Source organism: Nocardia sp. NPDC050406 (assembly GCF_044459025.1).
GTDB lineage: Bacteria > Actinomycetota > Actinomycetes > Mycobacteriales > Mycobacteriaceae > Nocardia.
This window is the reverse complement of record NZ_JBITIM010000004.1, coordinates 172,750-230,420: the sequence shown is the minus strand read 5'-3', so window position 1 is coordinate 230,420 and position 57,671 is coordinate 172,750. Positions and strand designations below refer to the sequence as shown.

Annotated in this window: 52 protein-coding genes and 2 tRNA genes (1 of these 54 running past the window's edge); 30 read left to right on the top strand and 24 right to left on the bottom strand. The window is 67.5% G+C overall.

What is annotated here, in order from left to right; all coding sequences use genetic code 11:
* The first annotated feature begins 57 nt into the window (after positions 1 to 57).
* Entirely contained in the window at positions 58 to 957 is a 900-nt protein-coding gene (locus ACIBH2_RS29785; RefSeq protein ID WP_397123486.1) for an Ig-like domain-containing protein, read from the top strand.
* A gap of 707 nt (positions 958 to 1,664) precedes the next feature.
* Here ACIBH2_RS29785 and ACIBH2_RS29780 read toward each other — a convergent pair.
* The 3 genes from ACIBH2_RS29780 to ACIBH2_RS29770 are packed head-to-tail and all read right to left on the bottom strand — an operon-like array spanning position 1,665 to position 4,932.
* On the bottom strand, positions 1,665 to 3,644 hold the full coding sequence (locus ACIBH2_RS29780; RefSeq protein ID WP_397123484.1) for a M13 family metallopeptidase: 1,980 nt from the start codon (positions 3,642 to 3,644) through the stop codon (positions 1,665 to 1,667).
* Between the two features lie 27 nt (positions 3,645 to 3,671).
* Entirely contained in the window at positions 3,672 to 4,049 is a 378-nt protein-coding gene (locus ACIBH2_RS29775) for a DUF397 domain-containing protein (protein WP_397123482.1), read from the bottom strand.
* A gap of 28 nt (positions 4,050 to 4,077) precedes the next feature.
* Positions 4,078 to 4,932 carry a Scr1 family TA system antitoxin-like transcriptional regulator gene (locus tag ACIBH2_RS29770; RefSeq protein ID WP_397123480.1) on the bottom strand — a complete coding sequence of 285 codons (855 nt, stop codon included), beginning with the start codon at positions 4,930 to 4,932 and terminating at the stop codon, positions 4,078 to 4,080.
* Between the two features lie 119 nt (positions 4,933 to 5,051).
* Between ACIBH2_RS29770 and ACIBH2_RS29765 the strand changes: the two genes are divergently transcribed.
* The gene (locus ACIBH2_RS29765; RefSeq protein ID WP_397123478.1) at positions 5,052 to 5,525 is read left to right on the top strand and encodes a hypothetical protein; all 474 of its coding nucleotides are present in this window, start codon (positions 5,052 to 5,054) and stop codon (positions 5,523 to 5,525) included.
* On the opposite strand, the gene ACIBH2_RS29760 is transcribed toward ACIBH2_RS29765, so the two are convergent.
* Together ACIBH2_RS29760 and ACIBH2_RS29755 are read right to left on the bottom strand one after the other, a co-directional pair.
* Positions 5,522 to 6,037 carry a DUF4190 domain-containing protein gene (locus ACIBH2_RS29760; protein ID WP_397123476.1) on the bottom strand — a complete coding sequence of 172 codons (516 nt, stop codon included), beginning with the start codon at positions 6,035 to 6,037 and terminating at the stop codon, positions 5,522 to 5,524. The genes ACIBH2_RS29765 and ACIBH2_RS29760 overlap by 4 nt on opposite strands.
* A gap of 100 nt (positions 6,038 to 6,137) precedes the next feature.
* The gene (locus ACIBH2_RS29755; protein WP_397123474.1) at positions 6,138 to 6,914 is read right to left on the bottom strand and encodes a pirin family protein; all 777 of its coding nucleotides are present in this window, start codon (positions 6,912 to 6,914) and stop codon (positions 6,138 to 6,140) included.
* Between the two features lie 256 nt (positions 6,915 to 7,170).
* Between ACIBH2_RS29755 and ACIBH2_RS29750 the strand changes: the two genes are divergently transcribed.
* The 3 genes from ACIBH2_RS29750 (at position 7,171) to ACIBH2_RS29740 (ending at position 10,747) form a co-directional block, all read left to right on the top strand.
* Positions 7,171 to 7,641 (top strand): NUDIX hydrolase, encoded by a 471-nt coding sequence (locus ACIBH2_RS29750; RefSeq protein WP_397123472.1) that lies wholly within the window; start codon positions 7,171 to 7,173, stop codon positions 7,639 to 7,641.
* A complete protein-coding gene (locus tag ACIBH2_RS29745) occupies positions 7,638 to 8,966 on the top strand; it encodes an MFS transporter (protein WP_397123470.1) in 1,329 nt (442 codons plus the stop codon). Before ACIBH2_RS29750 ends, ACIBH2_RS29745 begins: the two co-directional genes overlap by 4 nt.
* Positions 8,967 to 9,103: 137 nt before the next feature.
* On the top strand, positions 9,104 to 10,747 hold the full coding sequence (locus tag ACIBH2_RS29740; protein WP_397124251.1) for a DUF4185 domain-containing protein: 1,644 nt from the start codon (positions 9,104 to 9,106) through the stop codon (positions 10,745 to 10,747).
* Here ACIBH2_RS29740 and ACIBH2_RS29735 read toward each other — a convergent pair.
* The 3 genes from ACIBH2_RS29735 to ACIBH2_RS29725 all read right to left on the bottom strand — a co-directional run bounded on the left by ACIBH2_RS29735 (position 10,744) and on the right by ACIBH2_RS29725 (position 13,112).
* On the bottom strand, positions 10,744 to 11,598 hold the full coding sequence (locus ACIBH2_RS29735; protein ID WP_397123468.1) for a biotin-dependent carboxyltransferase family protein: 855 nt from the start codon (positions 11,596 to 11,598) through the stop codon (positions 10,744 to 10,746). The genes ACIBH2_RS29740 and ACIBH2_RS29735 overlap by 4 nt on opposite strands.
* Complete coding sequence (locus ACIBH2_RS29730; protein ID WP_397124249.1) at positions 11,595 to 12,233, bottom strand: allophanate hydrolase subunit 1; 639 nt, start codon at positions 12,231 to 12,233, stop codon at positions 11,595 to 11,597. The genes ACIBH2_RS29735 and ACIBH2_RS29730 overlap by 4 nt, the downstream gene beginning before the upstream one ends.
* Positions 12,234 to 12,332: 99 nt before the next feature.
* Positions 12,333 to 13,112, bottom strand: a complete 780-nt coding sequence (locus ACIBH2_RS29725) for a LamB/YcsF family protein (RefSeq protein ID WP_397123466.1) — start codon at positions 13,110 to 13,112, stop codon at positions 12,333 to 12,335.
* A 79-nt stretch (positions 13,113 to 13,191) separates the two neighbouring features.
* Between ACIBH2_RS29725 and ACIBH2_RS29720 the strand changes: the two genes are divergently transcribed.
* Complete coding sequence (locus ACIBH2_RS29720; RefSeq protein WP_397123464.1) at positions 13,192 to 14,109, top strand: NAD-dependent epimerase/dehydratase family protein; 918 nt, start codon at positions 13,192 to 13,194, stop codon at positions 14,107 to 14,109.
* Here ACIBH2_RS29720 and ACIBH2_RS29715 read toward each other — a convergent pair.
* Genes ACIBH2_RS29715 through ACIBH2_RS29700 form a run of 4 tightly spaced genes read right to left on the bottom strand, consistent with a single transcriptional unit; the run spans position 14,101 to position 17,187 of the window.
* Positions 14,101 to 15,204 carry a sulfate/molybdate ABC transporter ATP-binding protein gene (locus ACIBH2_RS29715; RefSeq protein WP_397123462.1) on the bottom strand — a complete coding sequence of 368 codons (1,104 nt, stop codon included), beginning with the start codon at positions 15,202 to 15,204 and terminating at the stop codon, positions 14,101 to 14,103. The genes ACIBH2_RS29720 and ACIBH2_RS29715 overlap by 9 nt on opposite strands.
* Positions 15,201 to 16,019 carry an ABC transporter permease gene (locus ACIBH2_RS29710; RefSeq protein ID WP_397123460.1) on the bottom strand — a complete coding sequence of 273 codons (819 nt, stop codon included), beginning with the start codon at positions 16,017 to 16,019 and terminating at the stop codon, positions 15,201 to 15,203. Before ACIBH2_RS29710 ends, ACIBH2_RS29715 begins: the two co-directional genes overlap by 4 nt.
* The gene (modA, locus tag ACIBH2_RS29705) at positions 16,016 to 16,726 is read right to left on the bottom strand and encodes a molybdate ABC transporter substrate-binding protein (protein WP_397123458.1); all 711 of its coding nucleotides are present in this window, start codon (positions 16,724 to 16,726) and stop codon (positions 16,016 to 16,018) included. The genes ACIBH2_RS29710 and modA overlap by 4 nt, the downstream gene beginning before the upstream one ends.
* Before the next feature lie 47 nt (positions 16,727 to 16,773).
* Entirely contained in the window at positions 16,774 to 17,187 is a 414-nt protein-coding gene (locus tag ACIBH2_RS29700; protein WP_397123456.1) for a molybdopterin-binding protein, read from the bottom strand.
* Between the two features lie 138 nt (positions 17,188 to 17,325).
* Here ACIBH2_RS29700 and ACIBH2_RS29695 point away from each other — a divergent pair, with 138 nt between their 5' ends.
* A complete protein-coding gene (locus tag ACIBH2_RS29695; RefSeq protein ID WP_397123454.1) occupies positions 17,326 to 18,153 on the top strand; it encodes a hypothetical protein in 828 nt (275 codons plus the stop codon).
* Between the two features lie 11 nt (positions 18,154 to 18,164).
* On the opposite strand, the gene ACIBH2_RS29690 is transcribed toward ACIBH2_RS29695, so the two are convergent.
* Entirely contained in the window at positions 18,165 to 19,634 is a 1,470-nt protein-coding gene (locus ACIBH2_RS29690) for a CCA tRNA nucleotidyltransferase (protein WP_397123452.1), read from the bottom strand.
* Positions 19,635 to 19,794: 160 nt separating this feature from the next.
* On the opposite strand from ACIBH2_RS29690, the gene ACIBH2_RS29685 reads away from it, so the two are divergent.
* The 8 genes from ACIBH2_RS29685 (at position 19,795) to ACIBH2_RS29650 (ending at position 32,036) form a co-directional block, all read left to right on the top strand.
* Positions 19,795 to 20,334: an NUDIX hydrolase gene (locus tag ACIBH2_RS29685; protein WP_397123449.1), complete on the top strand. Its 540-nt coding sequence runs from the start codon at positions 19,795 to 19,797 to the stop codon at positions 20,332 to 20,334.
* On the top strand, positions 20,331 to 22,877 hold the full coding sequence (locus ACIBH2_RS29680; protein ID WP_397123447.1) for a DUF6049 family protein: 2,547 nt from the start codon (positions 20,331 to 20,333) through the stop codon (positions 22,875 to 22,877). Before ACIBH2_RS29685 ends, ACIBH2_RS29680 begins: the two co-directional genes overlap by 4 nt.
* 277 nt (positions 22,878 to 23,154) lie before the next feature.
* On the top strand, positions 23,155 to 27,210 hold the full coding sequence (murJ, locus tag ACIBH2_RS29675; protein ID WP_397123445.1) for a murein biosynthesis integral membrane protein MurJ: 4,056 nt from the start codon (positions 23,155 to 23,157) through the stop codon (positions 27,208 to 27,210).
* 220 nt (positions 27,211 to 27,430) lie between these two features.
* Positions 27,431 to 28,021: an RNA polymerase sigma factor SigM gene (gene sigM, locus ACIBH2_RS29670; RefSeq protein ID WP_397123442.1), complete on the top strand. Its 591-nt coding sequence runs from the start codon at positions 27,431 to 27,433 to the stop codon at positions 28,019 to 28,021.
* A gap of 189 nt (positions 28,022 to 28,210) precedes the next feature.
* The gene (locus ACIBH2_RS29665; protein ID WP_397123439.1) at positions 28,211 to 29,152 is read left to right on the top strand and encodes a hypothetical protein; all 942 of its coding nucleotides are present in this window, start codon (positions 28,211 to 28,213) and stop codon (positions 29,150 to 29,152) included.
* 210 nt (positions 29,153 to 29,362) lie between these two features.
* Positions 29,363 to 30,346, top strand: a complete 984-nt coding sequence (trxB, locus tag ACIBH2_RS29660; protein WP_397123436.1) for a thioredoxin-disulfide reductase — start codon at positions 29,363 to 29,365, stop codon at positions 30,344 to 30,346.
* Positions 30,347 to 30,354: 8 nt separating this feature from the next.
* Positions 30,355 to 30,693, top strand: coding sequence for a thioredoxin (gene trxA, locus ACIBH2_RS29655; protein WP_397123434.1), 339 nt, complete (start codon positions 30,355 to 30,357; stop codon positions 30,691 to 30,693).
* Between the two features lie 146 nt (positions 30,694 to 30,839).
* Positions 30,840 to 32,036: an N-acetylmuramoyl-L-alanine amidase gene (locus tag ACIBH2_RS29650; protein ID WP_397123431.1), complete on the top strand. Its 1,197-nt coding sequence runs from the start codon at positions 30,840 to 30,842 to the stop codon at positions 32,034 to 32,036.
* Between the two features lie 72 nt (positions 32,037 to 32,108).
* On the opposite strand, the gene ACIBH2_RS29645 is transcribed toward ACIBH2_RS29650, so the two are convergent.
* From ACIBH2_RS29645 to rpmH, 10 genes are all read right to left on the bottom strand, one after another.
* Positions 32,109 to 32,840: a GNAT family N-acetyltransferase gene (locus ACIBH2_RS29645; protein ID WP_397123429.1), complete on the bottom strand. Its 732-nt coding sequence runs from the start codon at positions 32,838 to 32,840 to the stop codon at positions 32,109 to 32,111.
* A gap of 695 nt (positions 32,841 to 33,535) precedes the next feature.
* Complete coding sequence (locus ACIBH2_RS29640; protein WP_397123427.1) at positions 33,536 to 34,540, bottom strand: ParB/RepB/Spo0J family partition protein; 1,005 nt, start codon at positions 34,538 to 34,540, stop codon at positions 33,536 to 33,538.
* A 4-nt stretch (positions 34,541 to 34,544) separates the two neighbouring features.
* Complete coding sequence (locus tag ACIBH2_RS29635) at positions 34,545 to 35,573, bottom strand: ParA family protein (protein WP_397123424.1); 1,029 nt, start codon at positions 35,571 to 35,573, stop codon at positions 34,545 to 34,547.
* Positions 35,574 to 36,000: 427 nt separating this feature from the next.
* Positions 36,001 to 36,420, bottom strand: coding sequence for a hypothetical protein (locus ACIBH2_RS29630; protein ID WP_397123422.1), 420 nt, complete (start codon positions 36,418 to 36,420; stop codon positions 36,001 to 36,003).
* 77 nt (positions 36,421 to 36,497) lie between these two features.
* The gene (gene rsmG, locus ACIBH2_RS29625; protein WP_397123420.1) at positions 36,498 to 37,196 is read right to left on the bottom strand and encodes a 16S rRNA (guanine(527)-N(7))-methyltransferase RsmG; all 699 of its coding nucleotides are present in this window, start codon (positions 37,194 to 37,196) and stop codon (positions 36,498 to 36,500) included.
* 135 nt (positions 37,197 to 37,331) lie between these two features.
* On the bottom strand, positions 37,332 to 37,868 hold the full coding sequence (locus ACIBH2_RS29620) for a protein jag (protein WP_397123418.1): 537 nt from the start codon (positions 37,866 to 37,868) through the stop codon (positions 37,332 to 37,334).
* A 67-nt stretch (positions 37,869 to 37,935) separates the two neighbouring features.
* Entirely contained in the window at positions 37,936 to 39,015 is a 1,080-nt protein-coding gene (gene yidC, locus ACIBH2_RS29615) for a membrane protein insertase YidC (protein ID WP_397123416.1), read from the bottom strand.
* Between the two features lie 4 nt (positions 39,016 to 39,019).
* Positions 39,020 to 39,367 (bottom strand): membrane protein insertion efficiency factor YidD, encoded by a 348-nt coding sequence (gene yidD, locus ACIBH2_RS29610; RefSeq protein ID WP_397123414.1) that lies wholly within the window; start codon positions 39,365 to 39,367, stop codon positions 39,020 to 39,022.
* Entirely contained in the window at positions 39,364 to 39,753 is a 390-nt protein-coding gene (gene rnpA / locus ACIBH2_RS29605; protein ID WP_397123412.1) for a ribonuclease P protein component, read from the bottom strand. The genes yidD and rnpA overlap by 4 nt, the downstream gene beginning before the upstream one ends.
* Positions 39,754 to 39,863: 110 nt before the next feature.
* The gene (gene rpmH / locus ACIBH2_RS29600) at positions 39,864 to 40,007 is read right to left on the bottom strand and encodes a 50S ribosomal protein L34 (protein WP_306363413.1); all 144 of its coding nucleotides are present in this window, start codon (positions 40,005 to 40,007) and stop codon (positions 39,864 to 39,866) included.
* A 504-nt stretch (positions 40,008 to 40,511) separates the two neighbouring features.
* Here rpmH and dnaA point away from each other — a divergent pair.
* From dnaA to ACIBH2_RS29535, 13 genes are all read left to right on the top strand, one after another.
* Positions 40,512 to 42,383, top strand: coding sequence for a chromosomal replication initiator protein DnaA (dnaA, locus tag ACIBH2_RS29595; RefSeq protein WP_397123409.1), 1,872 nt, complete (start codon positions 40,512 to 40,514; stop codon positions 42,381 to 42,383).
* An 813-nt stretch (positions 42,384 to 43,196) separates the two neighbouring features.
* A complete protein-coding gene (gene dnaN, locus ACIBH2_RS29590) occupies positions 43,197 to 44,366 on the top strand; it encodes a DNA polymerase III subunit beta (protein WP_397123407.1) in 1,170 nt (389 codons plus the stop codon).
* A 135-nt stretch (positions 44,367 to 44,501) separates the two neighbouring features.
* Positions 44,502 to 45,707 carry a DNA replication/repair protein RecF gene (recF, locus tag ACIBH2_RS29585; protein ID WP_397123405.1) on the top strand — a complete coding sequence of 402 codons (1,206 nt, stop codon included), beginning with the start codon at positions 44,502 to 44,504 and terminating at the stop codon, positions 45,705 to 45,707.
* A gap of 192 nt (positions 45,708 to 45,899) precedes the next feature.
* On the top strand, positions 45,900 to 46,472 hold the full coding sequence (locus ACIBH2_RS29580) for a DUF721 family protein (RefSeq protein ID WP_397123403.1): 573 nt from the start codon (positions 45,900 to 45,902) through the stop codon (positions 46,470 to 46,472).
* 511 nt (positions 46,473 to 46,983) lie between these two features.
* A complete protein-coding gene (gene gyrB / locus ACIBH2_RS29575; RefSeq protein ID WP_397123401.1) occupies positions 46,984 to 49,032 on the top strand; it encodes a DNA topoisomerase (ATP-hydrolyzing) subunit B in 2,049 nt (682 codons plus the stop codon).
* A gap of 57 nt (positions 49,033 to 49,089) precedes the next feature.
* The gene (gene gyrA, locus ACIBH2_RS29570; protein WP_397123399.1) at positions 49,090 to 51,606 is read left to right on the top strand and encodes a DNA gyrase subunit A; all 2,517 of its coding nucleotides are present in this window, start codon (positions 49,090 to 49,092) and stop codon (positions 51,604 to 51,606) included.
* A 45-nt stretch (positions 51,607 to 51,651) separates the two neighbouring features.
* Positions 51,652 to 52,623 carry a DUF3566 domain-containing protein gene (locus ACIBH2_RS29565; protein WP_397123397.1) on the top strand — a complete coding sequence of 324 codons (972 nt, stop codon included), beginning with the start codon at positions 51,652 to 51,654 and terminating at the stop codon, positions 52,621 to 52,623.
* A 127-nt stretch (positions 52,624 to 52,750) separates the two neighbouring features.
* Positions 52,751 to 52,824, top strand: a tRNA-Ile gene (locus ACIBH2_RS29560).
* Positions 52,825 to 52,853: 29 nt separating this feature from the next.
* Positions 52,854 to 52,961 (top strand): DLW-39 family protein, encoded by a 108-nt coding sequence (locus ACIBH2_RS29555; RefSeq protein WP_397123395.1) that lies wholly within the window; start codon positions 52,854 to 52,856, stop codon positions 52,959 to 52,961.
* A gap of 46 nt (positions 52,962 to 53,007) precedes the next feature.
* Positions 53,008 to 53,080: transfer RNA gene (locus ACIBH2_RS29550), tRNA-Ala, on the top strand.
* A 112-nt stretch (positions 53,081 to 53,192) separates the two neighbouring features.
* Entirely contained in the window at positions 53,193 to 54,218 is a 1,026-nt protein-coding gene (locus ACIBH2_RS29545; protein WP_397123393.1) for an adenylate/guanylate cyclase domain-containing protein, read from the top strand.
* A 523-nt stretch (positions 54,219 to 54,741) separates the two neighbouring features.
* Positions 54,742 to 55,737: an ATP-binding cassette domain-containing protein gene (locus ACIBH2_RS29540; protein ID WP_397123391.1), complete on the top strand. Its 996-nt coding sequence runs from the start codon at positions 54,742 to 54,744 to the stop codon at positions 55,735 to 55,737.
* Positions 55,734 to 56,582: an ABC transporter permease gene (locus ACIBH2_RS29535; RefSeq protein WP_397123389.1), complete on the top strand. Its 849-nt coding sequence runs from the start codon at positions 55,734 to 55,736 to the stop codon at positions 56,580 to 56,582. Before ACIBH2_RS29540 ends, ACIBH2_RS29535 begins: the two co-directional genes overlap by 4 nt.
* A gap of 7 nt (positions 56,583 to 56,589) precedes the next feature.
* Here ACIBH2_RS29535 and ACIBH2_RS29530 read toward each other — a convergent pair whose 3' ends face one another.
* Positions 56,590 to 56,775 (bottom strand): hypothetical protein, encoded by a 186-nt coding sequence (locus ACIBH2_RS29530; RefSeq protein ID WP_397123387.1) that lies wholly within the window; start codon positions 56,773 to 56,775, stop codon positions 56,590 to 56,592.
* Positions 56,776 to 56,852: 77 nt separating this feature from the next.
* Between ACIBH2_RS29530 and ACIBH2_RS29525 the strand changes: the two genes are divergently transcribed.
* Both ACIBH2_RS29525 and ACIBH2_RS29520 read left to right on the top strand, forming a co-directional pair.
* A complete protein-coding gene (locus ACIBH2_RS29525) occupies positions 56,853 to 57,380 on the top strand; it encodes a peptidylprolyl isomerase (RefSeq protein WP_397123385.1) in 528 nt (175 codons plus the stop codon).
* 17 nt (positions 57,381 to 57,397) lie between these two features.
* A protein-coding gene (locus ACIBH2_RS29520) for a rhomboid family intramembrane serine protease (RefSeq protein WP_397123383.1) crosses the window boundary here: on the top strand, positions 57,398 to 57,671 show its beginning. 599 nt of this gene lie beyond the right edge of the window; 274 of the gene's 873 nt are visible here — the first part of the coding sequence; its start codon is at positions 57,398 to 57,400; its stop codon lies beyond the right edge, outside the window.

Here is a 57,671-nt window from a genome sequence, read left to right as displayed (position 1 = left end):
CTCTGCGCGCGTCGATACGCGTGCGAACCGAAGTACCGGAAGGACTGAGCCTTGCGCATGACCACGTACCGGAGAACGGGACTGCTCTCCCTCGCCGCCGCGGCGGCCGCCGGAGTGGTGCTCGCCGCCCCCGTACACGCCGCGCCGCTGTGGCCGGGCGGACCCGAGATTCCGGGTGTGCCGTCGGCAGTCATGCCGCAGCCCGCACCCGGCGACACACCGGACAATCCGAACGCGAAAGCGCCGATTCCCCCGGCCAACTTCACCGCGCCGAATATCAACCCCGGCGACGGCGAGGTCGTGGGTGTCGCGCAGCCGATCATCATCAACTTCAAGGAACCGGTCACCGATCACGAGACCGCCGAGAAGGCCATCCGCATCACCTCCACCAACAAGGTGGACGGCCATTTCTACTGGATGGGCGACAAGCAGGTGCGCTGGCGGCCGGAGGGCTTCTGGCCCGCCGGTTCCAAGGTGACCGTCGAGGCGGGCGGCACGCACACCGCCTACGAGATCGGCGACGAGTTCATCGCCACCGCCGACGACGCCACCCACGAGATCACCGTGACCCGCAATGGCGAGGTCGTACGGGTCATGCCCACCTCCATGGGCAAGCCCAAGCACGAGACCCCGAACGGGACCTACATCGTCAGCGAACGCAATCGCAAGATGATCATGGACTCCTCCACCTACGGCGTCCCCACCACCGACCCCGAGGGCTACAAGCTCGAGGTCGAATACGCCGTCCGCATGTCCAACAGCGGCATCTTCGTCCACTCGGCCCCCTGGTCGGTAGCGCAACAGGGCGTCTCGAACGCCTCCCACGGCTGCCTGAACGTCAGCCCCGAGGACGCCAAGTGGTTCTTCGAGAACGTCAAGAAGGGCGACCCGGTGGTCGTCCAGAACACCGCCGGTGGAACCCTCAGCAGCAGCGACGGCTACGGCGACTGGAACTAGAACTCGCATAGCCCTCGAATGCCCCGCCCCTCCGGGCGGGGCATTCGCCTATCCCGAGCCGACGTGCCCCGCCCTCCACAGCGGGCAACCACAACGGGTATCCCGCACCACCGGGCGGGACTAACGCCGTATCCCGCACAGCATGACCGTCCCCTTCGCGACCGCCTGCGCCTCACCCCCGAACCGGCGAGGCCTTCACTTCCACACCGAATCGAACAAAGCCTGCGCTGAACAGAAGGGGCCACACCCTAAGGAGCGACCAGCGTCGCGTCCCAGGACCGCGCACCAACGAGATATGAGCACAACTACGTCTCACGACCTCGCGCCCTTCCAAGGAGCGGGCATCGCCATGCTTCACGACTCGACTCGCCGACCCCGGGGACGCAGGTCGAGATCCGCACCTCGCCGACCGCCGCGCCGACGCTCGATCAGACCCAGCTGATCGGGCAGGTGATGCTCCGCATCGAGGTCACCGAGATTCCGATGGAGGGCGATCAGCCCTCACGCTCTAGCCGAGAAGCGGGCAGCGCTACATCTCACGTCTGACCCGCCGAGAAGCGGGCAGCACCACGTCTCACGTCTGACCCGCCGAGAAGCGGTCAGCGCCACGTCTCACGACTGACCCGCCGAGATGCGGGCACCTTCGATTCTTCCTGTTCGTGTGCCCCACCCGGAGGGTGGGGCACACGAGATCCCAGAGTGGGGAACTACCAGATCTTCACGCGCTCAGCGGGTTCCAAGTACAGGGCGTCGCCGGGTTGGACGTCGAAGGCCTGGTGGAAGGTGTCGAGGTTGCGGACTACGCCGTTGCAGCGGAATTCCGGTGGGGAGTGGGGGTCTACCGCGAGGCGGCGGATGGCCTCTTCGGTGCGGGCCTTGGTGCGCCAGACCTGGGCCCAGCCGAAGAAGACGCGCTGTAGGCCGGTGAGGTCGTCGAGGACGGGGGAGTCCTTGTCCTCCAAGGAGATCTTGTAGGCCTCCAGGGCGATGGAGAGGCCGCCGAGGTCGCCGATGTTCTCGCCGATGGTGAACTCACCGTTGACCTTGTGGTCGTCGGCGAGGTCCTTGGGGGAGAACTGGTTGTACTGGGCGATGAGCGCCTTGGTGCGCTTGGCGAATTCGGTGCGGTCGGACTCGGTCCACCAGTCGACCATATTGCCGTCGCCGTCGTACTTGGATCCCTGATCGTCGAAGCCGTGGCCGATCTCGTGGCCGATGACCGCACCGATACCACCGTAATTGGCGGCGTCGTCGGCATTCATGTCGAAGAACGGCGGCTGGAGAATCGCTGCGGGAAAGACGATCTCGTTCATGCCGGGGTTGTAGTAGGCGTTGACCGTCTGCGGGGTCATGAACCATTCGTCACGGTCGACCGGTCCGCCCAGCTTGTTCAGGTCGCGGTCGTGTTCGGCGGCGTAGCCGCGGCGGTAGTTGCCGACCAGATCGGTGGGGTCGATGGCGATCTGGGAGTAGTCGCGCCACTTGTCCGGGTAGCCGATCTTCGGGGTGAACTTCTCCAGCTTCGCCAGCGCGGCCTGCCGGGTCTCCGGGCTCATCCATTCGAGCTGGGAGATATTGCGCCGGTAGGCCTCCTGGAGATTCTCCACCAGCTCCACCATGCGGGCCTTGGCCTCCGGCGGGAAGTGCTGCGCCACATACAGTTTGCCGACCGCCTCGCCGAGCAGGTCCTGCACCAGGGAGACGCCGCGCTTCCAGCGCTCGCGGTTCTCCTGCGCGCCGGTCAGCGTGCGGCCGTAGAAGTCGAAGTTCTCCTCGACCAGATCGTCGGTGAGATAGGCGGCGCGGGAACGCAGTACGCGCCAGGTGGCCCAGGACTGCCAGTCGTCCAGCGATTCCGAGGCCCACAGCTGGGCGAAGGTGCGCACATAGTCGGGCTGGCGTACCACCAGCTCCGCGAACAGCTCCGGCCCGCTGCGGTCCAGGCCCTCCGCCAGCGCGGAAGTCCAGGCGTTCCAGTCGAATTCGGGGTTCTCGGCGACCAGGGCGTCGAAGGTCGTGAGGTTGTAGGACAGTTCGGCGTCGCGGCGGCGCACCACATCCCAGTGTCCGGCGGCGAGCTTGCGCTCCAGGTCGAACACGCGTTGGGCGTCGATGTCCAGCCCCGCCAGATCGGACATGCGGCGAATGTGGGCGATGTACTTCTCGCGGATCTCCGCGTACTCGTCCTGGCGGTAGTAGGACTCGTCGGGCAGCCCGATACCGGACTGGCTGGTGTGCACCAGATAGCGCTCGGAGTTCTTGTCGTCGGTGTCGACGTAGAAGGTGAGCGCCCCACCGACGCCGGTGCGCTGCAGGCGGCCGATCACGGCCGCGAACTCCCCACGATCGGCCACCGCGCGAATGGCGGCCAGTTCCTCGACGATCGGGGTCAGCCCGGCGGCGGCGACGGCGGTCTCGTCCATGAAGCTGGAGTACAGATCGCCGATCTTGCGCTCCTCGGTGCCCGGCTCGGCGTTCGAGGCGGCGGCATCCTGGATGATCTTCTGCACATCCAGCTCGGCCTGGTCGTAGAGCGTGCGGAAGGCACCATCCACGGCCCGGTCGGCCGGTATCTCGTAACTGTCCAGCCATTTGCCGTTGACGTGCGCGAACAGGTCGTCTTGCACCCGCACGCTCGCGTCGACATGGGAAAGATCGATACCGGAGAGAGCTTGCTGCGAAGTCACGACCCCAGTATGCCGATTTACGCGAAGTCAGGCAGGCAGGGCGATGCGGTCGAACTCGCCATCGAGTGCGCCCGCGACGAACGCCGCCCATTCGCCAGGGGTGTAGACCAAAGCGATCTCGCCGTGGCGGAGGGTGGTGCCGTGGGGTGTGGTGTGGAAGGTCAGGGCCTGGGGCATCGTTGCCCGGCCGGTCACAAACTCGATGAAGCGCATCCATTCGGTCGTGGTGACGGTGATGATGGGCTCTTCTTCAGGGCGATGCGCCGGATTGCGCCGGTACTTGCTGTCACGGATGAGCACCGCATCACCATCGAAACGGACCTCGACGCATTGATTGCCGTTGTTGGTACGAGTCGAAGTGAACCATCCGGTGGTTTCCGGATGAAGCCTCGCGGTGATAGACATGGGCTGCATTTTACGGTACGAAATGGAATCATTCCCCTTTCGCATAATTTCTGATCATGTCCAAAGAGTCTGAGCGGCCGAGGGATTGGTCGAGTGCACGCACATATGCAAAGCTCAGATCACGGACCAGATCCGAATCCTCCACCGCCCCACCGAATACCGCGCTCTCGACCCACCCGAATGTGGGCAGACCCTCCGGTGCGAAATCGAGCAGATGAAAACTCGAGCCGCCCAGAATTCCGCCCGCGGTCGCGGTGAACGGGATGATCCGCACCGAGACCGTGTCGAATTCCTCCACGAGCCGGGCCAGATGCTCGAGCTGTCCGCGCAGCACCTTCGGCCCGCCGATCTGCTGGTGCAGCGCCGCCTCGCCCATGACCACGGTCAGCTCCACGCGGTCCTCGCCGTACACCCGCTGCTGTCGGCGCAGGCGCACCCCCACCAGCTGCTCCACCTGCACCGGGCGAATCATGACATCGGCGCTGATGAGCGCGCGGGCGTACTCCTCGGTCTGCAACAGCCCCGGCACCACCAGCGAGTCGTAGCTGCGAATGGCCTCCGCGCCGTACTCCATCCCGTAGTAGCGCTGCAATTCCGCGCCGATGAGCGCGGAGGACTTCGCCCACCAGCCGCGTTCCTTACTGACGGCCAACAGGGCGAGCAGCTCCTCGCGCTCCTCGCCGTCCACCTCGAGCAGCTCCAGCACCGGGCCGATGGTGGTGGCGGTGAGGACCCGGCGCCCCTTCTCCACATGCGACCAGTTGGCCGGGGTGAACCCGACGCGTTTGGCGAAGGTGGCCGAATCGAACCCGCGCTGCTCGCGCAATTCGCGCAATCGCAGCACCAGTTCCCAGCGGGCGACAGTCGGCGAGACGGGTGCCATGACTGCTGATGCTACGCCCGGCAATTACTTGGCGTGTGACTATTGTCATTCAGATTGCGGAGAGTTACGGTCGTTGCACCAAATCCGCGGAGCTGGTTCGAACCGAGACGAGTTCGCCGATGAGCACGCTCGACCCACATGCGTTCACGACCACGCAGGAAGCCCTGGCCCGATGCCGCCGGTACCGCACCGAGCACGGACTGTACGGCGTGGTGGATCCGACCCTCGGCCGGATCAGTCTGGAAATCGGCGCGGTCGGCGCGGTCACCATGCCCGCCGATCTCGGTAAGAGGGTGCGCGATCACCTCCACGGCCGTGCCCGCTGTGGCCCGGTGATCGCGCACCCTCGATCCGGGCGGTGGACCTTCCTCACCGGCCCCAACGACGATTCGTACCTCGATATGGCGCTGTTCGCCGACCTCTTCCGCGACTGCGCGGGCGTCGCCCTGCCGGGCAGCCGCATCGTGCTGCCCTCGCCCGCCGACGAGCACACCGGCTACCGACGCTGGGTGTGCCCGCCGGACAAGGACTTTCGGCCCGAACTGTCGGAGGTCGTCACCGCGACCCGGACCTGTCGGGCGCTACCGCACTAGGGCGTCGGCGGCGGGGTGACGGTGACGCTGAACTTGTCCTCGACCCGCTGCTCGAAGTCGCGCTGGCACTGTTCGATCTTGGCCTGATCGCCATTGGCCGCGGTGACGCAGTCGAGGTAGTTGTCGAACCCGGTGTCCTTGAAGACACTCCAGGTGAACAGGCCGATCACAATGCCGATGATCAGACCGATGACGCCGAGAACGATGCCGGTGATGGCCAGCCCCGCGCCGCCCGCCTTCTTGCTCAACAGCGCGACCAGGCCGAAGATGGCCGCGAGCACGCCGAACAGCACACCGCCGATCACGGTCCAACAGCTGAGCAGGGCGATGACGCCGAGCACCAGCGCGGTGATCGCGAGCCCCTTGCCCTTCTGCGGCTCCTGCCAGTACTGCTGACCGGGCTGCTGCGGATATCCGCCCGGCTGCTGCGGGTAGGGCTGCTCGCCGTAACCACCCGGTGGCGGATAGTCGCCGGAAGGCGGGTAATTGCCGGGGGGCGGGTACTGCGACATGGTGGCGTCCTTCCGTCGGTGCTGCTCCCGGTAATCGCGTGTTCGCGGCGAGGCCGTTAACGCGCTCGGTCACGCACTGCTGTGGCCGTCATCCAGGATGCTATTGCCCACCGAGCCGCGCGTGCATTTCCCACACCAGGATCTCAGCGGGCGTGTTCGCGGTGACACGCTGGCCGCCGCTGCGCGTCAGACGGACCGCGTCGCCCTCGTACAGGGTGCCCACGCCCTCCATGTCCACCTCGCCGCGTGCCACGAAGACGTGCAGGTACGGCGCTTCGGGTAGTCGCACCTCACTGGTCTGCTGCTCGGGCAGGCGGGCCACGTGCATGGCGGAGTGGCTGCTCGCGATGGCGATGGCGGTGCGGTCGCGGTACTGGGGCAGGCCCGAGGCCACCGTCACCAGTCCGCCGCCCGCCAATTCCTCGTCGATCTCGAGCTGCTGATAGCCGGGGTCGAGACCGGGTTCGTCGGGCACCACCCACATCTGGACGAAATGCACCGGCTCGTCATGGGCGGGATCGGCGCTGAGACGCCACGAATCGTTCTTCTCCGAATGCAGAATCCCGGTGCCCGCGCTCATGCGCTGTGCCAGACCCGGATAGATGACCCCCGCGTGCCCCAGTGAATCCTGATGCACCAGACTCCCGCTCAACACCCAGGTGACTATCTCCATATCCCGATGTGGATGGGTGTCGAATCCCTCGCCGGGTAGGACGATGTCCTCATTGTTGACCAGTAGTAGGCCGTGATGGGTGTTGTCCGGGTCGTAATGTTCGCCGAACGAGAAGGAATGCTTCGAATCCAGCCACGCCACACGGGTTTTCATGCGGTCGCCGCCCCGATGGACATCGATGTGTGGTGTCGTGAGCGTGGACACCGCCCGTCTCCTCTCACCGGCGAGACCCGATCTGCTTCCAGGGTAGAAGCCCATTCGGAACCCCTGCCTGAATTCCCGGTAAATTCTATCGTGCGGGCAGCAACCACCCGCACGCCCCCGACCAGGCAATAAGCGTCCCACGGTGGATCGAGCGAATTCTCGGCATCGAGCGCGCCGAGACGGGTGCCACCGTGCCGGTCCCCGGCGGCGACCGTAACATGATGTGCCGCAACAGGTACCGGAGGGAGGGGACGGGATGCGACCAGAGGTGCTGGCGGGTATCGAACGCGAACTGCGACAGCAGGCCCAGAGTGAGGGAATCGAACATTTCGTGGTCGGCGTCGCTGTCTTCCGCAATGGCAAACTCCTGGTCGTGCGGCGTGTCGCCGATGACTGGCACGGGGGAATGTACGAACTGCCGGGCGGCGGCGTGGAATCCGGGGAATCCTTCGCCGAATGCGTGGAGCGCGAACTGTTCGAGGAAACCGGACTGCGCGTCGTGCGAATCACCGATGTCCTCGGCGGATTCGATTACGCCACCCGCACCAAATCGCGGGTGCGCAAATACAGCTTCGTGGTGGAGGCCGAGGTCGGTGAGATCGCCCTCGACCCGACCGAACACGACCAATTCCAGTGGGTGGACGCCGACGGTCTGGACAGTCTGCCCATGGCCCCCGATATGCGCGCCGCCGTCTACGCCCTCGTCACCACGCACCCCGCCAGGTGAAGAACGGACGCTCCCCGCTGGCGGTGGCGCGCACCGTACGTGCCGCGCTGCACGACAGTCCGGGGGTGGTGCGGCTGGCGGTGATCCGCCTGGCCGGGCCGTTCGGGGACGGCGTGTTCCAGGCGGCGCTGAGCGGGGCGATCCTGTTCAACCCGGAGCGGCAGACCGATCCGCTGGATATCGCGGCGGGCTTCGCGGCGCTGCTGCTGCCGTACTCGATCATCGGACCGTACGCGGGCGCGCTGCTGGACCGCTGGGACCGGCGGACGGTCCTGCTGTTGGCCAACGCGCTGCGCGCGGTGCTCATCGGCGTGACGGCCGTCCTGCTGGCCGCGGGCCTGAGCGCCACACCCCTGCTGTTGCTCGCGCTGGCGGTGGTGGGGATCGGGCGATTCGTGGGAGCCGGATGTTCGGCCGCGCTGCCGCGGGTTCTGGCGCAGCGCTGGCTGGTGACCATGAACTCGGTCATGGCGACGACCGCGGCCGGATGCGCCATCGTGGGCGCGAGCCTGGGCTTCGCGATCGTGGGGTGGACCGGCGGCGGTGATTCCGGCTCGGCCGCCGCCGTCGCGGTGAGCGCGGTGGGCTCGCTGGTCGGTCTGGTCGCCGCGGCCGGGTTCCGTACGCGCGCGCTGGGGCCCGACGAGTCCGAGCGCGATGCCCGAAGTTCGGTGCGGGCCATCGCCAACGGCCTGCGCAATGGCGCGGTGGCGGCCTGGCGTTCGCGCGCCGTGACCACCGCCATGATCGGAATCGGCTCGCACCGCATGGTGTTCGGGGCCGACACGCTGCTCATGGTGTTGGTGCTGCGGCGCGGGGCGGGGGAGGACGTCGCGGGACGGTTGGCCGATTTCGGCGTGGCCATCGCGTGCGCGGGTGCGGGCATGCTGGCGGCGGCGGTGATCGCGCCGCTGCTGATTCCGCGCCTGGGGCGTTCCCGCACGGTGGTCGCCGGGCTGACGGCCGCGATCATGGTGCAGCTGGCGCTGGTCACGCCGATCACGGTGGCGACCGGGCCGGACGAGGCGCGGGCGCGACTGGCGCTGCTCACGGCGGCCTTCCTGCTCGGCCTGGCCGGGCAGATCATCAAACTCACCGGCGACGCGGCCATGCAGATCGAGATCGACGACGCCCATCGCGGGCAGGTGTTCGCCTTGCAGGACACCGTGTTCAATATCGGCTTCGTACTGGCGGTGGCCGCGACCTCGACGGTGATTCCGGCCGATGGGCGCTCGGTCGCGGTGGTCGCCGCGGCGGCCGGGATCTACGGCTGCGGACTGGCGGCAATCGCGCTGAACTCGCGGCGGCGCACCGACATTCCGTGATAGACCGTATCGATTCGATCGCAAATCGCGGCGACGACCCCGCGCACGGTCGCGGGGGCCACGGCGACCGGATACGGTGACACGGTTCGATCTTGAAAGCGCGGTTCGCCGCGGCCCGACAGGAGACGCGCAGCGCAATGGGATTCCCGCCGTCCCCAGCGATCCCCAGATCCACGCTCCGCACCGCCTCGGTCCTGACCGGCGTTGTGCTGGCCGGTCTGGCGTGCACCACGCCGTCCGCGGCCGCCCCGCACCCGTGGGCCCCCGCACCCGTGAACAGTTGCGGCGAAGTGGGATTCGATCCGCTGGCCCGCGAACAGAAGCCGGGCGTCACCCCCGAGTACCGGCCGCCGACCGTCCAAATCCCGGTCCCCGTCCCGGAATTCGTGCCCGTGCCCGTCCCCGGGCCACAGCCGGACAACACCCGAATCGATGCCGCGCCGCTGCCCGTGGACCCGTGCGCCAATCCCTGCCCGGATATTCGGGACGCGCCGAAACCGGTCACCACCCCGACCACGACCGCGCCGCCGGATGGCGGGCAGCGCGCGGAATCGACGCCGCCGACCACGACCACCACCGAACCCGAACCCGAACCACAGGGCGCCACGTCGACCGCGCCGCCCCCGCCGGACGGAATCGAGCTGCCCCGTATCGAATTCAATCCGGAGACCGAGCCGATCCCGGTGCCGGTACCGGGCGGCGAGGGACCGGAACCGCAGCCCGCGCCCGCACCGGTGTACGTGCCGCCCGCCCCCGCACCGCTGGCCGCGCCGATCGCGCCGCCGAGGGTGACGAGTGTGCGGCTCGTCGATCAGCTCACCGGGCCCGGCTCGGAGAACCGCACCGATATGCGGTGGTCGGTGGATGGCACCGATCTCGGTCTGATGTGGGAGAACAAGCCCGGCGAGGTGGCCGTGGTCTTCGGCGACACCTTCGGCAAGGGCTGGAGCCCGGGCGGCGCGGGCGCCGCGGACGAGGACTGGCGCAGCAATGTCTTGGCCTACAGCACCGACCGCGACCTCTCCGACGGGCTGACCCTGGACACCTTCGTGCAGGACAGCCGGTGTCACGCCGCAGAGCTGCTGGACAGCCGCAAGATCAAGAACTTCGAGACCACCACCATCCCGACCTCCGGTTTCGCCGTGGGGGATCGGCAGTACATGACGTACATGTCGATCAACCGGTGGAGCCGCATCCCGGGCATGTGGTGGACCAACCACGGCGGCATCGCCTGGTCCGACGACAATGGCCGCACCTGGACCAAATCCCAGCATGCGGTGTGGGACAACCTGTTCGGGGCCGGACGCTTCCAGGTGGCGACCATGGTGCCGCAGGGCGACTGGGTGTACATGTTCGGAACTCCCAACGGCCGCATGGGCGTCATCGGCCTGGCCCGGGTGCCCGCCACCGAGGTGCTGAACAAGACGGCCTACCAGTACTGGGTCGCCGGTAACTGGGTGAACGCCGACGCCGCGAACGAATTGCTCGCCACCCCACTGGTTCTCGGCACCGCGAGCGAACTGTCGGTGCGTTACGACGCCGAGAGCGCACAGTGGCAGATGGTGTACCTGGACGCGCCCGCGCATCAGATCGTGCTGCGCACCGCCGCCGAACCGCAGGGCGCGTGGAGCGATCCGATCCCCTTGGTGGACACCAACGATTACCCCGCGGCGTACGGCGGGTTCATCCACCCGTGGTCCACCGCCGAGGACCTGTACTTCACCATGTCGGCGTGGGGGAGCTACAACGTGTACCTCATGCACGCGAAGCTGAACCGCTAGCAGCGGCGGAAGCGAATGGTCTGACCGGGCCGAGCCTGGGCGACGGCATCCACGTCGGCGTCCACCACCACGGCGATCACCGGATAGCCGCCGGTGATCGGGTGATCGGCCAGGAAGACCACCGGCTGACCGCTCGGCGGCACCTGGATGGAGCCCAGAGCCACTCCCTCCGTGGGCAATTCGTCGGTGGCGCGCCGTCGCAGCGGCGGCCCGGAACGGCGGTCCAGGCGCGCGCCGATGCGATCGGTATCCGAGGACACCGCCCACTCACCCGCGAAAAGCGTTGCGGGATCGGTGAACCAGTCGTCGCGGGGACCGAGGATGGCGTGGATGATCATCGGTTCGGCGGTCGGCGAGGGCACGGGGGCGACATCGATGATCGGATAGGTGCGCGGCGGCGCGCCGACGGGCAGTACATCGCCGGGGCGCAAGGGGTCCGGGCCGATGCCCGACATGGTGTCGCGGCTGCGCGAACCCAGCACCGGCGCGATGTCGATACCGCCGCGCACCGCGACGTAGCTGCGCAGCCCGGCGCTCGCGAGCCCGAGGCGAAGCCGTTGTCCCTCTTCGATTTCCAGTACGCTCGCGGGTCCGACCGGGCGGCCGTCGACGGTGGCGGGCGCGGGCGCTCCGGTCACCGCGACGGTGAGATGCCGGTCGGCGGTGAGTTCCAGACCACCCAGCAGCACCTCGATTCCGGCCGCGCCCTCCGGATTGCCGACCAGGCGATTGGCCAGGCGCAGCGAGGCGCGGTCGGCGGCGCCGGACGGCCCCACGCCGGAGTCGAACCAGCCGGGGCGGCCCAGATCCTGAATGGTGGCGAGCGGTCCCACCCGCTCCACGCGAATCACGCGTCCACCCGCATGAATCGGACCCGGGTGGCGGCCCGGACCAGCGCGGGCGGGTCGCGGTCCACATCCCACATGCGCAGCCCGGTGCTGCCGATGAGCTGCCAACCGCCGGGACTGCGGCGCGGATAGACCGCCGAGTAGCCGCCCGCCAACGCGACCGCCCCCGCCGGTATGGCGGTGCGCGACTGGGCACGCCGGGGGACCGTCAGTCGTCCGTCGGGGGATTCCAGATACCCGAAGCCCGGAGCGAAACCCACGAAGGCGCAACGCCATACGGTGCCGGTGTGCTGGGCGATGACCTCGTCCACGGTGAGGCCGAGCCGCCGCGCGACCTCCGGGAGGTCCTCCCCGTCGTAGCGCACCGGTACGACCAGCGGATCGGCGCGAAAACCATTGCCGCCCACGGCGTCTTCGGGTGCGTCCCCGCGCTCGGGCAGCCAGCCGGGTAGTCGGCGCGCACCGGCCGCCACCCGAGCCTCGGCATCGAGGCGCTCCAGCAGCTCCGCCAGGCGACGGCGGACCTTCTCGGCGGCGGCGGGTGCGATCAGCGTGATCAGGACGGTCTCCGCGGCGGGCAGTACATCGGCGACGCCCTCGGGGCGCGGGCGCAGAGCGGTGACCAGATCCGCGATCATGGTGCGCGACGGTGGAATCACCAGCAGCGCACGGTCTCCCGCCGCGCGGATCTCCCCGGCCGCCGTCTCGCGCTCGCTGTCACTCACCGCCCACTCCCATCAGGTGAACGCGGTGACGGTAACACCGGAATCGTCCAGGGCGGACCGAATCCGGCGGGCCATTTCCACCGCGGCCGGAGAATCGCCGTGTACGCAGATACTCGCCGCGCGCACCGCCACGGTATCGCCGCCGACCGTGGCGGCCTTGCCGTCGCGGGCGATCGAGAGCGCCTGGACGACCGCGTCGTCCGGCCAGAGCACCGCGCCGGGCTGGCTGCGCGGCGCGAGGATGCCGGACGGGGTGTAGGCGCGATCGGCGAAACCCTCACCGACGAAAGCGATTCCGGCGTCGCGGGCCGCACTCTCCAATTGGGTGCCGGATGGTCCGAGCAGCGCCAGACCGGTGCCGTCGAGGTGATCCGGTGTGGGGCCCCCGAATTCGCGCATGGCCGCCACCACCGCGTCCGCGAGCTCCCGGTCGGCGGCGGCCGCGTGGTACAGCGCGCCATGGGGTTTCACGTAGCGCACCCGGCCACCGGCCGCGCGGGCGAAGGCCTCGAGGCTGCCGAGCTGGTACAGCGTCTCGTCCCGCAACTCCTGCGGCGCGACGGCCAGGGCACGGCGGCCGAAGCCCACCAGATCGCGGTATCCCACGTGCGCGCCGATGCGCACGCCCTTGGCCACGGCCAGCTCGCAGGTGCGCCGCATGATGGACGGATCGCCCGCGTGAAAGCCGCAGGCGATGTTCGCGCTGGTCACGATGTCGAGCATGGCGGCGTCGTCGCCCATGCGCCATGCGCCGAAGCCCTCGCCGAGATCGCTGTTGAGATCGAACGCCATATCTCCAGCATGGCACTCGACCGGCCTATGACACAGCTCACCGCCGGAGGCGTCACGTTCGCCCGGAACGGATCGTCCGATGGGTATGAACGACACCAAGCACATCCTGCTCGCCGGGGCCACCGGGGTCCTCGGCCACCACATCACCCGCGCGTTGGAGCGGGCCGGGTACATCGTGCTCGCCCTCTCACGCGCTCCCGAGGCGGCCGTGCGGGCCGATCTCCTGGACCGTGACCAGCTACTGCGCGCCGTCGAGGGGCTGCGGATCGACACCGTGGTGCACGCCGCCACGGCGCTGCGCAGCACACCCATGCGGCACAAGGACATGTACGCCACCAACCACCTGCGCATCGCCGGAACGACGAACCTCATGGAAGCCGCCCAACTGGTCGGTGCGCGTCGCGTCATCTGCGAATCCATGGTGTTCGGCTACGGCTACCGCGATTTCGACGGACGCGTCCTCACCGAGGAGGACCCCTTCGCCGCGCCCGGGGACACGGCGGTCGAACCGCACCTGGAAGGGATGCGCGTCAAGGAGCGGCTCATGCTGGGCACCCCGGGTATCGAGGGAATCTCGCTGCGCTACGGCCTCTTCTACGGCGCGGGCGGCACCGAGAACCTGGTGGCCCTGCTGCGCAAACGGCAGTTGCCGACCGTCGACGACCACGGGCGGGTACTGCCGTGGGTGAACCTGGCCGATGCCGGAACCGCCGTCGCACTGGCGGTGGAGCACGGACGACCGGGCCAGGCCTACAACATCGCCGACGACGCGCCGCTGGGATTCGGCGCACACGTCGAGATGGTGGCCGAGACCTTCGACACGCCGCGGCCGTTGCGGGTGCCGGGCTGGCTGATGAAGCCGATGTCCTACGCCTATCGCGTCACGCGGGCCGATATTCGCGTCTCCACCGCCAAGGCCAAGGCGGAACTGGGTTGGAAGCCGCAGTACCCGACGGTGGCCGACGGCCTGCGCGCCTTGGTCGCCCCGTCAGCGTGAATAGACCCGCACCTCAGCGGCTTTCACCGAGAAGTACACCTCCGCGCCCGGGGCCAGCCCCAGATCCGCCACCGCCCCGGGCGTCAGATCCGCCAGCAGCCCCTCCACCGGACCGTCGGCCCTGACCCGGACGATGCCGCCGCGATCGACCAATTCGGCGACGCGCACGCGAAACACATTGCGCGGACTGCCTTCCGGACGCTGCCGGTAGACCGCGACGGCCGTGGGCGAGAACACCGCGGCGGCCGGGCCGCCGGGCAGCCACTGCTCCTGGGCCTGACCGTGCACCAGCCAATCACTCACCGCGACCGCGTGATTCGGTTCGACCGAGGACTCGGCGACACCGTTGGCGGCCACACCGACAAGCAGATTCATTCCCGCGATCCGCGCCGCGAACGCACTGCGCGGGCGCGTCAGCACCTCGGCCACCGGGCCGGACTCCACCGCCCGCCCGGATTCCAGCACCAGCAGTCGGTCGGCCAGGGTGAGCGCGTCGATCATGTCGTGCGTCACCAGAACCGTGCAGGTGGGCGCGGTGTCGTGGGCTCGCAGCACGCGCCGCAGCAGGGTGCGCATGGCCGGAGCCGCCGTCACGTCGAGGGCGGCCATGGGCTCGTCGAGCAACAGCACCCGGGGGCGCACCGCCAAGGCCCGCGCCAACCCGACGCGCTGCGCCTGCCCGCCCGAGAGCGAGTCGGGGGAGCGCTGCGCGAACGGCTCGGCATCGACGGCCCGCAGCCACTCCCGCGCGACCCGATCGGCGGCGCGGGCGCGCAGGCCCTGACTGCGCGGGCCGAAGGCCACATTCGCCGCCACCGAGAGATGGGGGAACAGCAGCGGCTCCTGGGCCAGCAGCCCGATTTCGCGCCGGTGCGGCGGCAGCACAACACCATTCGCGGTATCGGTCAGGGTGCGACCCGCGAGACGCACCGTGCCCTCATCCGGGACCACCAAACCCGCGATGACGTCCAGCAGCGTGGACTTCCCGGCACCGTTGGGGCCCAATACCGCCAGCACCTCGCCCGCGTCGGCCTCGAGTTCGACGTGGAAATCCCGGGCGGCGACCCGGGCCGATACCTCCAGACCGCCCGTCATGCCACGCGTCCGTTCGGCACGGCGCCCATGCGGCGGTAGGCCACCAGCACGATGACCACCGCGACGAGCACCAGCAGCAGCGAGAGGGCCACCGCGGCATCGGGATCCGTCTCACGCTCCAGGTAGATCTCCAAAGGCAGTGTGCGGGTGCGGCCCTGGAGGCTGCCCGCGAAGGTGAGTGTCGCGCCGAATTCGCCCAGGGCGCGGGCGAAGGCGAGCACCGCACCCGAGACGAGCGCCGGACGCAGCAGCGGCAGCGTCACGCGCCACCACACGGTGGTCGGGCGCGCGCCCAGTGTCGCCGCGATGCGTTCGTAGCGGTCACCGGCGGTGCGCATCGCTCCCTCCAGGGTGATGACCAGGAAGGGCAGCGCCACGAAGGTCTGCGCCAGCACCACCGCCGTCGTACTGAAGGCGATGCGAATTCCGGCCGCTTCCAGTTCCTGGCCCAGCAGTCCCTGACGACCGAAGAGGTAGAGCAGCGCCAGACCACCCACCACGGGCGGTAATACCAAGGGCAGCAACACCATCGACCGCAGGATCGGCAGTATCCGCCACCGCAGCCTGGCCAGCAGAATCGCCATGGGCACACCCAGCAGCACGCACAGCACCGTCGCGGCGAGGGCGGTCTTCAGGCTCAACACCAAGGCGTCGCGCGAGGCCGCGGTCGTGATGAGGCCGAGGAAATTCGACCAGTCCACCGCCGCGGCCAGGGCCAGCAGCGGTCCGATCACCAGCGCAAAGCCCACCAACCCGGGGAGCAGCAGCCACCCGGGAATACCAGGACCGAGCGCTGGCGAGCGGAAATGTTTCACGGGGAACCGAATCCGGCCGCCGTCAGGGCCTGACGGCCGTCGGGTCCGGTCACCAGGTCCACGAACCCGCGCGCCGCCTCGGCCGCCGTCGAATCCGACAGCACGGCAATGGGATAGGAGTTCACCACCGACGCAGACTCCGCGAAGGGGACCGTCACCACCTTGTCGCCCGCGCCCGCGGCATCGGTCACATAGACGACACCGGCATCGGCTTGGCCGGTGGTGACCTTGGCGAGCACATCGCTCACCGAGGACTCCTCACTCACCGGCGCGAGGGCGACATTCGCGGCGCTGGCCACCTTCTTCGTCGCCGCGCCACACGGCACCTGCGGCGCGCACACCACCAGGCGCAGCCCGGGACGGGCCAGATCCTGAAGTGTCGCAATCCTTTCCGGGTTACCGGGCGGGGTGACGATGGTCAGGGTGTTGGTGGCGAAGACCCGCGGCGTCTCCGTGACACGGCCGCCGTCGACCACCTTGTCCATATTCGCGGTATCGGCGGTGGCCAGCACATCGGCCGGTGCTCCCTGGTTCAGCTGTGCGGCCAGATCGGACGAACCGGCGAAGGAGAACACCACTTTCGTTCCGGGATGGGCGTTTTCGTATCGCGTGCCCAGATCGGTGAACACCTGCTTCAGGGAGGCGGCGGCGAAGACCGTCACCGTCCGGGTGTCGGTGGCCGAATCCGAGGAGCAGCCCGAGAGCACCGACGCGCCGACCGCCGCCAGAGCGGTGAGGGCCGCGGTCCGCGAACCTATGCCGCCCCACCGGAATCCGCGTCGGTCTCGACCACCACGGTCGTGGCCTTCACGCTCGCCACGGCCACGCTGCCCGGGCGCAACCCCAGCTCCCGTACCGCTTCGCTGCTCATCAACGACACCACCGTGAAAGGCCCGCATTGCATCTCCACCTGCGCCATCACCTTGTCGGACACCACACGGGTGACCAATCCGGGAAACCTGTTGCGTGCCGAGCTGGCACTACCCAGTCGCGTCCGCGGGGTACGGGCCTGATCGACGGCGAAGGCCGCCAACTCCGCGCCGTCCACCACCAGGCGACCCGCCTCGTCCTTGTGGGCCGAGAGCGATCCGGCATCGATCCAGCGGCGAACGGTGTCGTCGCTGACGCCCAAGAGCTGGGCGGCGTCACGGATACGGATGCTGGGCATGGGGAGACAATAGTTCCGCATATGCGGAACTATCAATTGGATGATTCCGCGAATGCGGTTATCCCCGCGTTCCTGGCACTGTGAGAAGCTCCAATGGACCTGGCGCTGTCACCTACGGCCGGTACTCTCGGGGCAATCATGGCCACGTATTTCGATCCGAAGGCCTGGTCACCACTGCGCGCGGTGGACCTGGGTCTGGACCTGGGTAAACGCCTGTTCGATCAGAGCTGGCTGGACCAGTGGACCAGCTTCACCACCGCCTGGCTGGACCCGGTCGCGGATTTCGGGGCGGGCACCGTCACCGCGCTCATGCCCGACGTGCTCATGACGCTGCTGTCGGAGGGGATTCTCAGCCAGTTCGGCGGGCAGGAGGTGGAGGCCACCCTGCTCGGCCATGATCTGCGGGCCCGGCTGCACACCCTCAAGGTGCGGCGGCGCGGTGCGCACTTCCAGTCGAAAATCGTGCTCACCGAACTGCATTGGAACACCCATCCCATCGAGGAGCTCACCGTCATCGCGCACGGGGTGCGGCTGATTCCGGGGGTACCGACGAAAATCCGCTCCGCGCAACTGGATCTGCGCGGCGCCGTCACCGTGGACGCGCTGCTGAACTGGATCAACAGCTGGCAGCCGGAGTGGATTCTGGAACCCGCGCCCGACGGCATGATCGCGGCGCGACACCGCAAACGAAGACTCCGGGCGCTGGCCACGGCCGAGATCGCCGACAATGTCCTCACCGTAACCCTGCACCGCGCCAGCTGGTGGGGTGTGCGCGTACCGCGAAAGGCGGCGCGACTCGCCCCGATCCCTTTGACGGACCTACCGAATCACGCGCGCATCACCCGCGCCGAGTGTGTCGGCGACTACATCCATTTCGAGGCCGACCTCCCCGGCCTGACCGGTTCGTTCGATCTGGCGCAGATCCGCGCCGCCATTGTCGCGGGCACGACGCTGATCGTCTTCTAGCGCTTGCCCTTTCAGCCCGCGGGCTGCTGCGACTTCCACCAGGCCAGCAATTCCTTCTCCGCCTCGTCGCGGCTGAGTGGACCGCGGTCCAGGCGCAGTTCCTTCAGGAATTTCCACGCCTTGCCCACCTCGGGGCCGGGCTGGATGTGCAGCAGCTCCATGATGGCGTTGCCGTCGAGGTCCGGGCGCACCCGCGCCAGATCCTCCTGCTCCTGGAGCTTGGCGATGCGCACTTCCAGATCGTCGTAGGTGGATTGCAGCATGGCGGCGCGGCGCTTGTTGCGGGTGGTGCAGTCGGCGCGCACCAGTTTGTGCAGGCGCGGCAGCAGCTCGTCGGCGTCGGTGACGTAGCGGCGCACCGCCGAATCGGTCCACTGGCCCTTGCCGTAGCCGTGGAAGCGCAGGTGCAGGTAGACCAGGCGTGCCACGTCCTCGGTGAACTGCTTGGGATACTTCAAGGCGCGCATACGCTTTCGCACCATCTTCGCGCCCACCACCTCGTGGTGGTGGAAGCTCACGCCGCCGCCCGGCTCGTTCTTCTTGGTCGGCGGCTTGCCGATGTCGTGCAGCAGCGCCGCCCAGCGCAGCACCAGATCCGGATCGCCCTGCTCCTGGTCGATGGCCTGGCGCAGCACGGTCAGCGAATGCTGGTAGACGTCCTTGTGCTGGTGATGCTCGTCGATCTCCAACTTCATGGCCGGGACCTCGGGCAGCACACGCTCGGCGAGACCGGTCTCGCACATGATGTCGATGCCCTCGGTCGGATGCAATCCGCCGATGAGCTTGTCCAGTTCGGTGCGCACCCGCTCGGCGGTGATCCGGTCGATCTCGGGGGCCATGGCGACGATCGCCGCGCGCACCCGCGGAGCCAGGTCGAAGCCGAGCTGGGAGACGAACCGCGCCGCGCGCAGCATGCGCAGCGGATCGTCCTGGAACGAATTCTCCGGCGCCGCGGGGGTATCCAGGATCCCGGCCAGCAGATCGTCCATACCGCCCAGCGGATCTACGAACTCCAGCTCACCCAGCGCGCCGATGCGCACGGCCATGGCGTTCACCCGGAAATCGCGGCGCACCAGATCGCCCTCGAGCGTATCGCCGAAGGTCACCTCGGGATTGCGCGAGACCCGGTCGTAGGCGTCGCTGCGGAAGGTGGTGATCTCCAGCTGCTGCCCGTCCTTGGCCGCGGTCACCGTGCCGAAGGCCAATCCGCCGGTATCCCACAGATTGTCGGCCCAGCCGCGCAGCATCTCCTGCACCACCTCGGGCCGGGCATCGGTGGTGAAATCCAGATCGGTGCCCAGACGGCCCAGCACCGCGTCGCGCACACTGCCGCCCACCAGATACAGCTGATGGCCGTGGGCCGCGAAGAGTTCGCCCAGCGGGGTCATGACATCGGAGAGCCGTCCCAGGGTGATCGCCGCCGCCGCGAGCAATCGGGTACGGCGGTCCTCGTTAGCGTCCTCGGACTTCGGCGAAACCACGAAAACGCAGCTTAGTGGAGTCGGGCAAATCAATTACCGGCCCATCGCACTCACGGGCGGCGGTCGCGGCGACACCCCGGACGATAGCCGGGTCCAGCGGCGAAACGGCACCTCGGCGCAGCGGGGCGGCTGATCGGACTCTCCCCGCTAGACTGACGCAGTGTCCCCGGCCGATCGCGCGAACAGTCGACGCCGCCAGCCCCGGCGCCGTGGTGGTTCGGCCGGTAGTGCGGCCAAACCACGCATGCGCACGGTCCGCGAAACCTCCGCGGGCGGCCTGGTGGTGGATGGCCTCGACGGTCCCAGCGAGAAGCGGTGCGCGGCCCTGATCGGGCGCACCGACCGGCGCGGGCGGTTGCTCTGGTCACTACCCAAGGGACATATCGAGGAGGGTGAGACCTCCGAACAGACCGCCATTCGCGAGGTCGCCGAGGAGACCGGAATTCGCGGCACCGTGGTCGCCGAACTGGGCAGTATCGATTATTGGTTCGTGACCGAGGGCCGACGGGTACACAAGACCGTGCACCACTACCTCATGCGGTCCATCGGCGGGGAACTCTCCGACGCCGACGTGGAGGTCACCAAGGTGGCCTGGGTTCCGTTGAGCGAACTGGATTCTCGCCTCGCGTATGCCGACGAACGGCGGCTGGCGGAGGTGGCGAACCGGCTGATCGATCGGATGGAGAACGGCAGACAATGACGCGTGCGGGGTCTGGGCGTCGGAAGCACACGGCGGCGGCTCACCCGACTCGAACGAATTGGACGCTGCACCGCTCGATTTCGTCGTTCGTCGCGGTGATGCTGGCCGTGCTGGCGACCGCCGTGTGCGCCCTGCCCGCCGCCGCGCAACCCAACGGCAACGGTGACGGCGTCGACTCGTCGAGTCCGAAATTCCTGAAGCTCTCCCTGGATTCGGTGACGCCCACGGCGATCACCACCACCAGCGACCCGTATTTCGTGGTGTCGGGGACGGTCACCAATATCGGCGACCGGGTGGTGGACGACGTGAGCATCCGCATCCAGCGCGCGGGGGCCGTCGATTCGGCCAGCGGACTGCGCAGTTCGCTGCGCCTGGACCAGATCAACTACGACGTCACCGGCCAATTCAAGGATGTGGCCGAGCGACTCAGCCCCGGACAGCGCAAACAGTTCAGCCTGACCGTCGCGCTGCGCGCGGGAGGCGAACTGCCCGAGGACGTCTCCACCGTCGACATCACCGCCCCCGGCGTCTACCCGCTGCTGCTCAATGTCAACGGCGAACCCGCCTACGGCAATCAGGCCCGCCTCGACGACGCCCGCTTCCTGCTGCCGGTGCTCGGCCTGCCCGCGGCCGCCGACGCGAATACCACCGCGCCGCCGCCGGTTCCGGCCGCACCGGAGGCTCCGCCGGTGGCCACCACCATGATCTGGCCGCTGGCCGACCGACCCCGGCTGGTGGCGGGCATTCCCGGCTCCGCCGAGGGTCAGGCCCTGCTCACCGATGACGAGCTGGCCTCCTCGCTGGCCACCGGCGGACGGCTCGACCAATTGCTCTCGGCGGTGGAGTCGGCGGTGCGGCCCGACGGCGGGCACCGCGACCTGGCCAGCGCGCTGTGTCTGGCCATCGACCCGGATCTGCTCATCACCGTGTCGGACATGATCCTGGGCTACCGGGTGCTGGCCAGCCCGTCCGATCCCGACGGCCCCACCCGGGAGGGCACCGGCACCGAGGCCGCCAAGAACTGGCTGGAACGGCTGCGCACCCTCGCGCCCGGCCTGTGCACGGTCGCGCTGCCCTTCGCGCAGGTCGACGAGACCGCGCTGGCGGCCGTCGACGATCCGACACTGACCGACCGCGCCCTCAACGGACCCGCCGATTTGATCGACTCGCTGCTGTCGATCAAATCGGTGCGCGGGGTGAGCCTGCCCGACGCGGGCACCATCGACACCGAGGCCGCCGAGCTGATCACCGCTCACGGGTTCACCACCACGGTGCTCGCCGACAACGCGGTCGTGCCCACCGACGGCCGATCCACCGCCACCAGTGCGACCACCTCACCCGCCGCCGAGCCCGCCCCCGGCAATCCCGACGTTGTGCGGCTGCCCGATGTGACCACCGCGCCGGTGGCCGGGACGCCGCCGCCCGCCGACCCCGGGCTGCGGGTCGCCACCTTCGATATCTGGTCGGCCACCGCACTGGCCGCCGTGGGCTCCCATCCGCCGACCCCCGCCTTCACCCCGGACGCGGTGCGCTACGACGTCACCAACGATTCGCGCGCCGCCCGGCTCCAGGACGCGCTCGGCGCGATCTCCTGGTCGGCGCTCAATCCCCAGCCCGATCGGCCGCGTTCGGCGCTGCTCATGCCGCCGCAGCAGTGGGGCGCGAACCGGGACGAGGCGACCGCGCTGCTCGGTCAGCTGGAACTGCTCTTCCGCAACAATCTCGCCACCCCGCGCGCGTTCCAGGATCTACTCGCGCAGCCCGCCGACGCGCAGCCCTACGAACTGGACTATCTCAGCCAGGCCGCCGACCAGTCGGTACCGCGCTACTTCGCCGATCCGGTGCGCGACCAGGCCCGGCGCGTCACCGAATTGATGAACGCGCTGGTCGATGTGCCGCAACAGGATCTGAGCCCGCGCGCCTTCCTGACCCCGCTGCGCGACGATTTGATTCGTGTGCTCACCCTCTCCGACCGCGGCGGCGAGGGACAGCCGGACACCACCGCGCAACGCCGTCTGGACCAGACCGGTCGGACGGTGGGGGAGCTGTATCAATTGGTGAACGTCCTGCCGCCAGGCGGCGTGTACACCCTCGCCTCGGAGCAGAGTCCGCTACTGCTGGTGGCGCGCAATGATCTCCCCGTCGCCATTCGCGTGAAATTCCGCATCGACGCACCCGCCGAGACGAATATCACCGATATCGGTGAACAGGTATTGCCCGCCAAGGGAACCCGCTCCTTCCAGATCCCCACCGAAGTGAGCGACAGCCGAAACCTGGTGATCCCCATCGCACTTACCACGCCCGACGGCGTGCCGCTGGGCAATGCGGTAACGGTGTCGGTGCGTTCCAACGCCTATGGTCAGGCGTTGGCAATAATTACCGCGTGCGCTGGTGCGCTGCTGCTGCTCCTGGCCGGTCGTCGACTCTGGCACCGGTTCCGGGGCGAGGCGGACCCGGCGGACGAGGGGTTCGACCCCGAGACGCGACGCCGGGTGAACAGATTCCGGCGGGCGCGTAAGCGGGAGCAACGGAAGGAGGCGTGATGAGACACGAATGTGTCGCCCTCATCGCGCCCACGGGGTGCGGGTCCGCCCGCACGCCACAGGAGCACCGATGAGCGAGCATGGGGAACCACCGCGCTCATCGGGACGAGAGCCAGAGGGGCCGCCACCGCGGCGCGCCCCGTCAGCACCTTGGGAGCGAGGCGTGGGACGACAACCCGGTGGACCCGGTATGCCGCCGGGCCGACAGCCCCAACCCGGTCGACCGCGACCGGGTCAACCGCAACCGCAACCGGGTCAACCGTCCGGTCTTCCACCCATGCGCCCGCGCCCACCGGCGGAGGACGGGCCCGTCCTGCGCCGTCCGGCCGGACCGCCGCCACAGCGACCGCAGCCGCCACAGCGCCCACAGCCACAACCGCGGCCCCAACCCCGCCCGCGCCCCGCACCGCCCGCCGCCGTGCCGCCGGAGGAGCGCTACCACTGGGGACACCAGAACCCGCAGCAACGACCGGCGGGACCCGGTCCGCAGCGCTATCCGACCCCGCCCTCGGACCGCCAGCCCCGGCCGCTGCCGCGCCACGGCGCGCGCCCGGCCACCGCGGCGCTGAAAACGGCCGAGCGGACCGATGATTCGAATGCCCGGCTGGTCAAGGAGTCCGGGTCCATCGCCTTCGCGACCCTGATCAGCCGCATCACCGGCTTCGGCAAACAGCTGCTGCTGCTCACCGTGCTCGGCCCGGCCATCGCCTCGGCCTTCACCGTCGCCAGCACCATTCCGACCATGATCTCCGAGCTGCTGCTCGGCGCGGTCCTCACCGCCATCGTGGTGCCGACCCTGGTGCGCGCGGAGAAGGAGGACCCCGACGGCGGCGCGGCCTTCGTGCGGCGACTGTTCACCGCGGCACTGACCGTGCTCGGCCTCGGCACCCTGCTCGTCACCGCCGCGACACCGCTGCTGGTGACCCACGTCTTCCTGTCCGACGACGGCCAGGTCGACGTCGGGCTCACCACCGCGCTGACCTTCCTGCTGGTGCCCGCCATCCTCTTCTACGGCATGACGGCCCTGCTCACGGCCATTCTCAATACCCATCAGGTGTTCAAACCCGGTGCGTGGGCGCCGGTGCTGAACAACATCGTGGTGCTGGTCGTGCTCGTGCTCTACGCCATCACGCCGGGGGAGATCAGCGTCGACCCGGTGAAGATGGGTGAGCCGAAACTGCTGTTGCTCGGCGTCGGCGTCACCCTCGGCGTGATCGTGCAGGTGGTGAGCCTGGTGCCCGCCATCCGGCGCGAGGGCATCGACCTGAAGCCGCTGTGGGGAGTGGACGCCCGGCTCAAGATGTTCGCGGGGATGGGCGCGGCCATCATTCTCTACGTCTTCATCAGCCAGGCCGGTTGGACCATCGCCACCCGCATCTCCTCCCATGTGGACGAGGCCGGTCCGGCGATCTACCAGAACGCGTGGCTGCTGCTGCAATTGCCGTACGGCGTGCTCGGCGTGACCGTGCTGACGGCCATCATGCCGCGCCTGAGTCGCAATGCCGCCGCCGACGACACGCCCGCCGTGGTCGACGATCTCGGCGCGGCGACCCGACTCACCATGATCGCGCTGGTTCCGGTGGTCACCTTCCTGACCCTGGCCGGACCGCAGATCGGCCAAGCCCTCTACGGCTACGGCAATTTCGGCGACGATGCCGTGCGGCTCGGCGAGGCGGTGTCCTGGTCGGCCTTCACGCTGATTCCGTATGCCATGGTCCTGATCCACCTGCGCGTGTTCTACGCGCGCGAACAGGCGTGGACGCCCACCTGGATCATCCTCGGCATCACCACCGTCAAGATCGTGCTGTCGGTGGTGGCCCCGATGGTGCTCGGCGAGAACAACGTGGTGATCGGCCTCGGCGTGGCCAATGGGCTGGGCTTCGTGGCCGGTGCGCTCATCGGCGGCTGGCTGCTGCACCAGAGCCTCGGCGATCTGCGCATGACCAATGTCGGGCGCACCGTCACCCGGGTCGTGCTGGCCTCGCTGGCGGGCGGCGCGGTCATGTGGATCGTGGACAAAGTGCTGGGCCTGCACCGGCTTTCGGACTCCTTCGGCGGGATCGGATCGCTCATCCGGATCGGGCTCACCGCCATCGTCATGTTCGCGGTGGCCTTCGGCCTCATGCGGCTGGCCGGGATTCCGGAGATCGTGGCCATTACGGTCGCCATCTCGCGCCGCCTCGGCTTCACGCCGCCCGCACCCGATCTGGACCTCGAAGGTCCCCCCGGAATCGAAGCCACCACGGTGCTGCCCGCGGCCGATCTGCGCGCCGCGCCGTACTACTACCGGTACGACCCCTATCTCGACGCACAGACCATGGTGCTTCCCGTCATCCGACCCGGTGCGGTTGACATCACCGGGACGGGTGAGTTCCCGTACCCTGTTGCGCAGAGAAACGCAACCGCCGGATCCGGCGTTCGCGGCGAAGCAGGTTCGGGTACTCGCGCGGTGTCGGGCGACGCGCGCGCAGCGTCGGAACACGACGTCCACGCCGTCGACGAACCGAGTCGGGCACGGAATTACGGCGAAGGAGGAACGAGGGTGAGCGACGACGCGGCGGGCAACGTCCCGGCCGCCGAATCCGCAGCGGCCGCGGGAGGCGGGCTCTCGACCGATGTTCCTCCGGGGTCGCAACAGCCCGGGGACGCGGCGAGCAGAGAGACGGCGGACTCCGCCGGATCCGGCCCCGACCAACCCCGGCAAGCGGATTCGAGCGCCGAGGCACCGGCCGATCCCACGCAGACGGGCATCATGCCGATGCCGCCGCTACGGATCGAGGCACCGTCCAAGCGAGTTCAGCGCGGTCCCAAGCTGATTCCGGGCGCGTCCGTGGCGGGCGGCCGGTACCGGCTGCTGGCCAGCTGTGGCGGCGCGCGCGGATTGCGGTTCTGGCAGGCCCTGGACGTGAAGCTCGACCGCGAGGTCGCGCTCACCTTCGTGGACGCCGACCAGAAGGACGCCGACAACTCCGGACACGATGGGCCGCAGGCGATTCTGTCGCGCACGCTGCGCCTGGGGCGGATCAATTCGCCCGGCCTGGCGCGCGTGCTCGACGTGGTGCGCGGCTCCTCCGGCGGCATCGTGGTGGCCGAGTGGACACCCGGTCGCTCGCTCAAGGAGATGGCCGACACCCAGCCCTCCCCGATCGGCGCGGCGCGCGCCATTCGGGCGTTGGCGGCGGCGGCCGAAATGGCCCACCGCGGCGGCGGATCGCTATCCATCGACCATCCGGACCGCATTCGCATCAGCGCCAATGGCGATGCGGTGCTCGCCTTCCCGGGCACGCTGTCGGATTCCGACGCGCAGTCGGATGTGCGCGGGCTCGGCGCCATGCTCTACGCCCTCACCGTCGCCCGCTGGCCCATTCGGACCGGCGGCGTGACGGGCAGTGCCGCCACCGTCGGCGGGCTGCGGCTGGCCGATTTCGGACCGGACGGAACTCCGGTGGAGCCCAGGCAGATTCGGCCCGAGGTGCCCTTCGAGATCTCCGCGGTCGCGGTGCGCTCGCTGGAATCCAACAAGGGCGTGCGGACCGCGGCGACCGTCCAGCACGTGCTGGAGCAGGCGTCGGTGGTCGATCAGAAGACCGATTTCATCCCGGTGCTACGCCTGGGCCAGAAGCCGCCCAGCGTGCCCGACGAGACCCTCGCCGATCCGGAGCTGCTCGCCGCCGAGAAGGAACGCTCGCAGCGGATGATGTGGATCCTGGTCGGGCTCGGTGTGCTCGCCGCGCTGGTGGTCGGCGTCGTGATCTGGTGGCTGCTCAGCATTTTCGCGCCGGGCGCCTCGGAGCAGCCGCTCAACGAACAGCGCAATATCGGGCTCACCACGCCCAGCTCCGCCCCGCTCGTCCCCGGCACCGCGCCCTCCCCGACCGCTCCGGCCGCGGGTGGGGTGCCGGTGCCGATCACCGGCGTATCGGTGTTCTCCCCGGAGGGCACCCCGGACGGGATCGGCAGCGTGTCCGGCGTGTTGGACAACGATCCGGCCACGCTGTGGCGCACCGACCAGTACTTCCAGCAGTTCCCGGCCCTCAAGAAGGGGGTCGGGGTGCTGGCCACGCTGGGCAGCCCGAGCAAGCTCACCAAGGTGACCATCGATTCGCCGACCCCGGGGACGCAGGTCGAGATCCGCACCTCTCCGACCGCCGCGCCGACGCTCGATCAGACTCAGCTGATCGGGCAGGCGGTGCTCGGCAACGGGGTCACCGAGATTCCGGTGGAGGGCGATCAGCCCGCACGCTACGTGCTCATCTGGATCACCGCGCTGGGCAACAACGGGGGACAGTTCCAGTCCCAGATCTCCGAGGTTCGTTTCGAGGCCGCGCCGTAAGGACGCGAAGGCAGCCCCGGCCCCATCGATGCGGCCGCCCGGCTCGCGCAGTTCATGAGAGAAGTCCGGCCGTGACCGCACCGGCCCGCCCGATTCGCCCGGACCAGCCCCGCTAGCTGCGTAAATATTCTCTGGTTCGTTGCTGCCGAATCGTTATCACCGATATGATCATGGCTGCTCTCGGCAGGAGAGTTCCTGGGATCGGTGCTAGGGGTTCGTATTGTCCTCTCAACCGAATGACGGCCACGAGGGGTTGCTGGACGCCCCCGACCACGCCCTGCTCACCGCCCACGCCGGGGGAGACCGGCACGCCTTCGCCGAGCTATTGCGCCGCCATCGAGATCATCTGTGGCAGACGGCCGTTCGCGCCTCCTACACGCCGGAGGATGCCGCCGATTCGCTCCAGGACGCTTTGCTGTCCGCGCATCGCAAGGCGGCGACCTTCCGCGGTGACGCCGAGGTGCGCAGTTGGCTGCACACCATCGTGCTCAACGCGTGTCTCGACCGGATTCGCCGCAACAAGCTGCGTCGCACGGTACCGTTGGCGGACGAGTCGCTGCCCGAACCCCGTTATGCCCGAGACGATTTCGCGGCGGCGGAAACGACGATGATCGTGGACGCCGCACTGTTCGCGCTGCCCGACGAGCAACGCACCGCGCTGGTCGCGGTCGAGCTGGAAGGGTATTCGGTCGCGGATGCGGCGAAACTGCTCGGCGTTCCGGAAGGCACCGTCAAGAGTCGGTGCTCGCGTGGACGGCGGCGGCTCGAGGAACACCTGAAATCGTTGCGCGATGGCGGGAACCGGCCGTAGCGCATATGCGTCACTAATAGAAGAAAAGCGAATGTCGATGTTCCCACGGACCCGTTGGCGCGGGTCCGCCAATTCCCATGACAGGCCCGACCTGGAGGGGCAGTGGACGAGCAAGGCGCAGCAGCGGCACGCGGACCCGTACGGGCGCAGGCCCGGGGCACCCGCGTACCAGAGACGACCGGAGGCGTAATGGCGGCGACCGACACCGTGCCGCAACCGCCCTACTCGACCGAACTGCTGGCCGATCTGCACGCCGGAAACATGCCCGACCACCTCTCCCGGCGGCTCTGGCCGCAGGTGCGTCGCGATCCCGAGGCCATGCGCTATCTGCGCGCCCTCGACGGCGTGAACGACGAACTGCGCGCCCTCGGCCGCGACGAGCGCATGCTGCACCCCATGCCCGCCGAGGTCACCGCCCGGCTGGAACGCATGATCGACGACCTCTCCACTCCCGATCGGAACGAACGAAGCGCCACCGTGCATCGCATCCATCCAGACCGCCCCGCCCCCCTCGAGCGCGACACCCCGCCGCAACCCGGTCAGCGGCCCCGCGCCGTCGCGCCGAGGCCCGCCGCCACCGCGCCGATGCCCGTACTCTCCCCACTCGACACCGGCGAGCTGACCGCCACCGACCTCGATCTCGACCCCGCCGAATTCGACCGCGACACCGCGGATTTCGACGCCCACGACTTCGACGACGCCGACCACGTGCGGGAACCGGCCCCCTGGTCGGGCCGCCTGCGCTGGATCACCGCGATAGCCGCCGCCGTCGCCCTCATCGCCGGAGCCTTCGTGGCGGCCGACGCCATGCGCGGCGGTGACGCGGCCCCCACCGCCCACCCCGTGGAAATGCAACTGGGAGAGACCCTTTCGCCCTCCGAGGTGCTGACGGTCATGGGCCGCAACGAAGTTACCGGCCCACTCGCCTCCCGCGAGGCGCTGACCGGCTGCCTGCGCGCCGCGGGCCTCGACCGCGGCATCCTCGGCTCCCGCAATGTCACCTACTCCGGCCGGTCCGCCGTCCTGGTGCTGCTCACCGGCCCCAACGCCCCCACCATCACCGCCGTCGTCCTCGGCACCAACTGCGGCCCCGACGACGCCCAACTCCTCGCCAACGCCGACATCGGCTGAGGCCGCCACCTGACCTGGGCGTGACGGACATTCGCTGCTCCCTATCGCCCGGTCTGGGGGCCCGCTTCGCACCCCTTTCGGGGGTCTCGGGGGCAGCGCTCCTGAGACCCATGCCACCCCCGTCCCTCCCGGTCAGAGGGGCGGGGAACAACAGCGTTTAGGCTGTTGTTGACCGACACGCTGAGTTTCACATCGTCCTCGGAGGGCCCATTGAGCACGTCTGTTCGCGACCTGATCATCGTCGGTTCCGGGCCCGCCGGATACACCGCGGCCGTGTACGCGGCCCGTGCGGAACTCGAACCGATCCTCTTCGAGGGCACCCAGTTCGGCGGCGCGCTCATGACCACCACCGAGGTCGAGAACTTCCCCGGCTTCCGCGACGGCATCATGGGCCCCGACCTCATGGAAGAGATGCGGGAGCAGGCCAAGCGCTTCGGCGCCGATATCCGCACCGAGGATGTCGACGAGCTCGACCTGAGCGGCCCCATCAAGAAGGTCGTGGTCGGCGGCGAGACCTACGAGGCCTACGCGGTCATCCTGGCCATGGGCTCGGCGGCGCGCTACCTGGGCGTCCCCGGTGAACAGGAACTGCTCGGCCGCGGCGTGAGCGCCTGCGCCACCTGCGACGGCTTCTTCTTCAAGGGCCAGGACATCGTGGTGGTCGGCGGCGGCGACTCCGCCATGGAAGAGGCGACCTTCCTCACCAAATTCGCCTCCAGCGTGACCATCGTGCACCGCCGCGAGGAGTTCCGCGCCTCCCGCATCATGCTGGAGCGCGCCAAGAACAACGAGAAGATCCGCTTCCTGCTGAACTCTGAGATCATTCGGGTCAACGGCGAGAACAGCGTCACCAGCCTGACCGTGCGCGACACCAAGACGGGGGAGACCTCGGAGCTGGCCGCCACCGGCCTGTTCGTCGCCATCGGCCACGACCCGCGCAGCGAACTGGTGCGCGGCCAGGTCGATCTGGACGGCGAGGGCTACGTGGAGGTCCAGGGCCAGAGCACCTACACCTCGGTGCCGGGCGTCTTCGCCGCCGGTGACCTGGTCGACCACACCTACCGCCAGGCCATCACCGCCGCCGGAACCGGCTGCCGCGCGGCCATCGACGCCGAACGCTGGCTCGCCGACCAGGGCGACATCACGAGCAATACCCTCGAACACGCCGGTGCGCCGGTCGAAGTAACCAAGTAGGAGTAACCATGTCCGACGCCAAGACCACCGCGACGATCACCGTCACCGACCAGACCTTCGCCGATCAGGTGTTGGTCAGCGAGAAGCCGGTGCTGGTCGACTTCTGGGCGGCGTGGTGCGGTCCCTGCAAGATGGTCGCTCCCGTGCTCGAGGAGATCGCCGCCACACACGGCGACAAGCTGACCATCGCCAAGGTCGACGCCGACGCCAATCCGGAGACCTCGAAGCACTACGGCATTCTGTCGTTGCCTACGATGGTGCTGTTCGAGGGGGGCAAGGAGACCAAGCGAATCGTCGGCGCGAAGGGCAAAGCCGCCCTTCTGCGTGAACTCGAAGGTGTTATCTGACGACTCGCCGTAGGATGCCTGGACCCACCGGAATTGCCGAAATGCGGTCCAGGTCTGAGACAATCGACCGACGCTCCGGTCGTGCGAAGGATTACACCTGCGCATGAGTGGGTACCCGGGTTGGCGGAAGGAAAGGGCTCTCACGCATGCACCGACTTCGTCACGGCGATACTGGTCCAGCCGTAGCAGAGGTTCGGAGCACCCTCGCAAGTCTCGGGTTCCTGCACACTCACCCGCATGGCGAACAGCCCGCGCGCAATGGTGAGTACTGGAAGGATTCCGACGCCGTCTTCGATCACGACCTGGATTCCGCGGTACGTGCCTTCCAGCAGTATCGCGGACTTCTGGTCGACGGCGTCGTGGGTCCGGCGACCTATCGGGCGCTGAAAGAGGCGTCCTATCGGCTCGGCGCTCGCACGCTCATCTACCAGCTGTCGGCCCCGCTGTACGGCGACGATGTCGCCACCTTGCAGCGGCGGCTCCAGGATCTGGGCTTCTACGTGCACCGTGTGGACGGCTATTTCGGACCGCACACCCACGACGCGCTGACCTCGTTCCAGCGCGAGATCGGCCTCGCCTCGGACGGTATCTGCGGTCCGGATACCCTGCGGTCGCTGGATCTGCTGGGCGCGCGCGTGACCGGCGGCAATCCCCATCGCATCGCCGAGGAAGAGGTCGTGCACCGCGCCGGGCCGCAACTCACCGGCAAGCGCATCGTCATCGATCCCGGCCTGGGCGGGCCCGACAAGGGCTGTGCCGTGCCGAGCGAATTCGGCGACGTGTACGAATCGGAAATCCTGTGGGACTTGGCCTCTCGGCTGGAGGGCCGCATGGCCGCCACCGGTATGGAGACCTTCCTGTCGCGTCCGTGGGGAGCCAATCCCTCCGATGCCGAACGCGCGGAGACCTCCAACACCTTCGATGCCGACCTCATGATCTCGCTGCGCTGCGCCAGCAATCCGAGCTCCTCGGCCAGCGGCGTCGCCAGCTTCCACTTCGGCAATTCACACGGCTCCACCTCGATGATCGGTCAGGTGTTGGCCGGATTCATCCAGCGCGAGATCGTAGCGCGCACCTCGCTACAGGACTGCCGCACGCACGCCCGCACCTGGGATCTGTTGCGGCTCACCAAGATGCCGACCGTGCAGGTCGATATCGGTTATCTCACCAACGATTACGACGCCTCGGTGCTCACCAACCCGCGCATGCGCGATGTGATCGCCGAAGCCATTCTCATCTCGGTGAAGCGGCTGTACCTGCTCGGACAGGACGATCAGCCCACCGGGACATACACCTTCGCGGAGCTGTTGGCCGAGGAATTGGCTGCGGCCGACCGCATCTGAGCTGGACGACAGAGAGCGAGCCCCCGGATTCCCGGGGGCTCGCTTCGTTCGTGGGCGGCGTTGTGAGGCGGGTCAAAAGCAGAGCACGCGGCCCGGCTCGGTCATCGACGCGGCGGCCAGCAGCTGATCCAGCGCCCGCTCCACGTCTTCCTTCCAGAGGTGGTCGCTGTCGAGCTCCAGCCGCAACCGCGGGAACCGATGATGCGAGGCAACGACTTTGAATCCGACATCCTCCAGGAAATCGGCCTCGATCATGCAGTTGTCCGGGGTGCAGCGCGTCGACGACGTGGCGGTGGGGATGCCGCGCGGGGGAGTGTCGATGCGCTCCATCAGGCGCATGGAGCCGATATTCCGGTCCGACATGGAGGTGGTCGGCGGATCCTTGCGGATGCCGAACGCCTCGATGGCGCGCACGCCGCGTCGCATCAGATCGCCCACCACGGCCTGGATGAGCAGTTGGGCTACATCGGTGTCCTGGTAGGGGAATTCGGCCCGCAGCGTGGTCAGCAGCACGGCATCCGGGCTCACCGGGGAGGTGGGGAAGAGTCCGGCGCGCGGTGAGGCGCTGGGCGGCGAGTACAGGGCGCAGCCCGCGGACTGCCCGTCCACCATCGCGACCTGCCCGCACAGCCCCCATTCGAGCATGACGGTGGAGAGCCAGGCCTCCTTGTCGAAGACCGGGTCGCTGAATTCCCGGGAGTCCGCCGCCACGGCAGGGTCGATCTCCCAGAACACGCACCGGCGCGCGTGTCCGGGAAGTTTGTCGAGTCCGCCGAGGGTAAGTGCGGTAACGCTGGTCGACACCGCTCTGCTCAGCCTCCAGCTCTCCGATTCATTCACACGCTCCCCCGACACCCAGAAACCTCAGTGCCGCCACCGGGCCCGCACACATACCGCCGGTTGGGTGCCGAACCGATTCTAGACGTACCCGGTGAGTTCCCCCGACCCTCACGAGATCAGTTGTCACTTACCGAACCTTTCACTGAGTTGCCGAGAAAGCGTGGTCCGAAGTCCATTCTGTTCCACGTGGAAATACAGCCACCCACAGCCCCACCCAAACCACCGAGTCGGGTTGCGGCGACTACGTTTCCGACCAAGCCCCGATGACGGGGATTTGGAGCCAAGCCCCTGAGAGCCCAATCGCACGCTCGGGGTCCGAGACACCGCCAGCCCGATCCCGGGGTCCGAGTCCGAGCCACCGCCAACCTGATCCCGCAGTCCGAGTCGCAGCCGACCGATCCGGGGGTCCGGGTCCGAGCGACCCGCCAGCACGATCCTGGGGTCCGGGGTTCCAGTCACAGCCAACCCGATCCTGGTTTTCAAGTGGGAGTCACCAAGAGCCCGTGATCCCGGGTTTCGGGTCTAGTCACCGACTGAACGCTTCCGGGGGCTGGGCCAGAGCCCGAGTGCCCGCTTTTGGGGGTTCGGGGGCGAAGCCCCTGAGAGCCCACCCGAGAGTGGGGTCCCGTCACAGTGACGTTTCGCCCGAAGGCCCCGGGTTAGAGCTTTGTTTGCTCCATCAGGCTCACAATTCGCTCCAAATCCTCGACGGAACCGAACTCGACGACGATCTTGCCCTTGCGCTTGCCGAGCGCGACGGTCACGCGCGTATCGAACGATTCCGACAACCGCTCCGCCACATCTTGTAGACCCGGCATCTGGATCGGCTTGCGTTTGGGCGCCGGGGGAGTGGCCGCGGCATCCGGATTCCGATTGGCCAGGGTGACGGCTTCCTCGGTGGCCCGAACCGAGAGACCCTCGGCGACGATCCGTGCCGCGAGCGCCTCCTGCGCCTCGGCCCCACCCTCCAGTGCGAGCAGCGCGCGAGCGTGCCCGGCGGAGAGCACCCCCGCCGCCACCCGACGCTGCACCGGAATCGGAAGCTTCAGCAGGCGAATCATATTCGTCACGACCGGACGGGAGCGGCCGATTCGGGTAGCCAGTTCCTCGTGGGTGACCCCGAATTCCTCCAGCAGCTGCTGATAGGCCGCCGCCTCTTCGAGCGGATTCAGCTGCACGCGATGGATGTTCTCCAACAACGCGTCCCGCAGCAGCGATTCATCCGCGGTCTCGCGCACGATCGCCGGAATGGCGGCGAGCCCCGCCTCCTGGCTGGCCCGCCACCGCCGCTCGCCCATGATGAGCTGATACCGAGGCTCGGGCAGCGTATCGAGCTGGCGCACCACGATCGGCTGCATGAGGCCGAATTCCTTGATGGAGTGCACCAGTTCGGCGAGCGCCTCTTCCTCGAAGACCGTGCGCGGCTGTTTCGGGTTGGGCTCGATCTGCTCCGGCGGGATCTCCTTGTAGACCGCCCCGGGCCCCTCACCGTCGGCCGGATCGGGAACCCGATGCAGATACGCGGTAGCCGGTTGCGGCCCAATGGGATCCAGGCCGATGACGACGTTGGCGGCGGCGCTGCCGAGCCCTTGGGTGGCCGTGGGCCCGGTCGGGATCAATGCGGCGAGACCGCGTCCCAGTCCGCCCTTCTTCGCCTGACTCATCGGCCTATCGACCCCTTTCATCCGTGTTGTTGTCGGCCGCCGTGGCATTCGCCTCGACGGCCGCCCGCGCCGCGAGCTCGCGCCCGGCATCGAGGTAGCTCATCGCACCTCGGGAACCGGGATCGTAATTGAGCACGGTCATGCCGTAGCCGGGAGCCTCGGAGACCTTGACGCTGCGGGGGATGACCGACTTCAGCACCGCGTCACCGAAGTGCCCGCGAACCTCCTCGGCCACCTGATCGGCGAGCTTGGTGCGCCCGTCGTACATGGTGAGAACGACGGTGGAGACATGCAATTCGGGGTTCAGGTGCGACTGCACCAGGCTGATATTGCGGAGCAGCTGACCCACGCCCTCCAGCGCGTAGTACTCGCACTGAATGGGGATCAGCACCTCCTTGGCCGCCACCATGGCATTGACGGTGAGCAGACCCAGCGACGGCGGGCAGTCGATCATGACGTAGTCGATGTCGTACCCGGCGAGGTTGGCCTGTTCGATGGCGGTCTTCAACCGGCTCTCGCGCGCCACCATGGAGACGAGTTCGATCTCCGCACCGGCGAGGTCGATGGTGGCCGGAATGCACAGCAGCCGTTCATTGTGCGGACTCTGCTGAATGGCGTCCTTGACCGACACCTCGCCGATGAGCAACTCGTAGCTGGAGGGCACCCCGGAGTGGTGCTCCACGCCGAGCGCCGTACTCGCATTGCCCTGCGGATCGAGATCGATCACCAACACCCGCATGCCCTGAATCGCGAGCGCGGCCGCGAGATTCACCGCCGTGGTGGTCTTGCCGACGCCACCCTTCTGATTGGCGATGGTGAGCACGCGCTGTTCCTTGGGGCGCGGCACACTCGCCGTTCCGGGGTGCAGAATCTGGCTGGCGCGCTGAGCCTCAGCGGCGATCGGAGTCTCGGCGGGGGAGATGTTCCCGAAGGCGGTGCGGCCGAACTCGTCGGTCCCGAAGCTTTCGGCATCCAACAATCCGGGGACCCGCGACGTTGTTTCCCGTGAAACATTCGCTGGACCGTTCGACATAAAGGCTCCTAACCCCGAGAACTTCAAGACACGTGGTCGAGCTGATGAGGCGCACCCAGGCGATCGCAACCGCGGTCATGGATCGGTCGGCGGAGCCGCCGCTACTCGCCGCCACGCGACGTTGCGTTGCCACCGAGACGGTGCGTGGTGCGAGATCGATACCCATTCCGAAGCCGCTTCCGAGCCGGGTGTCGGGCATCGCGGGTCTGCGTTCACGCTCGACGCTCCTAGCTTGCCAGCACTGAAGACAATACGGAAGTTGAACGGGGGCGATTGCGGTACGACACGCGTTTCCCGCACCAAACTTCGTCCGGCGCACCACTTTCGTTCAAAAATCGGACACCGCGCGATGTTTCACATGAAACCGACGAGTACCGAGAGGTGAGCGAGACCCCGATGCTGAGTCGTCACTGTGACGGTCGAACGATCACTGCGGGGGCTCCGGAGTTGTTTCACGGGAAACAATGTCGTGCGCGTAGACCGAGACCGCCACCCGCGCACCGAGATCGGCAAGCCGCGCCAGCGTCCCCACCGAGAGCATCGGTGCTCCGGTTCGACTCTCCGCGACAGCGTCGTAGCCGAAGTCGAACACTCGATCCTCCGCGCCGTCCCAGCGGGCACGCGCCTCCGCGGGCAATCGCTCGATCGCCGCGCAGCAGGCGGCGGCCACCGCGTCCGGCTCACTGGCGGGCTCGACATAGACCTCGAACGAGAGCAGCCACCGCCCCTCGTCCTCCGCGCCGCAGTAGAGCGGAGCGACGCTCGTATCGACGGTCTGCAACGCATCGCGCAGAGCCGTCAGATCCGCATCGTCACGGATCTCCACATCAACATTCAGAAATCGCACAGCCCGAGCCTGTTCCACGTGAAACAAGGAAGCAACTCAATTGAACCGAGGCGGCCACCGCCCGGCAGCCGCGCGAGTCAGCGCCCGCGCTTCTTGCGACGCTCGGAGCGGGGGAGCCGTTCGGCACTGATGACCACCGTCGGGGTGGCGAGCACGCCGACGCCACACTCCAAGACCTGAGCCTTGCCCGCGCCCGCCCGCGTCAGCTCGTCGCGGTCGCGCTCGAGTTCCTCCGCGGCGCTGATTCCCTTGAGCGCCAACATCCGACCGTGCTCGTGCACCAGCGGCATGGACCACCCGGCCAGCTTCGCGAGCGGAGCGACGGCACGTGACGTGACCACATCCGCACCCCCGGCTTCCTTCTTCACCCCGGACTGCTCGGCTCGCCCGCGTACGACGGTGACATCCAATCCGGCCGACTCGATGAACTCGGCCAGAAAGACCGTCCGCCGCAACAGCGGCTCCACCAAGGTGATTCGAAGGTCCGGCCGAGCGATGGCGAGCGGGATTCCGGGCAGCCCCGCGCCGCTGCCCACATCCACCACCGTCGCCCCCTGCGGAATGAGCTCACCGATCACCGCGCAGTTGAGGATGTGCCGATCCCACAGCCGGGGCACCTCGCGCGGACCGATCAGCCCGCGCTCCACACCCGCGCTCGCGAGTGCGTCGCAATACTTCCGAGCGATCGACAACCGGTCCCCGAAGACGATCGCCGCCTCGGCGGGCGGCTCGAGATCAGGGGCGGTCACATCGGCACCTGGTTCCACGTGAAACATCCTTCCGAAGAATCGCTCTCAGGGAGTGCGCCCGAGCATCCCCGCGAGAGGCACGGCGGGGGAGGGGACTACGGGATAAGCGTAGGGCCCCCGGTTCCGAGAACCGGGGGCCCTGTGGTTTTCGCGTCGAGCGTGTCAGGCCGGGAGGACGACCACGCGACGGTTCGGCTCCACGCCTTCGCTCTCACTCGTGACGCCCTCGACGGATGCCACGGCGTCGTGCACGATCTTGCGCTCGAACGGAGTCATGGGCGTGAGCGATTCCCGCTCGCCGGACTTCACGACCCGCTCGGCCGCTTCCTTGCCGAGGGCGCTCAGCTCCGAACGACGCTTGGCGCGCCAGCCCGCCACATCGAGCATGAGGCGGCTGCGGACGCCGGTCGCCTGCTGCACGGCCAGACGGGTCAGCTCCTGGAGGGCGTCGAGCACCTCACCGCGGCGGCCGACCAGCTTGGTCAGATCCTTGCCGCCGTCGATGCTCACCACGGCGCGGTCACCCTCGACATCGAGATCGATATCGCCGTCGAAGTCGAGCACATCCAGGAGCTGCTCGAGGTAGTCGCCCGCGATCTCGCCTTCTTCGATGAGCGCCTCCTCGGCGTCGTTCACGACATCCGTGTCCGCCGCAGCTGCCGTCACAGTGGGGTCCCCTCCGTCGGTCTCAACAGTCATTGTCAATTTCCTTCATCTGCAGTTGTCGGCGCAGACTCGCACGCCGTCGAATGCTTGGGGGGTCGGCTCAGCGCCGCTTCTTCTGATTGGCGCGACCTCGGTTGCCGCCGCCGGAGCGCTTCTTGCCGCCAGTCGCCTTGGCGCCGGGCTTGGGCTTCGCGCCGTTCTGCGTCGCGGGAGCCGGTGCGGCGGCATCGGCGTCGGTGACGGTGTCGTCGGAGGCCGCCGACTTCTTGCGGACATCGACCGGCTTGGCACCGGGCTTGGGAGCGTTCGCGGCGCGCTTCTCGATGGCGGCCGCCTTGCGCTCCTCTTCTTCCTTCTCCATCCGGCCGAACACGAAGTGCTGCTGCACGTAGGTCCAGATGTTGTTGGAGACCCAGTAGATGAGGATGGCGACGGGCAGGAACGGACCACCGACGAGCACGCCGAGCGGGAAGACGTACAGCGCCAGCTTGTTCATCAGGGCGGCCTGCGGATTGGCGAGCGCTTCCGGGCTCTGCCGGGCCACCGAGGCGCGCGCGTTGAAGTGCGTCGCGACGCCCGCGATGATCATCAGCGGAATGGAGACGGCCGCGATGGCCACCCGGGACGGCTCACCACCGGAGACGGTGAACGCCTCCATCATGCTGTCCGGCATGGTGATCATGGCCGAGAGCGGAGCGCCGAAAATACGTGCGCCCAGGAAGGATTGGACGTCGGCCGCGCTGAAGATGTAGTTCGCGGTGTTGGCGTTCTCCTGCACCGACATGCCGAGCTGACCGAAGCCGCTACCGGTCCGGTTGAACGAGCGCAGCACATGGAACAGGCCGAGGAACACCGGCACCTGCAGCAGCACGGGCAGACAGCCCATGAGCGGATTGAAGCCGTGGTCCTTCTGCAGCTTCTGCATTTCGAGCGCCATCTTCTGGCGGTCGTTCTTGTACTTGGCCTGCAGCGCCTTGATCTGCGGCTGCAACTCCTGCATCTGCTTGGTGGTGCGCACCTGCTTCACGAAGGGCTTGTACAGCACCAGGCGCAGCGTGAACACCAGGAACACCACGGCGAGTGCCCAGGCCCAACCATTGTCGTTGCCCAGCACGAACCCGAAGGCGCGGTGCCAGAACCACAGAATGGCCGACACCGGATAGTAGATGAAATCGAGCACGGCGCTATGCACTCCCGTCGGTCGTATCGCCGGTCACCGCGGGCGGTGACCCTTTACAAGTCGATGCCGCGTTCGGCTCGGAGATCTCGGCTCGCGCGGGCGAGTTCTTCCGCTCCGGAACGGGGTCCCACCCACCAGGGTGCCAGGGCGCACATTTGGCCAGACGCACGGCCGCCAGTCCGAGTCCGACGAACAGACCTCGGGTGCGCAACGCTGTCACCGCGTACTCGCTACAGGTGGGAGTGAATCGACACACCGGCATACGAGTGGGGGAGACGTAGGTCCGATACAGCTCGATGAGAAAGATCAGGGCCCGGGCGGGTAGCCGCGCGGCGGCGCGCAGGGTGGTCATGCGTCACTGCCGGTGAGTACGCCGAGTTTGCGCAGTCCGGTACGCAGCTGCCGTCGCAGTTCCTCGGACGGTGCGTCCGCCGCGCCGGGCAGTGCGCGCAGTACGACATCAGCGCCGTCGGGGAGATCGACGATCACGCTCGCGCAGATATGACGCAGGCGGCGGGCGACCCGGTGGCGAACCACCGCATTGCCCACCGCCTTGCTGACGATCAATCCGAATCGCGGCCCGCCCATCCGAGTACTCGGGTGGTCCGGGTTCGCCGCTTCCTGCTCGTCGGCTAGTAGTACATGCACGACAAGGTCCCGCCTCCCAATCCGTCGGCCGCGGCGCACCGTCCGGGAGAAGTCGGTACGCCGATGCAGCCGATAGGGCTCAGGCAGCACCTGAGCGTCCGAGCGGGAGGGAATGGGCGGGAATCCGGAGCAACGAGACCGTGCGTCCGGCAGGGTACGGCGAGCCGGTCATGCGACGCCGAATCCGGGTACTACCCGAATCAGGCAGTGAGCCGGGCGCGGCCCTTGCCGCGACGCGCGGAAACGATGGCACGGCCCGCACGGGTCCGCATCCGGAGACGGAACCCGTGGACCCGCGCCCGACGACGGTTGTTCGGCTGGAACGTCCGCTTGCCCTTGGCCACGGTCAACACTCCTCTAGGTGGTGGGCGCCCTGTGACGCCCGAAGCTTGTCGGTGAAACATGTTCGCGAGAGACTCGCGCGCAATACCCAGCGGCACGGGCAGCAGACAGCCGCCACCGCACCATAGGGTGACTGTACGAGGGTACTGATCACCTGAACGAGAAGCAAACTCGGGTCGGGGATCGCCGTCGCGGGCGATCTTCCTGGGCGTTCGTCTCGAGCCGGGGTCCTCGTGTACGGTCCTTGGCACGGCTTCCTGAGGGGTCGCCCATTCTTTGCTGGATGGTTGCTGAAGAACCGCAGGTACACGCCCGATTCGGGGGATTCCACGCGCCGACACGCGTATCCCCAGGTTGTCCACATCTGTGGATAATTGTGTGGAAAGACCCCTGGAGTGGCATATTCGTAGGGCCGACGCGTCCTTCGCTGTGCCCGGAATATGGGAGATCCGAGCAGTGCCCGACCGTCTGCTCCTATCGACCTACTCCGGGGAGGACGAACGTTCGTGGACGCCGAGCAGAACGAGTTGACCGCCGTATGGCCCGATGTCGTGGCCGAACTCACCGCGGGCTCCACCGACGGTGAGATTCAGCCCGTGTCCAAGGCTCTCAAAGCCTGGTTGGGGCTCATTACGCCGATCACCTTCGCACAGGGATTCGCCCTGCTCTCGGTGTCCGGCCCGCTGGCCCAGCAGGTGGTGGAACGCGATCTGCGCGAACCGATCCTGCGTTCGCTGGCGCGGCGGCTCGGTCCGCAGGTGGAGGGCCTCGGCGTGCGCATCGCCGCACCGCAGCACCCGCCCGCCGATCGCGCGCCCAACCCCCGGCACGCCCGAATGACCTCGCGCCCGGAGCGTCCGCGCGAGCCGCAGCAGGCGCCGCCCTCCTACCCCTCCGCCCCCGAACCGCGCATGGTCGAGCGCCAGCCGCCGCGCTATCAGAGCGCCCCGGACTATCCCGAACCCCCGCGCTACCTGGAGCCTTCCGAGTATTCGGATCGGGACAACGACTACGCGCCTGTGGATTACGGACAGACGGCGGATTACGGACAGCCGCCGATGGCCGAGGAATTGCCGGAGCCCATGCCGGAGCGTATGCCCGAGCCGGTCTCGCAGCCCATGGCTCCGCCCGCGCAGGCCGCGCCCCGGCGGCGCGAGGCCCCGCATCGGGCTCCCGCCATGCCGCCCGGGCAGGAATCGCTGTTCCCGACCGAACCGGAGCCGGAGCCCGAACCCATGCCCGCCGCGCGGCGGCCGGTGGAGGACGACGACGAGCCGGTGGTGAATGCCCGCAACTCCTGGCCTACCTATTTCAACAAGTCGCCCGAGCGCGACACCCCCTCGCCGTCCTCGGCCAGCTTGAACGCCAAGTACACCTTCGAGACCTTCGTGATCGGCGCCTCGAATCGCTTCGCCCATGCCGCCGCGGTGGCCATCGCGGAGGCCCCGGCGCGTGCGTACAACCCGCTGTTCGTTTGGGGCGCTTCGGGTTTGGGCAAGACGCACCTGCTGCACGCGGCCGGGCACTACGCCCAGCGGCTGTTCCCGGGCATGCGGGTGAAGTACGTGTCCACCGAGGAGTTCACCAACGACTTCATCAACTCGCTGCGCGACGACCGGAAGGTGGCGTTCAAGCGCCGCTACCGCGAGACCGACATTCTGCTCGTCGACGACATCCAGTTCATCGAAGGTAAGGAAGGCATCCAGGAGGAGTTCTTCCACACCTTCAACACGCTGCACAACGCGAACAAGCAGATCGTGGTCTCCTCGGACCGCCCGCCCAAGCAGCTGGCCACCCTGGAGGAGCGGCTGCGCACCCGGTTCGAATGGGGCCTCATCACCGATGTGCAGCCGCCCGAGCTGGAGACGCGAATCGCCATCCTGCGCAAGAAGGCTCGGATGGACCGTCTCGATGTGCCGCACGACGTGCTCGAACTCATCGCCAGCCGGGTGGAGCGCAATATCCGCGAGCTGGAGGGCGCGCTCATTCGGGTGACCGCCTTCGCCTCGCTCAACGGCCAGCCGCTCGACCTGTCGCTGGCCGAGGTGGTGCTGCGCGATCTCATGCCCGACACCGCCACGCTGGAGATCACGGCGGCCACCATCATGGCGGTGACCGCGGAGTACTTCAATACGACGCTCGAGGAGCTGACCGGTCCCGGCAAGGCGCGCCCGCTCGCACAGGCCCGGCAGATCGCCATGTACCTGTGCCGCGAGCTGACCGACCTATCCCTACCGAAGATCGGTCAGGCCTTCGGCCGCGACCACACGACGGTCATGTACGCCGAGAAGAAAGTGCGCAAGGAGATGACCGAGCGCAGGCGGGTCTACGACCAGGTTCAAGAACTCACAGCCCGTATCAAGCAACGCTCGCGCTGATCCACAGCTAACAGGCCCCCACGTCCGCTGACGTGGGGGTCTGTTGTTTTCGGGGTTGGGGATTCCTCGAGGAGTCCTCGAGGAAACCGTGTGGATTCCTCGAGGAATCCCACTGTTGTCCACCGGTTTGCGCACAGGGCTTCGCTAACAGGGGTGCACAACTTTTCGTGCACAGTTCCCACAGGTGGATTCATCCACGGGCACTGACCTGCCCGGACTCGAGATATGGCCTGTGGATTCCTCGAGGACTCCCTGTCAGGTCCTCGAGGAATCCTCGAGTTGTCCCCGGATTCGCTCCCATGTGCGCAGAGTGGGGCGTGATGGTGGAACAACTCGAGGACGACTCGAGGATGGATGGTGAACAACTTCGGTGGGTCCACAGCCCCTCCCGGTTCATCCTCGAGTCACCCAATGGACATCCCCACGCCGCCACACGTTCTCACCTGGGAGAACCGGCGAAGTCCACAGTTTCCACACGCCCTATTACTACTTAGATTTCTTCTCTAGAGAACTCTTCTTTAAAACAGGGTGTGTGGAAACTTGGCTTGGGAGCGCACGGTTCGATCCCTGCCCCCTCCACACCCGAACGGGAGGCATGGAAGAGAAGGACCATCCACTCCGCTCGAAGATCGACACCGCGAACCCGCCGGAGGGTCGACGTTGGCGGGCGGGCTTCGCGCGGGTACGGTTTGGTGTCGGTCGCCTGTGCCAGACTTCTAGGCGGTCGATTCACCAGCAGCCCCGCGCACTAGCCAACGCTGGACAGCCGACAGATCACGTATCGATCGAGACTGGGAGAGGACAGACCGGGCGATGGAACAGGCAAGTATGAAGTTTCGGGTCGCTCGCGAGGATTTCGCCGAATCCGTTGCGTGGGTGGCTCGCAGCCTGCCCTCGCGGCCTCCTGTGCCCGTACTCGGCGGCGTGCTCCTCGTGGCGGATGAAGACGGCCTGACGGTCTCCGGGTTCGACTACGAGGTCTCCGCGCAGATGCGCGTGGCGGCCGAAGTCGCCGGGGGCGGACAGGTTCTCGTCTCCGGCCGCCTGCTGGCCGATATCACCAAGGCGCTCTCCAACAAGCCGGTGGACGTCTCCGTGGACGGCACCCGCGTCCTGATCCAGTGCGGCAGTGCGAAGTTCTCGCTGCCCACCATGCCGGTCGAGGACTATCCCCAGCTTCCCGAACTTCCTCCCCAGACCGGTGAACTCGCGGTCGACGTGTTCTCCGAAGCGGTCGGCCAGGTGGCCGTCGCCGCCGGACGCGACGACACGCTGCCCATGCTCACCGGCATCCGGGTCGAGATCGAGGGCCCCAAGGTGGTGCTCGCGGCCACCGACCGCTTCCGCCTCGCCGTGCGCGAGCTGGAGTGGAATCCGGGTCGCCCCGATGTGGAGACCGCGGTGCTGGTTCCGGCCCGCACGCTCTCCGAGGCCGGTAAGACCCTCGGCCCGTCGGACGCGCCCGTGCAGTTGGCCTTCGGCACCGGCACCGACGGCCTGCTCGGCATCGTGAACGGCGGCCGCCGCACCACGACCCGCCTGCTCGACGCGGAATTCCCCAAGTTCCGCCAGTTGCTCCCCAAGGAGCACACCTCCATCGCCACGCTGTCGGTCAGCGCGCTCACCGAGGCCATCAAGCGTGTGGCGCTGGTGGCGGAGCGGGGCGCGCAGGTGCGCCTGGAGTTCAACGAGGAGGGTCTGCTGCTCTCTGCCGGTGGTGACGATGCCGGTCGCGCCGAGGAGTGGCTGGTGGCCGACTTCCGGGGTCAGCCGCTGACCATCGCCTTCAATCCGGGCTACCTGGTGGACGGGCTCTCGGCGCTGCGTTCGGATCGGGTGGCCTTCGGGTTCACCACGCCGAGCCGCCCGGCGGTGCTGTTGCCCGCTCCGGAGGAGGAGCCCGAGCCCAGTGAGTCCGGTGCCTTCGCGGCACTGGCCGGGAATTACATCTACCTGTTGATGCCGGTCCGGCTCCCGGGCTGATTCGGTCGAACATCTGTGCACAGTGTTGATAACCCTGTGAAAAACGCGCCGCGAGTGGGGATTTCGCCGCATTCAGGTGGAAATCCCCAGGCCGCCGCGGTTCTCCACAGGGCGGCGACGGGCGCGGGGGAGTAGATGTACGTTCGGCAGCTGTCGCTGCTCGATTTCCGCTCCTGGGAGCAGGCCGAACTCGAATTGCCGCCGGGGCGCACGGTTTTCCTCGGCTCCAACGGCAATGGCAAGACCAATCTGGTGGAGGCCGTCGGCTATCTGTCCACACTCGGCTCACACCGGGTGTCGGCCGACGCACCGCTGATCCGGATGGGTGCGCAGCGGGCGCGCATCGGGGCAACGGTGGTGAACACCGGGCGCGAGCTGCGTATCGACATGGAGCTCAATCAGGGCTCGGCGAATCGGGCGCAGATCAATCGGTCGCCGGTGCGGCGGACCCGGGAGATCCTGGGGATTCTGCACACCGTGCTCTTCGCGCCCGAGGATCTGTCGCTGGTGCGCGGGGATCCTTCGGAGCGGCGGCGGTTCCTCGACGAGCTGGCCACGGCGCGGCTGCCGCGGCTGGCCGGGGTGCGCGCGGATTACGACAAGGTGCTGCGGCAGCGCTCGGCGTTGTTGAAATCCGCTGGCCGCCAAGGGCGTTCGAGCGGGCGATCCGGGTCGGGGGCGGAACTGACCACCCTGGACGTGTGGGATGGGCACCTCGCCGCACACGGCAGCGTGCTGCTCGCCCAGCGGCTGCGGCTCGTGCACGAGCTTTATCCACATCTCGCACAGGCATATTCGTCGATCGCTCCCGAATCACGCCCCGCCACAATCGGTTACCGCAGTTCGCACCTACCGCCGGAGTTCCTCGACCCGGCGCGTGCGCCGCGCGACGACGATCAGGAAGTCCTCGAGTCGGTCCTGTTGCGCGAGTTGTCCACAGCCCGTCCCAAGGAATTGGAACGCGGCGTGTGCCTGGTCGGCCCACACCGGGACGACCTGGAACTCATGCTCGGCTCCGCCCCCGCCAAGGGTTTCGCCAGCCACGGCGAATCCTGGTCCTTCGCACTGGCGTTGCGCCTCGGCGCCTTCGAACTGCTCCGCACCCACGGCAGCGACCCGGTCCTCATCCTCGACGACGTCTTCGCCGAACTCGACCGCCGCCGCCGCACCGCCCTGGCCGCCGTCGCCGCCACCGCCGAGCAGGTCCTCATCACCGCCGCCGTCCCCGAGGACGTGCCCCCCGAACTCGACGCCAACCCACTGCGCGTGGAAACAACCGGCGAGGCGGACCGCCGCACCTCCCGCATAGCCGAACAGTCGGTCCCCACCGAATCCCCATAACGTCCGGTGACGAAATGACCTGGCCCCCAGAACTATCCACAGTTACTGTCGGCCTGTGCATATCGCGGGCACACCATCGCTCGTGGCCGTCGCCACTACGAATCCACCCTCCGCGGCACCGAACGCTGAGTCGTGTCCCCCGTATGGTGCAGAATCGGTGATCACGTAGGCAGCAGCGGAGGGAGTCGCGGGATGGCCGAGCAGCCGGAGCAGTCCGATACTCCGGGCGGGAAAGGTCCGGAGGGCGAACTGCGCGGAGTGGATCTGGCTCGACGCGCTCTCGAAGAAGCTCGGGCGGCGGCGCGCGCCGCTGGGAAGTCGGTCGGGCAGGGGCGTGCCTCGCCGCGCAAGGGTGGTGTGCGCGCGCTGCGTCGCCGCCGCACCGGGTGGTCCGGTGCTCATCCCGACGACCGCGATCCGCAGACCTTCGGTGCCCTGACCGGTGCGTTGGCCCGCAGCCGCGGCTGGTCCGGCAAGGTCGCCGAGGGCACGGTGTTCGGCCGCTGGCATGCCGTGGTCGGTGCGGAGATCGCCGATCACGCCCAGCCGATCGCATTGAAGGACGGCGTCCTCAGCATCCAAGCCGAGTCCACCGCCTGGGCCACCCAACTCCGCATGCTGCAATCCCAGATCCTCGCCAAGATCAATGCCGCCGTCGGCCAAGGCGTGGTCACCTCCCTCCGCATCAACGGCCCCGCCGCCCCGAGTTGGCGCAAGGGCGACCGCCACATCAAAGGCCGCGGCCCGCGCGACACCTACGGATAGACACCACGAGCAGAGGCCCCTCCTCCTCGTGTCCGCTGCGCCGCAGCGGGCACGAGAACCCGAAGAGCTCGGCCCCCTCCCTGGTCAACCCCCAGTTTCACGTGGAACGTGGGCTGAATTTGTCGGTGGGTGGCACTAGGCTCGGGGTATTCCGGTCGCGGGGCTGACGTGGGCGTCCTACTCGCGTTCCAGCGAGTTGCTGGTGAACTTTGTGGCGCTTTCTGTGGCGGCATTCCATGTGCCCGCTGAGGGTGCGTGAACCCCTCCCGCCCATCTCCGGACTCGTGGATGGTCGATTTCACGCACCTACGACTCATTCAGGGGTGTCATAGGTGCATTCTGTGTCGGGTCTACCAGTAGGATGGTGGGGTAACTAGCGGCGATACCTTCGGCGTGTTCCGCAGAGTCCGCGCGTGGACCCGTAACTCTCGAGCAGACAGTGCCCGGGGTCCCACGTGTGCCGACTCGCGTCGCGCCGACAGGATCAGCAAGTAAGGAGAGCTACCGAGCAGTGGCTGCCAACGACTCCAATGAAGACGGCTCGACCAAGCCCAAGTCAGGCAATCAGAACTACGGTGCCGACTCCATCACCGTGCTGGAGGGTCTCGAAGCCGTCCGCAAGCGCCCCGGTATGTACATCGGTTCCACCGGTGAGCGCGGTCTGCATCATCTGATCTGGGAGGTCGTCGACAACTCCGTCGACGAGGCGATGGCCGGATACGCCTCGCGGGTCGATGTCACCCTGCTCGCCGACGGCGGCGTCGAGGTGGTCGACGACGGCCGCGGTATCCCCACCACCATGCACGCCCAGGGCATTCCCACCATCGAGGTGGTCATGACCCAGCTGCACGCGGGCGGCAAGTTCGACTCGGATGCCTACGCCGTCTCCGGCGGTCTGCACGGTGTCGGCATCTCCGTGGTGAACGCGCTCTCCACCCGCCTCGAGGCGGATGTGGACTTCGACGGCTACCACTGGACCCAGCAGTACAAGGACTCCAAGCCGGGCAAGCTGGTCCAGGGCGATGCCACCAAGCGCACCGGTACCACCATCCGCTTCTGGCCGGACCCGGACATCTTCGAGACCACCACCTTCAACTTCGAGACGGTGGCGCGGCGTCTGCAGGAGATGGCGTTCCTGAACAAGGGCCTCACCATCACCCTGACCGACGAGCGGGTGTCGGAGAGCGAGGTCACCGACGAGGTCGTCAGCGAAACCGCCGAGGCCCCCAAGCACGTCGACGAGAACGCCCCGGCCGCCGAGCCGAAGGTGAAGACCCGCACGTACCACTACCCGGGCGGGCTCGAGGACTACGTCAAGCACATCAACCGGACCAAGACCCCGATCCACAATTCGATCGTGGCCTTCACCGGCAAGGGCACCGGCCACGAGGTCGAGGTCGCCATGCAGTGGAACTCGGGCTACTCCGAGTCGGTCCACACCTTCGCCAACACCATCAACACCCATGAGGGCGGCACGCACGAAGAGGGCTTCCGCGCCGCGCTCACCACGGTGGTGAACAAGTACGCGAAGGACAAGAAGCTGCTCAAGGAGAAGGACGGCAACCTCACCGGCGACGATATCCGCGAGGGTCTCGCCGCCATCGTGAGCGTCAAGATCTCCGATCCGCAGTTCGAGGGCCAGACCAAGACCAAGCTCGGCAACACCGAGGTGAAGTCGTTCGTGCAGCGCACCTGCAACGAGCACATCGGTCACTGGTTCGAGGCCAATCCGGCCGACGCCAAAACCATTGTCACCAAGGCGGTCTCGTCGGCGCAGGCGCGAGTCGCCGCGCGCAAGGCGCGAGAGCTGGTGCGGCGCAAGAGCGCTACCGATATCGGCGGTCTGCCCGGCAAGCTGGCCGACTGCCGCTCCAAGGATCCGAGCAAGTCCGAGATCTACATCGTCGAGGGCGACTCCGCCGGTGGCTCGGCGAAATCCGGCCGCGACTCCATGTACCAGGCGATCCTGCCGCTGCGCGGCAAGATCATCAATGTCGAGAAGTCGCGCATCGACAAGGTGCTCAAGAACAACGAAGTCCAGTCGATCATCACGGCCTTCGGCACCGGTATCCACGACGAGTTCGATATCGCCAAGCTGCGCTATCACAAGATCGTGCTGATGGCCGACGCCGACGTCGACGGTCAGCACATCTCGACTCTGCTGCTCACCCTGCTGTTCCGCTTCATGCGGCCGCTGGTCGAGCACGGGCACGTGTACCTGGCACAGCCGCCGCTGTACAAGCTCAAGTGGCAGCGCACCGAGCCGGAGTTCGCCTACTCCGACCGGGAGCGCGACGCGCTGCTCGAGCACGGCCTGGCCTCCGGCAAGAAGATCAACAAGGACGATGGCGTCCAGCGCTACAAGGGTCTCGGTGAGATGAACCCGAAGGAGCTGTGGGAGACCACCATGGACCCGAGCGTGCGGGTGCTGCGCCTGGTCACGCTCGATGACGCCGCCGCGGCCGACGAGCTGTTCTCCGTCCTCATGGGCGAGGACGTGGAGGCGCGCCGCAGCTTCATCACCCGCAACGCCAAGGATGTTCGCTTCCTCGATGTGTAAGGGACGCGGCCCGCGCCGAAATCCCTTGCCCACAAGACTTCCTACGGAGACCAATCCATGACAGAGACTTCGTTGCCTCCCTCCGGCGGGGACCGGATCGAACCGGTCGACATCCAGCAGGAGATGCAGAACTCCTACATCGACTACGCCATGAGCGTGATCGTCGGGCGCGCGCTGCCCGAGGTCCGCGACGGCCTCAAGCCGGTGCACCGCCGCATCATGTACGCGATGTACGACAACGGGTACCGGCCCGATCGCAGCTACGTGAAGTCGGCCCGCCCGGTCGCCGACACCATGGGCAACTACCACCCGCACGGCGATACGGCCATCTACGACACCCTGGTGCGTATGGCCCAGCCGTGGTCGCTGCGCTACCCGCTGGTCGACGGCCAGGGCAACTTCGGCTCGCGCGGCAACGACGGCGCGGCCGCCATGCGCTACACCGAGTGCCGCCTGACCCCGCTGGCCATGGAGCTGCTGCGCGAAATCGACCACGAGACGGTCGATTTCATTCCGAACTACGACGGCAAGACGCAGGAGCCGGTGGTGCTCCCGGCGCGCGTGCCGGTGCTGTTGATGAACGGCTCCAACGGCATTGCCGTCGGTATGGCCACGAATATCCCGCCGCACAATCTGACCGAGCTGGCCGAGGCCATCTACTGGGCGCTGGACAATCACACCGCCGACGAGGAGACCACCCTCGCCGCGTGCATGGAGCGCGTGAAGGGTCCGGACTTCCCGACCTCGGGCCTGATCGTGGGCACCCAGGGCATTCACGACGCGTACACCACGGGCCGCGGCTCGATCCGGATGCGCGGTGTGGTGGAGATCGAGGAGGACCAGCGCGGTCGCACCACGATCGTCATCACCGAACTGCCCTACCAGGTCAATACCGACAACTTCATCAACTCGATCGCCGAGCAGGTGAAGGATGCCAAGATCGCCGGTGTCGCCGATATCCACGACGAGTCCTCGGACCGCGTGGGCATGCGCATCGTCATCACGGTCAAGCGGGACGCGGTCGCCAAGGTGGTGCTGAACAACCTCTACAAGCACACCCAGCTGCAGACCAGCTTCGGCGCGAACATGCTGTCCATCGTGGACGGCGTGCCGCGCACGCTGCGCCTGGACCAGATGATTCGCCTGTATGTGAATCACCAGTTGGACGTGATCATCCGGCGCACCAAGTACCTGCTGCGCAAGGCCGAGGAACGCGCCCACATCCTGCGCGGTCTGGTGAAGGCCCTCGATCAGCTCGACGCCGTGATCGCCCTGATCCGCCGTTCGGCCGATACCGAGACCGCCCGCACCGGCCTCATGCAGTTGCTGGATATCGACGAGATCCAGGCGACCGCCATTCTCGATATGCAGCTGCGTCGCCTCTCAGCCCTGGAGCGGCAGAAGATCCTCGACGAATTGGCCAAGATCGAGGCCGAGATCGCCGACCTCAAGGACATTCTGGCCAAGCCGGAGCGCCAGCGCGCGATCGTGCGCGACGAGCTCGCGGAGATCGTCGACAAGCATGGCGACGAGCGCCGCACCAAGATCATCTCGGCGGATGGCGACGTGGCCGACGAGGATCTGATCGCCCGCGAGGACGTGGTCGTCACCATCACCGAGACCGGCTACGCCAAGCGCACCAAGACCGACCTCTACCGCTCGCAGAAGCGCGGCGGCAAGGGCGTGCAGGGCGCGGGTCTCAAGCAGGACGACATCGTCAAGCACTTCTTCGTCACCAGCACGCACGACTGGCTGCTGTTCTTCACCAACAAGGGCCGCGTGTACCGCGCCAAGGCCTACGAGCTGCCCGAGGCCAACCGCACCGCGCGCGGCCAGCACGTGGCGAACCTGCTGGCCTTCCAGCCGGACGAGAAGATCGCCCAGGTCATTCAGCTCAAGACCTACGAGGATGCGCCCTACCTGGTGCTCGCCACCCGCCGCGGCCTGGTCAAGAAGTCCCGTCTTACCGATTTCGACTCCAACCGCAGCGGTGGCATCGTCGCCGTGAATCTGCGCGATGAGGACGAATTGGTCGGGGCCGCGCTCTGCTCCGCCGACGACGATCTGTTGCTCGTCTCCGCGCACGGCCAGTCGATTCGCTTCGCGGCCAACGACGAGGTGCTGCGCCCCATGGGCCGCGCCACCTCCGGCGTGCAGGGCATGCGCTTCAACACCGACGACGAACTGTTGTCGCTCAACGTGGTTCACGAAGGCGAGGAGGGCTACCTCCTGGTCGCCACGGCGGGCGGGTACTCCAAGCGCACGGCGCTGGAGGAGTACACGGCGCAGGGCCGCGGTGGAAAGGGCGTATTGACCATCCAATACGACGTGAAACGTGGCAGTCTGGTCGGAGCGCTCATCGTCAACGACGATGACGAGCTTTACGCCATCACCTCCGGCGGCGGTGTCATCCGGACGGCGGCCAACCAGGTTCGCAAGGCCGGACGCCAGACCAAGGGCGTGCGATTGATGAATCTGGGCGAGGGCGATACGTTGCTCGCAATCGCGCGCAACGCCGATGAGCCCGACGCGGTTTCCGGTGAAGAAGATGCCAGTGGTTCGGCGAAGCAGTAGTTTTCACGACAGCAGCGGCGGCACAACGGATCGAAGGATTCACCATTGACCACTCCGAATCAGCCGAATGACCAGCGGCAACCTGCCAACGGTGTGACCGAGAGAATCGCACCGTCTCCGATTCCGCCGCGGCCCATTCCGCGGCCGGGGTCGCCGGAAGGGCAGTCGCAATCGCCCGAAATGTCGGGCCAGTCGGGCGATTTCGCGCCGGACGGCCCGACCGCACGGCTGAACGATCAGGATCAGTCCGACGACCAGGCGGCCGGTGACGCCGCCCGGTACGACGAGGGCGGCTGGTCCCAGCTGCCGCAGCGGGAACCGCAGTCCAATCTGTACCGGCCGGGCCAGGCTCCGGTGTCGGGACGGCCGAGCGGCCAGTCCCAGGGCGGTGTCGGCCTGAACGCGGGCGTCTCGAACGCCCGCACCACGGCCGACCTGGCGGCCAAGGCGGCCCGCAAGGAAGCCGCCATGGTGAAGTCCGTCGGCATCGACGGACCAACCCGCAGCATCGCGCGGCCGGAACTGGTCAAGGACATGCCGGACCTGTCGGATCTGCGGCATCCGCTGCCGACCCACGTCGAGGCTCCGGCCATGGCGGTGGCCGGTCCGGTGTCGCCGTCCGCCCCGGCGGCGGTGCAGCAGGCCGTCTCCAACGGCGAGCCGTTGCGGGCGACCGTGCAGCTGCGCCATATCGATCCGTGGTCCACGCTGAAGGTGTCGCTGGTGATCAGCGTCGCGCTTTTCTTCGTGTGGATGCTGGCGGTGGGTCTGCTCTACCTGGTGCTGCAGGGCATGGGCGTCTGGGAGCGGATGAACTCCACCTTCACCGATATCGTCTCCGACGGCGGTTCGTCCTCGGCAATCGTGGACGCGGGCACGGTATTCGGCTACGCCGGTGTCATCGGCCTGATCAATGTGGTGCTTTTCACGGCGCTGTCCACGGTCGGCGTGTTCGTCTACAACAACTGCACCGATCTGGTCGGCGGCGTCCAGGTGACCCTGGCCGATCCGGACTAGTTCCAGGCTTCGGCGAGCGGCCGGTCGCAGGGCTCATTCGGGCCTGTGACCGGCCGTTTTGCTTATTGCGCGAGTGGTACGGTAATCTCGTGCCTCGGTTCGGGTGACACACTCGGAACCGAGATGAGGGCCTATAGCTCAGGCGGTTAGAGCGCTTCGCTGATAACGAAGAGGTCGGAGGTTCAAGTCCTCCTAGGCCCACTCCCGAACATCTCTGTAGGGTGGGATTCATGAAAATTCTCCTGACTGTCGGCCTGGTCGCCGCGGTGATTTTCGGAATCAGCAAACTACGCCAGCGCAGCGACGCGGACCTCTGGCACGAAGTCACCACTCGCTGAACAGGTTTCGGGGAATCTCTCCTTCGTCGGAGATTTTTCCCAGCTCGGGGCCTTAGCTCAATTGGCAGAGCACTGCCTTTGCAAGGCAGGGGTTAGGAGTTCGATTCTCCTAGGCTCCACGCACAAGGATCATGCTCGCCGAGCATGATCCTTTTTCTTGTCTGCTGTGATCATTCACTGGCACGGCACTGCCGACGGCCGACCGCATCGATCTCGTCGTAAGGTACGAGGATGGCGTCCACCGAGATCTCCAAACTGGTTCAGTCGGTGGTGGAGCCGTATCTGCTGAGTGGGGAGCGCAAGTACAACCGGCGGCAGGTGGCCGATCTGACCGGGGTGCCCTCGACGCTGTCGCGGCGGCTGTGGGTGTCGCTGGGGTTTCCGGCCGATCCCGATGACAGCGCGGTCGAGTTCACCGACGCGGATGTGCGGGCGGTCAACGCGTTCACGAAGCTGAACGCGCTGGCGCGGGCCGATGTGCCGCGGCAGACGGCGGCGGCGCGGCAGCTGGGGCAGTCCATGGCGCGGCTGGCGGAGTGGCAGGTGGATCTGGTGACCGAGGAGATCCTGGACCGGATCGCCAAGTTCACCGCCGCCAATCCGGAGGCCGATCCCGAGACCGTGGCGCGGGCCGCGACCGAGGAGGTCGTCTCCGAACTCGAGCAGTTGCTGTCCTACGCCTGGCGGCGGCAGCTGGCCTCCTCGCTGGCGCGGTCGCTGGACGGCGGCGCGGTGACCGGCGACCAGATGCGCCATCTCGCAGTGGGATTCGCCGATATGGTGAGCTACACCCGGCTGACGCGGCATCTGGATCCCGAAGAGCTGTCGGCGTTGCTGGAGTCCTTCGAGACGGTCACCAGCAATGCCATCACGGCCAATGGCGGCTGGGTCATCAAGAATGTCGGCGACGAGGTCATGTACGCCGCCAATACCGCCAAGGAGGGCGCGCGCATCTCGCTCGCCATCCAGGAGGCCGCCGAGGCGTCGCCCGGTATCACCACCGAACTGCGCATCGGATTGGCCTATGGCGAAGTGCTGCAACGCTTCGGGGACCTGTACGGGTCGGTGGTGAACGTGGCGGCGCGGCTCACGGGCGTGGCGCGGCCCGGCACGGTCCTGATCGACGACGGGGCCGCCCTGGCACTGGACGGCGACGCGGAGTTCACGCTGCGGCATCTGCGCAGTGTCCGAGTCCGGGGTATCACGCGGCTGCGTGGACATGTGTTGCGCCGCAATGAGATTCGTCCCCTGGTGTAGCGAATTCGCGTGCCGCGGCGCGGCGGCCGAACCGTACCCGGAAATAGGGGCGGGCCTCGGCGAAGGGGGGGAGTTAGCCGAGGCCCGCAGTAGGTCGGCCCGGGGGGGAGGGGCCGACGGGAACGATCCTACGCGACGATTCGCGTTTGTGTGCGCACGGGGACCATCGCGTTGGAAGAATTTTTCGCCGAACTTGTCGTACCCCGGTGCGAACATGTGTTCGTGACCGAACCGATGCCTACCGCATCCCCAATACCCGTGGGCGCGTGCCGAAGTCGAGTAGCGCACTACTCGCGACCCGCCCGCCCACCGGGGCGGACGATGAACTCGGTCGCATCCCGTACCGGTACCCCCGAGCACCACCGGATCCCCACGGGATGCGGCCATTTTTGCGACTCGGGCACTTCATATCCGGAGAAATCGGATGAAATGCCGATCGCTCTGGACAATACTGAGGCTTTGGCGGACCGGTCATGGTCGATATATCCGCGCAGCTCAACCCACACGAGACACCAGGAGAATCATGCCCGACGCAGTAGTCGCCGAGGGTCTGGTCAAACGGTACGGCCGCTTGGTCGCGTTGGACGGACTCGACATATCGGTGCCCGAAGGAACGGTCACGGCCCTGTTGGGCCCCAATGGCGCGGGTAAGACCACCACGGTCCGCGTCCTCACCACCCTGCTCATCCCCGACGCCGGTTCGGCGACCGTGGCGGGCGTGGACGTGCTGAAGGATCCGCAGCTGCTGCGCTCGCGCATCGGCGCGTCCGGCCAGTACGCCGCCGTCGACGAGTACCTCACCGGCTTCGAGAACCTCGAGATGGTCGGTCGGCTGTACCACATGGGGGTGCAGCGCAGTAAGGAGCGAGCGCGGGAGCTGCTGGAACGCTTCCGGCTCACCGATGCCGCCGACCGCCCGGTCAAGGGCTACTCCGGCGGTATGCGACGGCGACTCGACCTGGCGGGTGCGTTGGTCGCCAATCCGCCGGTGCTGTTCCTGGACGAGCCGACCACCGGTCTGGATCCCCGTGCGCGCCTGGATCTCTGGGATGTCATCGAGGAATTGGTGGCAGGCGGCACCACTCTGCTGCTGACCACGCAGTACATGGAGGAGGCCGACCGCTTGGCCGATTCCATCGCCGTCATCGATCACGGCAAGGTGATCGCGAAGGGCACCTCCGACGAGCTGAAGGCCATGATCGGCGGCGACCGCATCGAACTGACCGTGGACCATGCGGACAATCTCGCGGTCGCGCAGCGGGCCCTGGAAGGGTTGGCGCAGGGCGAGATTCGGCTGGAACCGGCCATGCGCCGCATCATCGTTCCGGTCAACGACGGCTCGCAGGCCCTGGTGGATGCCATCGGGCAACTCACCAAACACGAGGTCGCCATTCACGATGTGGGGCTACGGCGGCCCTCGCTCGACGATGTGTTCCTCACGCTGACCGGCCACGAGGCCGAAGAACTGGTGAACGGCTCGGGTTCGGCGGAGCTGGAGACGGAAGGACAGGTCCGATGACCGCGGCCACGATCGCCGATGGGAAGCCGACGCTGGCACAGCGGGCGTCGATGCTGGTGAGCGACAGCCTCACCATTACCAAGCGCAATGTCATCAAGATCAAGCGCGTACCCGACGTGCTGATCTTCACCACGCTCTCGCCGATCATGTTCGTGCTGCTGTTCGCGTACGTGTTCGGCACGGCCATTCAGGTGCCCGGTCTGGAGGGCGGCTACCGCGAATTCCTGATCGCGGGCATCTTCGCCCAAACCGTCGTATTCGGCGGCACCTTCACGGGTTTGAGCCTGGCCGAGGATATGCAGAAGGGCATCATCGATCGGTTCCGGTCGCTACCCATGGAGCCCGCGGCCGTGCTCATCGGACGCACCGCGGCGGATGTCGTCATCAATGTGGTGAGCCTCGTGGTGATGTCGCTGGCCGGTCTGCTGGTCGGTTGGCGCATTCGCGGCTCGTTCCTCGACGCGATCCTGGCGTATCTGCTGTTGCTGCTGTTCGCCTACGCGGTCTCGTGGATCATGGCCGTGATCGGTCTGATCGTGCGCGCACCCGAGGTGTTCAACAACGCGGTGTTCATGGTGATCTTCCCGCTCACCTTCCTGGCCAACACCTTCGTGCCGATGGAGAACCTGCCCGGACCGCTGAAGGTGTTCGCGGAGTGGAATCCGGTCTCGGCGTTGACGCAGGCCACCCGCGAGCTGTTCGGCAACACCAACGCGGCGCTGCCGCCGCCGGATACCTGGTCGATGCGGCACCCGGTGGCCACCACCCTGATCTGGGTGGTCGCCATTCTGGTGATCTTCGTGCCGCTGGCCGTGCGGCAGTACAAGCGCTCGGTGAGCCGCTAGGGAATTCTCAGCGCGCGGTTTCCGCGTCCGCCGCGGTGGGCGCGGAACCGTTGCGGGAGTAGCCGAGTCGCGGAGGTTCCGGGGCCGGGGCGGGCGGCTGGGGTCGTCGATTGAGGATGGCGGCGACTACCGCGCCCGCCGCTCCGAGTAGTGCCGCCGCGATGATTCGGTTGCGAAAACTCCCCAGCTCCATCCGACCACTGTGACACAGCGGGGGAGTTCACGCACCAAGGGGTGGTGACCACCTCGGCACGGCTTAGCATGGGGCGCGTGACCTCACCGAATCAGACCGCCGTGGCGACGCTGCACACCAACCTCGGCGACATCAAGATCTCGCTCTTCGGTAACCATGCCCCCGCGACGGTGCGGAACTTCATCGGCCTGGCCGACGGTTCGGCCCCGTACACCACGAAGAACGCCTCCGACGGCACGTCGGGACCGTTCTACGACGGGTCCACCTTCCACCGCGTGATCGATGGCTTCATGATTCAGGGTGGCGACCCCACCGGCACCGGTCGTGGCGGGCCGGGCTACGAGTTCAAGGACGAGTTCCATCCGGAGCTGCGGTTCGATCGCGGCTACCTGCTGGCCATGGCGAATGCCGGTCCGGGCACCAACGGTTCCCAGTTCTTCATCACGGTGCGCCCGCAGGCGCATTTGAACCGTAAGCACACCATTTTCGGCGAGGTGGTGGATCCCGATTCCCGCAAGGTGGTGGACGCCATTGCCGCCACCGCCACCGATCGCAATGACCGGCCCAAGGATCCGGTCGTGATCAACAGCATCACCATCGGCTGAATTCGAAAGCGGCAGACATGAATCCACAACCGCCCGCACCGACGTGTTACCGGCACCCGGACCGCCCCACCGGTCTGGGCTGTACCCGGTGCGGGCGGCCCGCCTGCCCCGAATGCCTACGCCCGGCCTCGGTCGGCCAGCACTGCGTGGAATGTATTCAGCAGGGGCAGAAGGACGTTCGCCAAGCGCGCACGGTGGGCGGAGCCTCGCTGTCGCAGCGGCCGCAGCCCTATGTGACGTATGTGCTGATCGCGGTCAATGTGCTCATCTACGCGATCACCGCGTTGCAGG

Coding starts and splice junctions, on each gene's coding strand:
- ACIBH2_RS29530 (WP_397123387.1), bottom strand. CDS start 56,775: ATGGAGCTGGGGAGTTTTCGCAACCGAATCATCGCGGCGGCACTACTC.
- ACIBH2_RS29635 (WP_397123424.1), bottom strand. CDS start 35,573: ATGTCGAACGGTCCAGCGAATGTTTCACGGGAAACAACGTCGCGGGTC.
- ACIBH2_RS29535 (WP_397123389.1), top strand. CDS start 55,734: ATGACCGCGGCCACGATCGCCGATGGGAAGCCGACGCTGGCACAGCGG.
- dnaN (WP_397123407.1), top strand. CDS start 43,197: ATGGAACAGGCAAGTATGAAGTTTCGGGTCGCTCGCGAGGATTTCGCC.
- ACIBH2_RS29720 (WP_397123464.1), top strand. CDS start 13,192: ATGGGTATGAACGACACCAAGCACATCCTGCTCGCCGGGGCCACCGGG.
- ACIBH2_RS29680 (WP_397123447.1), top strand. CDS start 20,331: ATGACGCGTGCGGGGTCTGGGCGTCGGAAGCACACGGCGGCGGCTCAC.
- ACIBH2_RS29785 (WP_397123486.1), top strand. CDS start 58: ATGACCACGTACCGGAGAACGGGACTGCTCTCCCTCGCCGCCGCGGCG.
- trxA (WP_397123434.1), top strand. CDS start 30,355: ATGTCCGACGCCAAGACCACCGCGACGATCACCGTCACCGACCAGACC.
- ACIBH2_RS29725 (WP_397123466.1), bottom strand. CDS start 13,112: ATGGCGTTCGATCTCAACAGCGATCTCGGCGAGGGCTTCGGCGCATGG.
- rsmG (WP_397123420.1), bottom strand. CDS start 37,196: ATGTTTCACGTGGAACCAGGTGCCGATGTGACCGCCCCTGATCTCGAG.
- yidD (WP_397123414.1), bottom strand. CDS start 39,367: ATGACCACCCTGCGCGCCGCCGCGCGGCTACCCGCCCGGGCCCTGATC.
- ACIBH2_RS29730 (WP_397124249.1), bottom strand. CDS start 12,233: ATGATCGCGGATCTGGTCACCGCTCTGCGCCCGCGCCCCGAGGGCGTC.
- ACIBH2_RS29580 (WP_397123403.1), top strand. CDS start 45,900: ATGGCCGAGCAGCCGGAGCAGTCCGATACTCCGGGCGGGAAAGGTCCG.
- ACIBH2_RS29740 (WP_397124251.1), top strand. CDS start 9,104: ATGGGATTCCCGCCGTCCCCAGCGATCCCCAGATCCACGCTCCGCACC.
- ACIBH2_RS29775 (WP_397123482.1), bottom strand. CDS start 4,049: ATGTCTATCACCGCGAGGCTTCATCCGGAAACCACCGGATGGTTCACT.
- ACIBH2_RS29750 (WP_397123472.1), top strand. CDS start 7,171: ATGCGACCAGAGGTGCTGGCGGGTATCGAACGCGAACTGCGACAGCAG.
- ACIBH2_RS29760 (WP_397123476.1), bottom strand. CDS start 6,037: ATGTCGCAGTACCCGCCCCCCGGCAATTACCCGCCTTCCGGCGACTAT.
- ACIBH2_RS29555 (WP_397123395.1), top strand. CDS start 52,854: ATGAAAATTCTCCTGACTGTCGGCCTGGTCGCCGCGGTGATTTTCGGA.
- ACIBH2_RS29620 (WP_397123418.1), bottom strand. CDS start 37,868: ATGACTGTTGAGACCGACGGAGGGGACCCCACTGTGACGGCAGCTGCG.
- gyrA (WP_397123399.1), top strand. CDS start 49,090: ATGACAGAGACTTCGTTGCCTCCCTCCGGCGGGGACCGGATCGAACCG.
- ACIBH2_RS29665 (WP_397123439.1), top strand. CDS start 28,211: ATGGCGGCGACCGACACCGTGCCGCAACCGCCCTACTCGACCGAACTG.
- ACIBH2_RS29540 (WP_397123391.1), top strand. CDS start 54,742: ATGCCCGACGCAGTAGTCGCCGAGGGTCTGGTCAAACGGTACGGCCGC.
- ACIBH2_RS29770 (WP_397123480.1), bottom strand. CDS start 4,932: ATGGCACCCGTCTCGCCGACTGTCGCCCGCTGGGAACTGGTGCTGCGA.
- ACIBH2_RS29765 (WP_397123478.1), top strand. CDS start 5,052: ATGAGCACGCTCGACCCACATGCGTTCACGACCACGCAGGAAGCCCTG.
- ACIBH2_RS29545 (WP_397123393.1), top strand. CDS start 53,193: ATGGCGTCCACCGAGATCTCCAAACTGGTTCAGTCGGTGGTGGAGCCG.
- ACIBH2_RS29695 (WP_397123454.1), top strand. CDS start 17,326: ATGGCCACGTATTTCGATCCGAAGGCCTGGTCACCACTGCGCGCGGTG.
- ACIBH2_RS29640 (WP_397123427.1), bottom strand. CDS start 34,540: ATGAGTCAGGCGAAGAAGGGCGGACTGGGACGCGGTCTCGCCGCATTG.
- ACIBH2_RS29700 (WP_397123456.1), bottom strand. CDS start 17,187: ATGCCCAGCATCCGTATCCGTGACGCCGCCCAGCTCTTGGGCGTCAGC.
- ACIBH2_RS29650 (WP_397123431.1), top strand. CDS start 30,840: ATGCACCGACTTCGTCACGGCGATACTGGTCCAGCCGTAGCAGAGGTT.
- murJ (WP_397123445.1), top strand. CDS start 23,155: ATGCGCCCGCGCCCACCGGCGGAGGACGGGCCCGTCCTGCGCCGTCCG.
- recF (WP_397123405.1), top strand. CDS start 44,502: ATGTACGTTCGGCAGCTGTCGCTGCTCGATTTCCGCTCCTGGGAGCAG.
- ACIBH2_RS29715 (WP_397123462.1), bottom strand. CDS start 15,204: ATGACGGGCGGTCTGGAGGTATCGGCCCGGGTCGCCGCCCGGGATTTC.